The organism is Rubellimicrobium sp. CFH 75288, from assembly GCF_009904055.1.
Classification (GTDB): Bacteria; Pseudomonadota; Alphaproteobacteria; order Rhodobacterales; family Rhodobacteraceae; genus Rubellimicrobium.
Window position 1 is genome coordinate 1 of record NZ_WYDP01000003.1, and the last position, 54,060, is coordinate 54,060.

General features: G+C 70.8%; 64 protein-coding genes and 1 pseudogene (1 of these 65 only partly in view). 50 read left to right on the forward strand and 15 right to left on the reverse strand.

From position 1 onward, the window contains the following. The first annotated feature begins 155 nt into the window (after positions 1–155). From rpsJ to GT358_RS03420, 37 genes and pseudogenes are all read left to right on the forward strand, one after another. A complete protein-coding gene (gene rpsJ, locus GT358_RS03240; RefSeq protein WP_166581159.1) occupies positions 156–470 on the forward strand; it encodes a 30S ribosomal protein S10 in 315 nt (104 codons plus the stop codon). Positions 471–483: 13 nt separating this feature from the next. Next, positions 484–1,347: a 50S ribosomal protein L3 gene (gene rplC / locus GT358_RS03245; RefSeq protein ID WP_166581160.1), complete on the forward strand. Its 864-nt coding sequence runs from the start codon at positions 484–486 to the stop codon at positions 1,345–1,347. After that, a pseudogene (gene rplD / locus GT358_RS03250) lies at positions 1,337–1,952 on the forward strand (50S ribosomal protein L4). The gene rplC and the pseudogene rplD overlap by 11 nt, the downstream one beginning before the upstream one ends. Continuing rightward, on the forward strand, positions 1,949–2,248 hold the full coding sequence (locus GT358_RS03255) for a 50S ribosomal protein L23 (protein WP_166581161.1): 300 nt from the start codon (positions 1,949–1,951) through the stop codon (positions 2,246–2,248). Before rplD ends, GT358_RS03255 begins: the two are co-directional and overlap by 4 nt. Before the next feature lie 123 nt (positions 2,249–2,371). Beyond that, on the forward strand, positions 2,372–3,211 hold the full coding sequence (rplB, locus tag GT358_RS03260; protein WP_166581162.1) for a 50S ribosomal protein L2: 840 nt from the start codon (positions 2,372–2,374) through the stop codon (positions 3,209–3,211). A gap of 3 nt (positions 3,212–3,214) precedes the next feature. Continuing rightward, positions 3,215–3,493: a 30S ribosomal protein S19 gene (gene rpsS, locus GT358_RS03265; RefSeq protein ID WP_166581163.1), complete on the forward strand. Its 279-nt coding sequence runs from the start codon at positions 3,215–3,217 to the stop codon at positions 3,491–3,493. A gap of 4 nt (positions 3,494–3,497) precedes the next feature. Beyond that, on the forward strand, positions 3,498–3,890 hold the full coding sequence (rplV, locus tag GT358_RS03270) for a 50S ribosomal protein L22 (protein WP_166581164.1): 393 nt from the start codon (positions 3,498–3,500) through the stop codon (positions 3,888–3,890). Then, positions 3,890–4,612: a 30S ribosomal protein S3 gene (gene rpsC, locus GT358_RS03275; RefSeq protein WP_166581165.1), complete on the forward strand. Its 723-nt coding sequence runs from the start codon at positions 3,890–3,892 to the stop codon at positions 4,610–4,612. Before rplV ends, rpsC begins: the two co-directional genes overlap by 1 nt. 12 nt (positions 4,613–4,624) lie before the next feature. Continuing rightward, positions 4,625–5,038: a 50S ribosomal protein L16 gene (gene rplP / locus GT358_RS03280; protein WP_166581166.1), complete on the forward strand. Its 414-nt coding sequence runs from the start codon at positions 4,625–4,627 to the stop codon at positions 5,036–5,038. Between the two features lie 85 nt (positions 5,039–5,123). Beyond that, entirely contained in the window at positions 5,124–5,342 is a 219-nt protein-coding gene (rpmC, locus tag GT358_RS03285) for a 50S ribosomal protein L29 (RefSeq protein ID WP_166581167.1), read from the forward strand. A 3-nt stretch (positions 5,343–5,345) separates the two neighbouring features. Further along, positions 5,346–5,585, forward strand: coding sequence for a 30S ribosomal protein S17 (gene rpsQ, locus GT358_RS03290; protein WP_166581168.1), 240 nt, complete (start codon positions 5,346–5,348; stop codon positions 5,583–5,585). A 68-nt stretch (positions 5,586–5,653) separates the two neighbouring features. After that, a complete protein-coding gene (gene rplN, locus GT358_RS03295) occupies positions 5,654–6,022 on the forward strand; it encodes a 50S ribosomal protein L14 (RefSeq protein ID WP_166581169.1) in 369 nt (122 codons plus the stop codon). Continuing rightward, the gene (gene rplX, locus GT358_RS03300) at positions 6,022–6,330 is read left to right on the forward strand and encodes a 50S ribosomal protein L24 (RefSeq protein ID WP_166581170.1); all 309 of its coding nucleotides are present in this window, start codon (positions 6,022–6,024) and stop codon (positions 6,328–6,330) included. Before rplN ends, rplX begins: the two co-directional genes overlap by 1 nt. Next, on the forward strand, positions 6,330–6,893 hold the full coding sequence (gene rplE / locus GT358_RS03305; protein WP_166581171.1) for a 50S ribosomal protein L5: 564 nt from the start codon (positions 6,330–6,332) through the stop codon (positions 6,891–6,893). Before rplX ends, rplE begins: the two co-directional genes overlap by 1 nt. Positions 6,894–6,912: 19 nt before the next feature. Further along, the gene (gene rpsN / locus GT358_RS03310) at positions 6,913–7,218 is read left to right on the forward strand and encodes a 30S ribosomal protein S14 (protein WP_166581172.1); all 306 of its coding nucleotides are present in this window, start codon (positions 6,913–6,915) and stop codon (positions 7,216–7,218) included. Positions 7,219–7,228: 10 nt separating this feature from the next. Further along, the gene (gene rpsH / locus GT358_RS03315; RefSeq protein ID WP_166581173.1) at positions 7,229–7,621 is read left to right on the forward strand and encodes a 30S ribosomal protein S8; all 393 of its coding nucleotides are present in this window, start codon (positions 7,229–7,231) and stop codon (positions 7,619–7,621) included. Positions 7,622–7,631: 10 nt separating this feature from the next. Next, positions 7,632–8,171, forward strand: coding sequence for a 50S ribosomal protein L6 (gene rplF / locus GT358_RS03320; protein WP_166581174.1), 540 nt, complete (start codon positions 7,632–7,634; stop codon positions 8,169–8,171). 12 nt (positions 8,172–8,183) lie between these two features. Then, complete coding sequence (rplR, locus tag GT358_RS03325; RefSeq protein ID WP_166581175.1) at positions 8,184–8,543, forward strand: 50S ribosomal protein L18; 360 nt, start codon at positions 8,184–8,186, stop codon at positions 8,541–8,543. Between the two features lie 117 nt (positions 8,544–8,660). Continuing rightward, the gene (gene rpsE / locus GT358_RS03330) at positions 8,661–9,224 is read left to right on the forward strand and encodes a 30S ribosomal protein S5 (RefSeq protein WP_166581176.1); all 564 of its coding nucleotides are present in this window, start codon (positions 8,661–8,663) and stop codon (positions 9,222–9,224) included. Positions 9,225–9,226: 2 nt separating this feature from the next. After that, positions 9,227–9,418, forward strand: coding sequence for a 50S ribosomal protein L30 (gene rpmD / locus GT358_RS03335; protein ID WP_166581177.1), 192 nt, complete (start codon positions 9,227–9,229; stop codon positions 9,416–9,418). Between the two features lie 94 nt (positions 9,419–9,512). After that, a complete protein-coding gene (rplO, locus tag GT358_RS03340; RefSeq protein WP_166581178.1) occupies positions 9,513–9,995 on the forward strand; it encodes a 50S ribosomal protein L15 in 483 nt (160 codons plus the stop codon). A gap of 114 nt (positions 9,996–10,109) precedes the next feature. Further along, entirely contained in the window at positions 10,110–11,480 is a 1,371-nt protein-coding gene (secY, locus tag GT358_RS03345; RefSeq protein WP_243730698.1) for a preprotein translocase subunit SecY, read from the forward strand. A gap of 34 nt (positions 11,481–11,514) precedes the next feature. Further along, the gene (locus GT358_RS03350) at positions 11,515–12,228 is read left to right on the forward strand and encodes an adenylate kinase (RefSeq protein ID WP_166581179.1); all 714 of its coding nucleotides are present in this window, start codon (positions 11,515–11,517) and stop codon (positions 12,226–12,228) included. 177 nt (positions 12,229–12,405) lie between these two features. Further along, positions 12,406–12,774 (forward strand): 30S ribosomal protein S13, encoded by a 369-nt coding sequence (gene rpsM, locus GT358_RS03355; protein WP_166581180.1) that lies wholly within the window; start codon positions 12,406–12,408, stop codon positions 12,772–12,774. An 11-nt stretch (positions 12,775–12,785) separates the two neighbouring features. Next, positions 12,786–13,181 carry a 30S ribosomal protein S11 gene (rpsK, locus tag GT358_RS03360; RefSeq protein WP_166581181.1) on the forward strand — a complete coding sequence of 132 codons (396 nt, stop codon included), beginning with the start codon at positions 12,786–12,788 and terminating at the stop codon, positions 13,179–13,181. Positions 13,182–13,302: 121 nt separating this feature from the next. Further along, on the forward strand, positions 13,303–14,319 hold the full coding sequence (locus GT358_RS03365; protein ID WP_166581182.1) for a DNA-directed RNA polymerase subunit alpha: 1,017 nt from the start codon (positions 13,303–13,305) through the stop codon (positions 14,317–14,319). 102 nt (positions 14,320–14,421) lie between these two features. Continuing rightward, positions 14,422–14,841 (forward strand): 50S ribosomal protein L17, encoded by a 420-nt coding sequence (gene rplQ, locus GT358_RS03370; protein ID WP_166581183.1) that lies wholly within the window; start codon positions 14,422–14,424, stop codon positions 14,839–14,841. A 178-nt stretch (positions 14,842–15,019) separates the two neighbouring features. Then, complete coding sequence (locus GT358_RS03375; RefSeq protein WP_166581184.1) at positions 15,020–15,631, forward strand: autoinducer binding domain-containing protein; 612 nt, start codon at positions 15,020–15,022, stop codon at positions 15,629–15,631. Between the two features lie 44 nt (positions 15,632–15,675). Further along, positions 15,676–16,266, forward strand: a complete 591-nt coding sequence (locus tag GT358_RS03380) for an acyl-homoserine-lactone synthase (protein ID WP_166581185.1) — start codon at positions 15,676–15,678, stop codon at positions 16,264–16,266. Positions 16,267–16,310: 44 nt separating this feature from the next. After that, positions 16,311–17,627 carry a replication-associated recombination protein A gene (locus GT358_RS03385; RefSeq protein ID WP_166581186.1) on the forward strand — a complete coding sequence of 439 codons (1,317 nt, stop codon included), beginning with the start codon at positions 16,311–16,313 and terminating at the stop codon, positions 17,625–17,627. A 45-nt stretch (positions 17,628–17,672) separates the two neighbouring features. Continuing rightward, a complete protein-coding gene (locus GT358_RS03390) occupies positions 17,673–18,026 on the forward strand; it encodes a CrcB family protein (RefSeq protein WP_208103314.1) in 354 nt (117 codons plus the stop codon). Continuing rightward, positions 18,023–19,063 (forward strand): RluA family pseudouridine synthase, encoded by a 1,041-nt coding sequence (locus GT358_RS03395; RefSeq protein ID WP_166581187.1) that lies wholly within the window; start codon positions 18,023–18,025, stop codon positions 19,061–19,063. Before GT358_RS03390 ends, GT358_RS03395 begins: the two co-directional genes overlap by 4 nt. After that, on the forward strand, positions 19,060–19,776 hold the full coding sequence (locus tag GT358_RS03400; protein ID WP_166581188.1) for an ATP12 family chaperone protein: 717 nt from the start codon (positions 19,060–19,062) through the stop codon (positions 19,774–19,776). The genes GT358_RS03395 and GT358_RS03400 overlap by 4 nt, the downstream gene beginning before the upstream one ends. A 169-nt stretch (positions 19,777–19,945) precedes the next feature. Further along, a complete protein-coding gene (locus GT358_RS03405; RefSeq protein WP_166581189.1) occupies positions 19,946–20,959 on the forward strand; it encodes an amino acid ABC transporter substrate-binding protein in 1,014 nt (337 codons plus the stop codon). A gap of 69 nt (positions 20,960–21,028) precedes the next feature. Continuing rightward, positions 21,029–22,252, forward strand: a complete 1,224-nt coding sequence (locus GT358_RS03410; RefSeq protein WP_166581190.1) for an amino acid ABC transporter permease — start codon at positions 21,029–21,031, stop codon at positions 22,250–22,252. 1 nt (position 22,253) lies between these two features. Next, on the forward strand, positions 22,254–23,582 hold the full coding sequence (locus tag GT358_RS03415) for an amino acid ABC transporter permease (RefSeq protein ID WP_166581191.1): 1,329 nt from the start codon (positions 22,254–22,256) through the stop codon (positions 23,580–23,582). 22 nt (positions 23,583–23,604) lie between these two features. Then, positions 23,605–24,387 (forward strand): amino acid ABC transporter ATP-binding protein, encoded by a 783-nt coding sequence (locus GT358_RS03420; protein ID WP_166581192.1) that lies wholly within the window; start codon positions 23,605–23,607, stop codon positions 24,385–24,387. Positions 24,388–24,525: 138 nt separating this feature from the next. Here the strand turns inward: GT358_RS03420 and GT358_RS03425 are convergent, their stop codons facing one another. The 13 genes from GT358_RS03425 to GT358_RS03485 all read right to left on the reverse strand — a co-directional run bounded on the left by GT358_RS03425 (position 24,526) and on the right by GT358_RS03485 (position 35,349). Beyond that, positions 24,526–25,050 carry a histidine phosphatase family protein gene (locus GT358_RS03425; RefSeq protein ID WP_166581193.1) on the reverse strand — a complete coding sequence of 175 codons (525 nt, stop codon included), beginning with the start codon at positions 25,048–25,050 and terminating at the stop codon, positions 24,526–24,528. Then, on the reverse strand, positions 25,047–25,742 hold the full coding sequence (locus GT358_RS03430) for a ferredoxin (protein ID WP_166581194.1): 696 nt from the start codon (positions 25,740–25,742) through the stop codon (positions 25,047–25,049). Before GT358_RS03430 ends, GT358_RS03425 begins: the two co-directional genes overlap by 4 nt. Further along, a complete protein-coding gene (argB, locus tag GT358_RS03435) occupies positions 25,742–26,620 on the reverse strand; it encodes an acetylglutamate kinase (RefSeq protein WP_166581195.1) in 879 nt (292 codons plus the stop codon). The genes GT358_RS03430 and argB overlap by 1 nt, the downstream gene beginning before the upstream one ends. Before the next feature lie 10 nt (positions 26,621–26,630). Continuing rightward, positions 26,631–27,281 (reverse strand): ribosome biogenesis GTP-binding protein YihA/YsxC, encoded by a 651-nt coding sequence (gene yihA, locus GT358_RS03440; RefSeq protein ID WP_166581196.1) that lies wholly within the window; start codon positions 27,279–27,281, stop codon positions 26,631–26,633. Beyond that, positions 27,278–29,158: a membrane protein insertase YidC gene (gene yidC, locus GT358_RS03445; RefSeq protein ID WP_166581197.1), complete on the reverse strand. Its 1,881-nt coding sequence runs from the start codon at positions 29,156–29,158 to the stop codon at positions 27,278–27,280. The genes yihA and yidC overlap by 4 nt, the downstream gene beginning before the upstream one ends. Positions 29,159–29,327: 169 nt before the next feature. Next, entirely contained in the window at positions 29,328–30,854 is a 1,527-nt protein-coding gene (locus GT358_RS03450; RefSeq protein WP_166581198.1) for a bifunctional diguanylate cyclase/phosphodiesterase, read from the reverse strand. A 77-nt stretch (positions 30,855–30,931) separates the two neighbouring features. Next, positions 30,932–31,813 (reverse strand): tRNA 2-thiocytidine(32) synthetase TtcA, encoded by an 882-nt coding sequence (gene ttcA / locus GT358_RS03455; protein ID WP_166581199.1) that lies wholly within the window; start codon positions 31,811–31,813, stop codon positions 30,932–30,934. An 11-nt stretch (positions 31,814–31,824) separates the two neighbouring features. Further along, a complete protein-coding gene (yidD, locus tag GT358_RS03460) occupies positions 31,825–32,061 on the reverse strand; it encodes a membrane protein insertion efficiency factor YidD (protein ID WP_166581200.1) in 237 nt (78 codons plus the stop codon). Continuing rightward, positions 32,058–32,456, reverse strand: a complete 399-nt coding sequence (gene rnpA / locus GT358_RS03465) for a ribonuclease P protein component (protein ID WP_166581201.1) — start codon at positions 32,454–32,456, stop codon at positions 32,058–32,060. Before rnpA ends, yidD begins: the two co-directional genes overlap by 4 nt. 27 nt (positions 32,457–32,483) lie before the next feature. Then, positions 32,484–32,618, reverse strand: coding sequence for a 50S ribosomal protein L34 (rpmH, locus tag GT358_RS03470; RefSeq protein WP_166581202.1), 135 nt, complete (start codon positions 32,616–32,618; stop codon positions 32,484–32,486). Positions 32,619–32,725: 107 nt separating this feature from the next. Further along, positions 32,726–33,961 carry a lytic murein transglycosylase gene (locus GT358_RS03475; RefSeq protein WP_371416208.1) on the reverse strand — a complete coding sequence of 412 codons (1,236 nt, stop codon included), beginning with the start codon at positions 33,959–33,961 and terminating at the stop codon, positions 32,726–32,728. A gap of 455 nt (positions 33,962–34,416) precedes the next feature. Further along, positions 34,417–34,728 (reverse strand): hypothetical protein, encoded by a 312-nt coding sequence (locus tag GT358_RS03480; protein WP_166581203.1) that lies wholly within the window; start codon positions 34,726–34,728, stop codon positions 34,417–34,419. 171 nt (positions 34,729–34,899) lie between these two features. Beyond that, complete coding sequence (locus tag GT358_RS03485) at positions 34,900–35,349, reverse strand: Rrf2 family transcriptional regulator (RefSeq protein WP_166581204.1); 450 nt, start codon at positions 35,347–35,349, stop codon at positions 34,900–34,902. 531 nt (positions 35,350–35,880) lie between these two features. Between GT358_RS03485 and GT358_RS03490 the strand changes: the two genes are divergently transcribed. Continuing rightward, positions 35,881–36,225 carry a hypothetical protein gene (locus GT358_RS03490; protein WP_166581205.1) on the forward strand — a complete coding sequence of 115 codons (345 nt, stop codon included), beginning with the start codon at positions 35,881–35,883 and terminating at the stop codon, positions 36,223–36,225. Positions 36,226–36,418: 193 nt separating this feature from the next. Here GT358_RS03490 and carB read toward each other — a convergent pair whose 3' ends face one another. Continuing rightward, positions 36,419–39,745 (reverse strand): carbamoyl-phosphate synthase large subunit, encoded by a 3,327-nt coding sequence (carB, locus tag GT358_RS03495; RefSeq protein WP_166581206.1) that lies wholly within the window; start codon positions 39,743–39,745, stop codon positions 36,419–36,421. A gap of 170 nt (positions 39,746–39,915) precedes the next feature. Here carB and GT358_RS03500 point away from each other — a divergent pair, with 170 nt between their 5' ends. The 12 genes from GT358_RS03500 (at position 39,916) to GT358_RS03555 (ending at position 53,332) form a co-directional block, all read left to right on the forward strand. Then, on the forward strand, positions 39,916–41,025 hold the full coding sequence (locus GT358_RS03500; protein ID WP_371416226.1) for an aminodeoxychorismate synthase component I: 1,110 nt from the start codon (positions 39,916–39,918) through the stop codon (positions 41,023–41,025). After that, positions 40,989–41,654: an aminotransferase class IV family protein gene (locus GT358_RS03505; protein ID WP_371416209.1), complete on the forward strand. Its 666-nt coding sequence runs from the start codon at positions 40,989–40,991 to the stop codon at positions 41,652–41,654. Before GT358_RS03500 ends, GT358_RS03505 begins: the two co-directional genes overlap by 37 nt. Before the next feature lie 52 nt (positions 41,655–41,706). Continuing rightward, positions 41,707–43,518 carry an aspartate--tRNA ligase gene (gene aspS / locus GT358_RS03510; protein ID WP_166581208.1) on the forward strand — a complete coding sequence of 604 codons (1,812 nt, stop codon included), beginning with the start codon at positions 41,707–41,709 and terminating at the stop codon, positions 43,516–43,518. A gap of 54 nt (positions 43,519–43,572) precedes the next feature. Beyond that, positions 43,573–45,072 carry an FGGY-family carbohydrate kinase gene (locus tag GT358_RS03515; RefSeq protein ID WP_166581209.1) on the forward strand — a complete coding sequence of 500 codons (1,500 nt, stop codon included), beginning with the start codon at positions 43,573–43,575 and terminating at the stop codon, positions 45,070–45,072. A gap of 70 nt (positions 45,073–45,142) precedes the next feature. Next, on the forward strand, positions 45,143–45,877 hold the full coding sequence (locus GT358_RS03520; protein ID WP_166581210.1) for a GntR family transcriptional regulator: 735 nt from the start codon (positions 45,143–45,145) through the stop codon (positions 45,875–45,877). Beyond that, positions 45,874–46,596, forward strand: a complete 723-nt coding sequence (locus GT358_RS03525) for an SIS domain-containing protein (RefSeq protein WP_166581211.1) — start codon at positions 45,874–45,876, stop codon at positions 46,594–46,596. Before GT358_RS03520 ends, GT358_RS03525 begins: the two co-directional genes overlap by 4 nt. Before the next feature lie 21 nt (positions 46,597–46,617). After that, positions 46,618–47,904: an ABC transporter substrate-binding protein gene (locus GT358_RS03530; RefSeq protein WP_166581212.1), complete on the forward strand. Its 1,287-nt coding sequence runs from the start codon at positions 46,618–46,620 to the stop codon at positions 47,902–47,904. Continuing rightward, positions 47,901–48,791 (forward strand): carbohydrate ABC transporter permease, encoded by an 891-nt coding sequence (locus tag GT358_RS03535; protein ID WP_166581213.1) that lies wholly within the window; start codon positions 47,901–47,903, stop codon positions 48,789–48,791. The genes GT358_RS03530 and GT358_RS03535 overlap by 4 nt, the downstream gene beginning before the upstream one ends. Beyond that, positions 48,788–49,609, forward strand: coding sequence for a carbohydrate ABC transporter permease (locus tag GT358_RS03540; RefSeq protein WP_166581214.1), 822 nt, complete (start codon positions 48,788–48,790; stop codon positions 49,607–49,609). The genes GT358_RS03535 and GT358_RS03540 overlap by 4 nt, the downstream gene beginning before the upstream one ends. Beyond that, complete coding sequence (locus GT358_RS03545) at positions 49,606–50,682, forward strand: ABC transporter ATP-binding protein (RefSeq protein ID WP_166581215.1); 1,077 nt, start codon at positions 49,606–49,608, stop codon at positions 50,680–50,682. The genes GT358_RS03540 and GT358_RS03545 overlap by 4 nt, the downstream gene beginning before the upstream one ends. A gap of 102 nt (positions 50,683–50,784) precedes the next feature. Then, a complete protein-coding gene (locus tag GT358_RS03550) occupies positions 50,785–52,161 on the forward strand; it encodes a DUF1800 family protein (protein WP_371416210.1) in 1,377 nt (458 codons plus the stop codon). Positions 52,162–52,165: 4 nt separating this feature from the next. Continuing rightward, positions 52,166–53,332 (forward strand): DUF1501 domain-containing protein, encoded by a 1,167-nt coding sequence (locus tag GT358_RS03555; RefSeq protein WP_166581216.1) that lies wholly within the window; start codon positions 52,166–52,168, stop codon positions 53,330–53,332. On the opposite strand, the gene GT358_RS03560 is transcribed toward GT358_RS03555, so the two are convergent. Continuing rightward, a protein-coding gene (locus tag GT358_RS03560; protein WP_166581217.1) for an MFS transporter crosses the window boundary here: on the reverse strand, positions 53,329–54,060 show its 3' portion. Its footprint extends 462 nt past the window's final position; only the last 732 of its 1,194 coding nucleotides appear in the window; its start codon lies beyond the right edge, outside the window; the stop codon is at positions 53,329–53,331. The two genes, GT358_RS03555 and GT358_RS03560, sit on opposite strands and share 4 nt — an antisense overlap.

Genomic DNA, 54,060 nt, shown 5'->3' on the forward strand with positions numbered 1-54,060 from the left:
CGTCGTCTCCAAGATCCTGGCGTGAGGCGTTGACTTCGCGGGGGGCGCGCGCTAGACGCGCGCCCTCAGCATGAGAGACCTCCGGTCCGATGTGGCCCGGCAATCCGGCCGGTCCACCTCTCGACCGTTTCACGAGCCTCGGAAGGGCAGAGATCATGGCCGCCCAGAGCCAGACCATCCGAATCCGCCTCAAGGCGTTCGACCACCGTGTGCTGGATGCCAGCACGCACGAGATCGTGCAGACCGCCAAGCGCACGGGCGCGGCCGTTCGCGGCCCCATCCCGATGCCCAACAAGATCGAGAAGTTCACGGTCCTGCGCGGCCCGCACATCGACAAGAAGTCGCGCGACCAGTTCGAGATCCGCACCCACAAGCGGCTTCTCGACATCGTGGACCCCACGCCGCAGACGGTGGACGCGCTGATGAAGCTCGACCTCGCCGCCGGCGTGGATGTCGAGATCAAGGTCTGAGGAGGGTCCCGCCATGCTCCGTTCGGGCGTGATCGCCAAGAAGGTGGGGATGACCCGCCTGTTCATGGAGGACGGCCGGCAGGTGCCGGTCACGGTCCTTCTGCTCGACAACGTGCAGGTGGTGGCCCAGCGCACCCAGGAGCGCGACGGCTACACGGCCGTCCAGCTCGGCGCCGGCTCGGCCAAGCCCAAGAACGTCACCCGTCCCCTGCGCGGCCATTTCGCCAAGGCGCAGGTGGAGCCCAAGCGCAAGATCGTGGAGTTCCGGGTGTCGCCCGAGAACCTGATCGGCGTGGGCGAGGAGATCATCGCGGCCCATTACCTGCCCGGCCAGTTCGTGGACGTGTCCGGCACCTCCATCGGCAAGGGCTTTGCCGGCGCGATGAAGCGGCACAATTTCGGCGGGCTGCGCGCCTCGCACGGGGTGTCGATCTCGCACCGCAGCCACGGCTCGACGGGGCAGTGCCAGGACCCCGGCAAGGTCTTCAAGGGCAAGAAGATGGCCGGCCACATGGGCACGACCCGCGTGACCACCCAGAACCTGCAGGTGGTGAAGGTGGATTCCGGGCGCGGCCTGATCATGGTCAAGGGCGCCGTGCCGGGCAACAAGGGCGGCTGGGTCACGGTCAAGGACGCGGTCAAGAAGCCCGCGCCCGAGAACGTGATGCTGCCGGCCGCGCTGCGCTCGGCCGAGCGCGAGGCGCAGCGTCTGGCCGAGGAGGCCGAGGCGCAGGCCCGGGCCGAGGCCGAGGCTGCCGCGCGCGCCCAGGCCGAGGCCGAGCAGGCCGCGCTGGATGCCGCCGCGGCCGAGGCCGCTGAGGCGCAGGGCAGCGAGGACGAGACCCCCGAGTCCGATGGAGGCAAGAATGAAGGCTGAGGCCATCACGCTCGACGGGCAGGCCGCGGGCTCGGTCGAGCTCGACGACGCGATCTTCGGGCTCGAGCCGCGGGCGGACATCCTGCACCGGGTGGTGCGCTGGCAGCGCGCGCGCCCAGCAGGGCACGCATGCCACGCTGGGCAAGTCCGATGTCAGCTACTCGACGCGCAAGATCTATCGCCAGAAGGGCACGGGCGGGGCGCGCCACGGCTCGCGCAAGGCGCCGATCTTCCGCAAGGGCGGCGTCTACAAGGGCCCCGTGCCGCGCAGCCACGAGCATGACCTGACCAAGAAGTTCCGCAAGCTGGGCCTGAAGCACGCGCTGTCGGCCAAGGCCCGGGCGGGCGAGCTGGTGGTGCTCGAGGCCGCGCAGGTGGCCGAGGCGAAGACCCGTGCGCTGGCCAAGCAGCTCGAGAGCCTGGGCTGGAAGCGGGCTCTGGTGATCGACGCGACCGTGGACGAGGGATTCGCCCGCGCCGCGCGCAACATCGAGACGCTGGACGTGCTGCCCGCGATCGGCGCCAACGTGTACGACATCCTCCGCCGCGACACGCTGGTGCTGACCAAGGCGGGGATCGAAGCCCTGGAGGCGCGACTGAAATGAGCCCGACCCCCGCGCAATACGACATCATCCGCCGGCCCGTCATCACGGAGAAGGCGACGCTCGCCTCCGAGAACGGGGCGGTGGTGTTCGAGGTGGCGCCCGACGCGACCAAGCCGCTGATCAAGGAGGCGGTCGAGGCGCTGTTCGGCGTCAAGGTCAAGAAGGTCAACACGCTCGTCCTCAAGGGCAAGACCAAGCGGTTCCGCGGCCGCCCCGGCGAGCGGCGGGACATCAAGAAGGCCTATGTGACCCTCGAGGAGGGGCACAGCATTGACGTCTCCACGGGTCTCGCGTAAGAGGCCCGCCTCCGCCGGCCCCGGGCGCTCCCCGGGGCCGTCGCGTTCCACCGGGGACCTTCGGGGCCCTTGACCGAACAGACGGGCCCCCAGGGCCCGCGAAGCAGACGGAAGACAGGAACCATGGCACTCAAGTCGTACAAGCCGACGACGCCTGGCCAGCGCGGGCTGGTGCTGATCGACCGTTCGGAGCTTTGGAAGGGGCGCCCCGTCAAGACCCTCACGGAAGGGCTGACGCGCAAGGGCGGCCGGAACAACACCGGACGGATCACGATGCGCCACCAGGGCGGCGGGGCCAAGCGCCTCTATCGCATCGTGGATTTCAGGCGGCGCAAGTTCGACGTCCCCGCGACGGTCGAGCGGATCGAGTACGATCCGAACCGCACGGCCTTCATTGCGCTGATCCGCTACGAGGATGGCGAGCAGGCCTATATCCTCGCGCCCCAGCGGCTGGCGGTGGGCGACACGGTGGTGGCCGGCCAGAAGGTGGACGTGAAGCCGGGCAACGCGATGCCCTTCAGCGGCATGCCGATCGGGACGATCGTGCACAATGTCGAGATGAAGGCCGGCAAGGGCGGCCAGATCGCGCGCGCAGCCGGAACCTACGCCCAGTTCGTCGGCCGCGACGGCGGCTATGCGCAGCTGCGCCTGAGCTCGGGCGAGCTGCGGATGGTGCGGCAGGAATGCATGGCCACCGTGGGGGCCGTGTCGAACCCGGACAACAGCAACCAGAATCTCGGCAAGGCGGGCCGCAAGCGGCACATGGGCGTGCGGCCGACCGTGCGCGGCGTGGCCATGAACCCGATCGATCACCCGCATGGCGGCGGCGAGGGCCGCACCTCGGGCGGCCGGCATCCGGTCACGCCCTGGGGCAAGGGCACCAAGGGCACGCGCACGCGCAACACCAACAAGGCGTCGCAGAAGCTGATCCTGCGCACTCGCCACGCGAAGAAGGGACGCTAAGTCATGGCACGCTCCGTCTGGAAGGGCCCCTTCGTGGATGCCTATGTCCTCAAGAAGGCCGAGGCCGCGCGGGCCTCGGGCCGCAACGAGGTCATCAAGATCTGGTCGCGCCGCTCGACCATCCTGCCGCAATTCGTGGGTCTCACCTTCGGGGTCTACAACGGCAAGAAGCATGTCCCCGTGAACGTCACGGAGGAGATGATCGGCCAGAAGTTCGGGGAATACTCGCCCACGCGGACCTATTACGGGCACGCGGCGGACAAGAAAGCCAAGAGGAAGTAACGCCATGGGCCAGGACAAGAACCCCCGCCGCGTGGCGGAGAACGAAGCGCAGGCGGTCGCGCGGATGCTGCGGACGAGCCCGCAGAAGCTCAACCTCGTGGCCGCGATGATCCGGGGCAAGAAGGTCGAGAACGCGCTGGCGGACCTGACCTTCTCCAAGCGGCGGATCGCGGGCGACGTGCGCAAGTGCCTCCAGTCCGCGATCGCCAATGCCGAGAACAACCACAACCTCGACGTGGACAGCCTCGTCGTGGCGGAAGCCTATGTCGGCAAGAACATCGTCATGAAGCGCGGCCGTCCGCGGGCGCGCGGCCGCTACGGGCGGATCATGAAGCCGTTCTCGCAACTTACCATCACCGTGCGTCAGGTGGACGCGGCACAAGGGGGGCAGGCCTGATGGGCAACAAGGTCAATCCCGTCGGCATGCGCCTGCAGGTCAACCGGACCTGGGACAGCCGGTGGTTCGCCAACAGCAAGGATTTCGGCGACCTCCTGCTCGAGGACGTGCGGATCAAGGACTTCATCCGCGAGGAGGCCAAGGCCGCCGGCATCAGCCGCGTGGTCATCGAGCGTCCCCACAAGAAGTGCCGGGTGACGATCCATGCCGCGCGGCCGGGCGTCATCATCGGCAAGAAGGGCGCCGACATCGAGACGCTGCGCAACAAGCTCAAGCGGTTCACGAAGTCGGACGTGACGCTCAACATCGTCGAGGTGCGCAAGCCCGAACTCGACGCCAAGCTGGTGGGCGAATCGATCGCCCAGCAGCTCGAGCGGCGCGTCAGCTTCCGCCGCGCCATGAAACGCGCGGTGCAGAACGCGATGCGCATGGGCGCGCTGGGCATCCGGGTCAACGTCTCGGGCCGCCTCGGCGGGGCCGAGATCGCGCGCACCGAATGGTACCGCGAGGGGCGCGTGCCGCTGCACACGCTGCGCGCGGACATCGATTATGCGCTGTCGGAGGCGCAGACGCCCTACGGGATCATCGGGATCAAGGTCTGGATCTTCAAGGGCGAGATCATGGAGCACGACCCGCAGGCGCGCGACCGCCGGCAGGCCGAGCTTCAGGAGGGGCAGGGGGGCCGCGGCCCGCGTCCCGAGCGCCGCGAGCGCGACCGGTAAGGAGGCCGAGCCATGTTGCAACCCAAGCGCACCAAGTTCCGCAAGCAGCACAAGGGCCGCATCCACGGCGAGGCCAAGGGCGGCTCGGACCTCAACTTCGGCTCGTTCGGGCTGAAGGCGACCGAGCCCGAGCGGGTGACGGCCCGCCAGATCGAGGCCGCGCGCCGCGCGCTGACGCGCCACATGAAGCGCCAGGGGCGGGTGTGGATCCGCATCTTCCCCGACGTGCCCGTGACCTCCAAGCCGATCGAGGTGCGGATGGGCAAGGGCAAGGGCTCGGTCGATTTCTGGGCCTGCCGCGTCAAGCCCGGCCGTATCATGTTCGAGGTTGACGGGGTGGCCGAGGATGTGGCAAGGGAAGCGCTCCGACTCGCCGCGATGAAGTTGCCTGTCAAGACGCGCACCGTCGCCCGCGAGGATTGGTGAGATTTCGCGGGGCCCCCGTCGATCCGGGGGCCCTGTCCGTTGGAAAAGCGGGGGGCATGCCTCCCGACTTCTGAGGAGAATGGCGATGGACGCCAAGGACCTTCGGGGCGAGACGCCCGACCAGCTGCGCGACCGGCTGGCCGCTCTCAAGAAGGAGAGCTTCAACCTGCGGTTCCGGCAGGCGACCGGCCAGCTCGAGAACACCGCGCGCGTGCGTCAGGTCCGCCGGGACACCGCGCGCGTCCTGACCATCCTGAACGAGAAGGCGGCCGCCGCCTCCGACCAGACCGCGAAAGGGGCCTGAGCCATGCCCAAGCGCATCCTGCAGGGCGTCGTGACCTCCGACAAGAACGACCAGACGATCACCGTGCTGGTCGAGCGGCGCTTCACGCACCCGGTGCTGAAGAAGACGATCCGCAAGACCAAGAAGTACCGCGCCCATGACGAGGGCAACGCCTTCAAGGTCGGCGACGCGGTGCGCATCCAGGAATGCGCCCCCAAGAGCAAGACCAAGCGCTGGGAGGTCCTCTCGCCCCAGGCGGAGTGACGGCCCGGTTCGATCGAAACCCTGGGGACTGAAGGGCACGGACCCTCCCCAAAGGTCGGGAGACACCCATGATCCAGATGCAGACCAATCTGGACGTCGCCGACAACAGCGGCGCGCGTCGCGTCCAGTGCATCAAGGTGCTCGGCGGCTCGCACCGCCGCTACGCCTCGGTGGGGGACATCATCGTGGTCGCCGTCAAGGAGGCGATCCCGCGCGGGCGCGTCAAGAAGGGCGACGTCCGCAAGGCCGTGGTCGTCCGCACCGCCAAGGAGGTGCGGCGCGAGGACGGCACGGCGATCCGGTTCGACCGCAACGCCGCCGTGATCCTCAACAACCAGGGCGAGCCGGTGGGCACGCGCATCTTCGGGCCGGTGGTCCGCGAGCTGCGCGCCAAGAACTTCATGAAGATCATCTCGCTCGCGCCGGAGGTGCTGTGATGGCCGCCAAGATCCGCAAGGGCGACAAGGTCGTGGTCCTGACGGGGCGCGACAAGGGCAAGACCGGCGAGGTCGAGCAGGTGTTCCCCAAGGAGGGGCGCGCCGTGGTGGGCGGCATCAACATGGCCGTGCGCCATGTCAAGCAGTCCCCGACCAACCAAGGCGGTCGGCAGGCCAAGGCCCTGCCCATCCACCTCTCCAACCTCGCCCTGATCGACAAGAACGGCAAGGCGACGCGCGTGGGCTTCCGCTTCGACGAGGCGGGCAACAAGATCCGCTACGCCAAGACCACGGGGGATGCCATCTGATGCTGGACGCTTCGACCTACACCCCCCGGCTCAAGGCGCTCTACCGCGACCGCATCCGCGACGCGCTGCGCGAGGAGTTCGGCTACAAGAACGCGATGCAGGTGCCGCGCCTGGAGAAGATCGTGCTCAACATCGGCGCGGGTGCCGAGGCGGTGCGCGACAGCAAGAAGGCGCGCTCGGCGCAGGAGGACCTCTCCACCATCGCCGGCCAGAAGGCGGTCATCACCAAGGCCAAGAAGTCGATCGCGGGCTTCCGCGTGCGCGAGGACATGCCGCTGGGCGCCAAGGTGACGCTGCGCGGCGACCGGATGTACGAGTTCCTCGATCGCCTCATCACGGTGGCGCTGCCTCGCATCCGCGACTTCCGCGGGGTCAAGGGCACGGCCTTCGATGGACGCGGGAACTATGCGCTGGGCATCAAGGAACACATCGTCTTTCCCGAGATCAACTTCGACAAGGTCGACGAGGTCTGGGGAATGGACGTGGTGATCTGCACCACGGCCAAGACGGACGCCGAGGCCAAGGCGCTTCTCAAGCACTTCAACATGCCGTTCAACAGCTGACGCCGCAAGGAACCCGGACATGGCAAAGAAATCCATGATCGAGCGCGAGCGCAAGCGGCAGAAGCTGGTGGACCAGTACGCCGCGCGCCGTGCCGAACTCAAGGCCCGCGCCAGGGATCGCGACCTTCCCGTGGAGGAGCGGTTCAAGGCCACGCTCAAGCTCGCCGAGCTGCCCCGCAACTCGTCGGCGACGCGGCTGCACAACCGCTGCCAGCTCACGGGGCGGCCGCGCGCCTATTACCGCAAGCTCAAGATCAGCCGGATCATGCTGCGCGAACTGGGCAGCAACGGCGAGATCCCCGGCCTGACCAAGTCGAGCTGGTGAGGAGGACTCGATGAACGATCCCATCGGCGACATGCTGACCCGCATCCGCAACGCGCAATCGCGCGGCATGGGCGCGGTCACCTGCCCGTCCTCCAAGCTGCGGGCCTGGGTGCTCGATGTGCTGCGCGAGGAGGGCTATATCCGCGGTTACGAGCGCGTGACCGGCAAGACTGGCCACGAGGAGCTGCGCATCGAGCTCAAGTACCATGACGGGCTGCCTGTCATCCGCGAGATCAAGCGCGTCTCCAAGCCGGGGCGGCGGGTGTACATGGGCGTCAAGGACCTGCCGCAGGTGCGCCAGGGCCTGGGCGTGTCCATCGTCTCCACCCCGCGCGGGGTGATGTCGGATGCGCATGCGCGCGCCGCCAATGTCGGCGGCGAAGTCCTCTGCACCGTGTTCTGAGGAGGGGGTCATGTCTCGTATCGGCAAGAAACCCGTCCCCCTGCCTGCCGGCGTGTCGGCCAGCATCACCGGCCAGACCGTCGAGGTGAAGGGCCCCAAGGGCACGCTGTCCTTCCGGGCCACCGACGACGTGACCATCGCGCAGGAGGACGGCGCCCTCGTCGTCCGCCCGCGCGGCGACAGCAAGCGTGCGCGCCAGCAATGGGGCATGTCGCGCTCCATGGTGGAGAACCTGGTCACCGGCGTGACGCAGGGCTTCAAGCGCGAGCTCGACATCACGGGCGTGGGCTACCGCGCCCAGATGCAGGGCAAGACGCTGAAGATGGCGCTGGGCTACAGCCACGACGTCACCTACGAGCCGCCCGCCGGCATCACGATCACCACGCCGTCGGCCAAGAACGACGTCATCGTGGTCGAGGGGATCGATGCCCAGCAGGTGGGGCAGGTCGCCTCGGAGATCCGCGGCTTCCGGGGCCCCGAGCCCTACAAGGGCAAGGGCATCCGCTATCGCGGCGAGTTCATCTTCCGCAAGGAAGGCAAGAAGAAGTAGGGGACGCGATCCATGGCCAGCACGAAGCTCGAGCTGTTCCGGAAGCGCCGGATGCGCGTCCGCAACAAGCTCAAGGCGGTCAATACCGGCAAGCCCCGGCTGTCGGTGCACCGCTCGAACAAGAACATCTCGGTCCAGCTCATCGACGATGTGCAGGGCCGGACGCTTGCCTCGGCCTCCACGCTCGAGAAGGAGTTCGGGCTCGTGGGCAAGAACAACGTGGAGGCCGCCGCGACGATCGGGCGGGCCATCGCCGAACGGGCCAAGGCCGTCGGCGTGGAGGAGGCCTATTTCGACCGCGGGGGCTTTCTGTTCCACGGCAAGGTCAAGGCGCTGGCGGATGCCGCGCGCGAAGCCGGGCTGAAGATCTGAGGACCGGGACGGATGGTGCAGGGGGCCGCTCGGCCCCCTCGATGATCGGAGGGCCTGCGCGCCCATCGCGATCGGAGCAGCAGGGCCCGAGAGCCCAGGACGACAAGGAGGCCCAGCGTGGCAGAACGTGAAGGGCGGCGCGAGCGGCGCGACCGCGACGAGGCCCCGGAATTCGCCGACCGCCTGGTGGCGATCAACCGGGTGAGCAAGACGGTAAAGGGCGGCAAGCGCTTCGGCTTTGCCGCGCTGGTCGTCGTGGGCGACCAGAAGGGGCGCGTAGGTTTCGGCAAGGGCAAGGCCAAGGAAGTGCCCGAGGCGATCCGCAAGGCAACCGAGCAGGCCAAGCGCAACCTGGTGCGCGTGCCCCTGCGCGAGGGGCGGACGCTGCATCACGACATGGAGGGTCGCCACGGTGCCGGCCGCGTCGTGCTCCGCACCGCCGTCGCCGGGACCGGGATCATCGCCGGCGGTCCGATGCGCGCCGTGTTCGAGATGCTGGGCGTGCAGGACGTGGTGTCCAAGTCGCTCGGCTCGAACAATCCCTACAACATGATCCGCGCGACCATGGATGCGCTCTCCAAGGAGCAGTCCCCCCGCGCGGTCGCGCAGCGGCGCGGCAAGAAGGTGGCGGAGATCCTGCGCCAGCCCGAGGCCGAGGCTGCCCAGCCCGTGGAGGCCTGACCATGGCAAAGACCATCGTCGTCGAGCAGATCGCCTCGCCCGCCCGCCGGCCGGACGTCCAGCGCCAGACCCTCGTGGGTCTGGGGCTTGGCAGGATCCGTCGGCGGCGCGAGCTGGAGGACACGCCGGCCGTGCGCGGCATGGTGAACGCGATCCCCCACCTCGTCCGCATCGTCGAGGAAAAGGGCGAGTGAGCCCGCGCGCGGGCCCGTCCGGGCTCTGCACCGCAAATCCGTGTGCGCGCCCGCCCGTCCTGGCCGGCGCGTTTCCGGCCAGAGGAGACAGGACATGAAGCTCAACGAGTTGCGCGACAATCCCGGCGCCGCCAAGAAGAAGGTGCGCGTGGGCCGCGGCCCCGGATCGGGCGTGGGCAAGACCGCGGGCCGCGGGATCAAGGGGCAGAAGTCGCGCTCGGGCGTGGCGATCAACGGTTACGAGGGCGGGCAGATGCCGCTCTACATGCGGCTGCCCAAGCGGGGCTTCAACAAGCCCAACCGCAAGGAATACGTGGTAGTGAACCTGGACCTGATCCAGAAGTTCATCGATGCGGGCAAGCTCGACGCCGCCCAGCCCATCACGGAGGATGCCCTGGTGGCGGCCGGTGTGGTGCGCCGCAAGCGCGATGGCATCCGCGTCCTCGCCAAGGGCGAGATCACGTCCAGGGTCGTGATCCAGGTGACGGGTGCCTCCTCCGGCGCGATCGCGGCCGTCGAGGCGGCCGGCGGCACGCTGACGGTCGCGCAGGCGGCCGCTGCGTCCGCCGAAGGCTGACGCCTCCGTGACGGCCGGGGTCCTCCCCCTTTCGCCGGCTCCCGCCCTCGGATAGGGTTCCCCCGCGCCGCCGCCGGAGCACCGGTCGGCGGCGCGGCCTTGACGGAGAACATCATGGCGTCCGCCGCAGAACAGATGGCGTCCAAACTGAGCTGGGCCGCCTTCGGCAAGGCGACCGAACTCAAGAGCCGAATCCTCTACACGCTCGGCCTGCTGATCATCTACCGCGTGGGCACCTATGTGCCGGTGCCCGGGATCGACGGCGTCGCCCTGCGCGAGTTCATGGAACAGGCCGCGGCCGGGATCGGCGGCATCCTGTCCATGTTCACCGGCGGCGCGCTGAGCCGGATGGGCGTCTTCGCCCTGGGCATCATGCCCTACATCTCGGCGTCGATCATTGTGCAGCTGGTCGGCGCCACCTACGAGCCGTGGAAGGCGCTCAAGAAGGAGGGCGAGCAGGGGCGGCGCAAGCTCAACCAGTACACGCGCTACCTGACGGTGGTGCTGGCCACGTTCCAGGCCTATGCGATGGCGGTCAGCCTGGAGGCGGGGGGGCTCGCGGCCGATCCGGGGATGTTCTTCCGCGTGGCCTGCGTTATCACGCTGGTGGGCGGGACGATGTTCCTGATGTGGATCGGCGAGCAGATCACCGCGCGCGGAATCGGCAACGGCATCTCGCTCATCATCTTCGTGGGCATCATCGCCGAGGTGCCGATGGCGCTGGCGCAGTTCCTGAGCCAGGGCCGGACGGGCGCGATCAGCCCGCTGGTGATCCTGGCCGTGGTGGTGATGGTCATCGTGACCTTTGCCTTCGTGGTCTTCATGGAGCGCAGCCTGCGCAAGATCCACATCCAGTATCCCCGCCGGCAGGTGGGGATGAAGATCTACGACGGCGGCTCGTCGCACCTGCCGATCAAGGTCAACCCGGCCGGCGTCATTCCGGCGATCTTCGCCTCGGCGCTCCTGCTGCTGCCCACCACCATCGCCACGTTCAGCGAGACCACGACCGGCCCCGTCATGGGGGTGCTGCTGGCCTATTTCGGCCCGGGACAGCCGCTCTATCTGCTGTTCTTCACGGCCATGATCATCTTCTTCACCTACTTCTACACGCGCGAGGTCGCCTTCAAGACCGAGGACGTGGCGGAGAACCTGAAGAACCAGAACGGCTTCATTCCGGGCATCCGCCCCGGCAAGCGGACGCAGGACTACCTCGACTACGTCGTCAACCGCATCCTCGTGCTCGGCTCGGGCTATCTCGCGCTTGTCTGCATGCTGCCCGAGGTGCTGCGCGCCCAGATGGCCGTGCCCTTCTATTTCGGCGGCACCTCGGTGCTCATCATCGTGTCGGTGGGCATGGACACGATCCAGCAGGTCCAGTCGCATCTGCTCGCCCACCAGTACGAGGGCCTGATCGAACGCTCGCAACTGCGCGGGCGCGGCAAGCCGCGCTCGACCGTCCGGCCCGGCGGTCCCGCACGTCGCTGATCCCACGCCCCGTCACAAAGAGCCTGCACTGCCCATGACCCCAGCCCGCGCGACCTCCGCCCTCAACATCATCCTTCTCGGGCCGCCGGGTGCCGGAAAGGGAACGCAGGCGCGGCGGCTCGTGGAGGACCGCGGCATGGTGCAGCTCTCCACCGGGGACATGCTGCGGGCGGCGCGCGCATCCGGCTCGCCCGTGGGCCGGAGGGTGGCCGAGGTGATGGACCGGGGCGATCTGGTGACGGACGAGATCGTGATCGACCTGATCCGCGAGCGGCTGAGCGGCGATCGTCCCGGCGGCGGCGTGATCTTCGACGGGTTTCCCCGGACGCTGCCGCAGGCCGACGCGCTGGAGGCGCTTCTGCGGGAACTGGGGCTGAGGCTCGATGTCGCGGTGGAGTTGCGCGTGGACGACGAGGCGCTGGTGGATCGCGTCTCGGGGCGGGTCACCTGCGCGGCCTGCGGCGAGGTCTATCACGATCGGACCCGTCCGGTGCCGGACGGAGGCCGCTGCGTCGTCTGCGGCGGGACGAACTTCGTGCGCCGGGCGGACGACAATGCCGACAGCCTCCGCACCCGCCTGTTCGCGTACTACAAGCAGACGTCGCCCCTGATCGGCTATTATCATGCCAAGGGTCTTCTGAGGCCGGTGGATGGCATGGCGGCAGTGGACGATGTGGCGCAGGCGGTGGCGACCGTCCTGGACGAGAGCCGGACCGCCCTCGCGGCCGAGCGACGCGAAACCGCTTGACGCGAACCGCCGGCCTCCTTAAGACGCCCCATCCCAGCCGGGAATCGCCGGCCGTGGGATGCGCGTCGTTTGCGTCTCCCGCTGGCCAGACCACCTCCGCGGCGCCGCCCGAGAGGGGGCGCAAGTTGTGAAAAAAGGCTCCGGCATCACGGAGCCGCAACGAAAGGATCAGCCCAAGTGGCACGTATCGCCGGGGTCAACATCCCGACCAAGAAGAGGGTTCCGATCGCCCTCACCTATATCCACGGCATTGGCCCGGCTTCGGCGGCCACGATCTGCGAGGCCGTGGGCATCGACCAGAGCCGTCGCGTGGACAGCCTGTCGGATGCCGAGATCCTCGCCATCCGCGAGCATATCGACGCCAACTTCCTGGTCGAGGGCGACCTGCGGCGCGAGACGACGATGAACATCAAGCGGCTGATGGATCTCGGCTGCTATCGCGGGCTGCGTCACCGCCGCAACCTGCCCGTCCGCGGCCAGCGCACCCACACCAATGCGCGCACCCGCAAGGGCCCCGCCAAGCCCATCGCCGGCAAGAAGAAGTGAGGGCCTGATCCATGGCACGCGACACGGTCCGCCGCGGCGGCAAGAAGAAGGTCTCGAAGAACATCGCCGCCGGGGTGGCGCATGTGAACTCGAGCTTCAACAACACCAAGATCCTGATCTCGGACGTGCAGGGCAACGCCATCGCTTGGTCGAGCGCCGGGACGATGGGCTTCAAGGGCTCTCGCAAGTCCACGCCCTATGCGGCACAGATGGCCGCCGAGGATGCGGGCCGCAAGGCGCAGGAGCACGGCGTCCGCACCCTCGAGGTCGAGGTGCAGGGTCCCGGCTCGGGCCGCGAATCGGCCCTGCGGGCGCTGGCGGCGGTGGGCTTCCAGATCACCTCGATCCGCGACGTGACCCCCATCGCCCATAACGGCTGCCGGCCGCCCAAGCGCCGCCGGGTCTGATCCGCCGACCGTTCCATCGGCGGGGCCGCGCCAGGCTGCGGCCCCGCCTCGCCGTCATCTGAGCAACCTCGGGAGTGGAGCCTTGTTGGACATGAAGGGCACCGCGCGAATGGAGGGACGCATGATCCACAAGAACTGGTCCGAGCTGATCAAGCCCCAGCAGCTCGAGGTCAGGCCCGGCAACGATCCCCAGCGGCAGGCGACCCTGATCGCCGAGCCCCTGGAGCGCGGCTTCGGCCTGACGCTCGGCAACGCGCTGCGGCGCGTGCTGCTGTCCTCGCTGCAGGGGGCGGCGATCGTCTCGGTCCAGATCGACGGCGTGCTGCACGAGTTCTCCTCGGTCGCCGGGGTGCGCGAGGACGTGACCGACATCGTCCTCAACCTCAAGGGCGTGGCCATCCGGATGGAGGTGGACGGGCCCAAGCGGCTGACGGTGCAGGCCAAGGGACCCGGTGTCGTCACGGCCGGCGACATCAGCGAATCGGCCGGGATCGAGATCCTGAACAAGGATCACGTGATCTGCCATCTGGACGATGGCGCGCAGCTCTACATGGAACTGACGGTGCGCACCGGCAAGGGCTATGTGGCCGCGGACAAGAACAAGCCCGAGGACGCGCCGATCGGCCTCATCCCCATCGACGCGATCTATTCGCCGGTCAAGAAGGTGAGCTACGACGTCCAGCCCACCCGCGAGGGGCAGGTCCTGGACTACGACAAGCTGACCATGAAGATCGAGACGGACGGTTCGGTCACGCCGGACGACGCGGTGGCCTATGCCGCGCGCATCCTGCAGGACCAGCTCTCGATCTTCCTCAACTTCGAGGAGCCCGAATCGGCCACCGCCGGCTCGCTCGAGGACGGGCTGGAGTTCAACCCGCTCCTGCTCAAGAAGGTGGACGAGCTGGAACTGTCCGTGCGCTCGGCCAACTGCCTCAAGAACGACAACATCGTTTATATCGGCGACCTGATCCAGAAGACGGAAGCCGAGATGCTGCGGACCCCGAACTTCGGGCGCAAGTCGCTCAACGAGATCAAGGAAGTGCTGTCGGGCATGGGCCTGCACCTCGGGATGGAGGTGGAGGACTGGCCGCCCGACAACATCGAGGAGCTGGCCAAGAAGTTCGAGGACCAGTTCTGAGCCGACCGGGCGGCGGACAGGCCTCCGCCGCCCCCGGGCGACCGCCCCAACAAGGAAAGCGGCTCCACGCCGCCCGACAAAGCACAGAAAACGGAGACGACCATGTACCACGGCAACGGCCGCCGGAAGCTGAACCGGACCCACGAGCACCGTCAGGCGATGTTCGCCAACATGGCGGGAAGCCTGATCGAGCACGAGCAGATCAAGACCACGCTGCCCAAGGCCAAGGAGCTCAAGCGCGTGATCGACAAGCTCATCACGCTGGGCAAGCGCGGCGATCTCCATGCCCGCCGCCTGGCGGCCGCGCGCCTCAAGGAAGAGCGGCACGTGGCCAAGCTGTTCGCCGTTCTGGGCCCGCGCTATGCCGAGCGGGCCGGCGGCTACTGCCGCGTGCTCAAGGCAGGCTTCCGCTATGGCGACATGGCGCCGATGGCGATCATCGAGCTGGTGGACCGCGACCCCGAAGCCCGGGGCGCCGGCGACCGCGCCCGACGCGAGGCCGAGGAGGCTGCCGAGGCCTGATCGTCCGCCACAATCCGGACCAGAGGGAGGGCTCCGCCGGTCAGGCGGGGCCCTCGGCCTGTCCGGGGTCCGTTCACCGCCGCGATCCGGGCGGTTTCTTCGAATTGTCGGATTTGCGCCATAAGGGGAACACAATCCCCAGTTGACGCCGCAACGTGGCGATTGCCACATCAGGGCCATGTCCCTTCAGACCGAAATAGACCTGCACACGCGCAAGCTCGCGAAGCTGGCTCCCCGGGGCTTCTTCTTCGCTCTTCACATCCGTTTCGCCCTGCCTCTCATCAACATCGTGACCTATCCCGAGGCCTGGGCGGACCGCTATACCGAGCAGGCCTATGCCCTGCGCGACCCGATCATCGCCTGGGGCTTCTCGACCACCGGAACCGCCCGGTGGAGCGAGATCGCCATTCCCGATCCCTTCGACATCATCGGCCAGGCGCGCGAGTTCGGCATGGTCTATGGCCTGGCCGTCTCCTGCGGGCCGATGAAATCCCGCACCATCGCCTCGGCCGCCCGGGACGACCGCGAATTCACCGATCCCGAGATCGCGAGCTTTGCCCGCGTGATCGAGGAGCTCCACCACGTGACCGAGCCACCGGCCGCCCTGACGCCCGCCCAGGCGGAGGCGCTGCGCCTGATCGCCGCGGGCGACCGCTACGCCGCAGCGGCCGGCAAGCTCGGCATCTCGGAAAGCGCGCTCAAGGCGCGTCTCGCCTCGGCCAGGGCGACCCTTCTGGCCAGAACCACCACGGAGGCGATCCAGCGCGCCCGCGACTATCGCCTTATATGAGAACGGGGTCGTGGGGGCCCCGGACGTCCAGTACGGAGTGAGCCATGCAGAGCACGACGCTGTCCTTCGCCAACATGCACAACCACGGCGAGCTTTTTGCCAACATCCTTCGCGCGAGGCGCGAAAGCTTCATCCTGCGGAACCGCTGGGACCTGCCCGAAACGATGGGCATGGAGTTCGACCAGTACGACACCCCCGTGTCGCGCTGGCTGGCGGTGCATGACGGCACGGGTCAGGTTCTGGCAGGCGTCCGGCTCACCCCGACCACCGCGCGCTGCGGGATCTATTCCTACATGATCCGCGATGCCCAGCGCGGCCTGCTCGAGTCGATCCCGTCCGACCTGCTCTACGGCGAGGCGCCGGTGGCCGAGGGCGTGTGGGAGGTGACGCGCGGCTTCGTCAAGGCGGACGTCCCGGCCGCCATCCGGCACAAGGTGCGCCTGCAGCTCGTGATGCAGATGCTGCGCACCTCGCGCGAGGAGGGCATCCGCACGATGCTCGCCCTGCTGCCGGTCGGCTGGCATCGCTGGGCCTCGCGCTGCCGTCTGGACATGCGGGCCGCCGGGCGCGAGATGGACATGGGCGGCATCCTGTATCAGGCCGTCTGGATCGACTTCTCCACGCAACTCCACTGAGAGGGCGGCTGGCAGCGGCCACGGCAGCGCGCTAGGGTCCGGGCATGGCCGACCTGTTCGATCGCGCTGCCGATCCTCCTGCGCCTGCGGCGGCGGGTCCGCTCGCCGACCGGCTGAGGCCCCGCACGCTGACGGAAGTGGTCGGGCAGGATCACCTCCTTGGCCCGGAAGGGCCGCTGGGCGCGATGCTGGCGGCCGGCCGGCTGTCCTCCGTCATCCTCTGGGGGCCTCCGGGGGTCGGCAAGACGACGATCGCGCGGCTTCTGGCGGCGCGCACTGATCTTCATTTCGAGCAGATCAGCGCCATCTTCACCGGCGTGCCGGACCTGCGCCGGGTGTTTGAGGCCGCCCGGCTGCGCCGCGCCCAAGGGCGGGGAACCCTCCTTTTCGTGGACGAGATCCACCGCTTCAACAAGGCCCAGCAGGACGGCTTCCTGCCCGTGATGGAGGACGGCACCATCGTCCTGGTGGGGGCGACCACGGAGAACCCGTCCTTCGAACTCAACGCCGCCCTGCTGAGCCGGGCGCAGGTTCTGGTGCTGCGCCGGCTGGAGCCGGCCGATCTGGAGCGCCTTCTGGCCCGCTCGGAGGCCGCGCTGGGCGCGCCTCTGCCCCTTCGGCCCGAGGCGCGCGAGGCGCTGATCGCCATGGCGGACGGCGACGGCCGGGCGCTTCTGAACCTTGTCGAGCAGGTGCACGGATGGCGGCTTCCCGAACCTCTCGACGCTGCCGCGCTGGCCGAGCGGTTGCGGCGCCGGGCCGCTCTCTACGACAAGACCGGCGATGGCCATTACGGGCTGATCTCGGCCCTGCACAAGTCGGTCCGAGGATCGGACCCGGACGCGGCGCTCTACTGGTTCGCGCGCATGCTGGAGGGGGGGGAGGACCCGCGCTTTCTGGGCCGCAGGCTCCTGCGCATGGCAGTGGAGGATGTGGGTCTGGCCGATCCGCAGGCCCAGCGCGTGGCGCTGGATGCCTGGGAGGGCTACGAACGGCTCGGCAGCCCGGAGGGCGAACTCGCCCTGGCGGGAGCGGTGATCTATCTGGCGCTCGCGCCCAAGTCGAACGCGGCCTATGTCGCCTACAAGGCCGCTCGCGAGGCCGCGCGCCAGACGGGATCGCGGCCGCCGCCCCCGCATATCCTCAACGCGCCGACCCGGCTGATGAAGGCGCAAGGGTTCGGCGCGGGCTATCAGTACGATCACGACGCACCGGACGGCTTCTCGGGGCAGGACTATTTCCCGGACGGCATGAAGCGCGGGGTCTATTACGTGCCGGTGGACAGGGGATTCGAGCGCGAGTTGCGCAAGCGGGTGGACTTCTTCGCCGGTCTGCGCGCGAGGCGCCGCGCGGAGGGATGAGGGAGCGGCGTTGACAACACGGCGCGGCGGAGCCAAGCCGCGGGCATGATCCGCAACCTGCTTCTCGTGGCCGCCGGCGGGGCTCTGGGCTCCATCCTGCGGGCTCTGGTCATCACGGCAGCGCCATTTCCCTGGGGCACGCTGGCGGTCAACGTGTCGGGCAGCTTCGTCATCGGGGTGCTGTTCGCCCTGCTGGCCGGAACGGGGGAGATCTGGACCATCCTGTTCATCAGCGGGCTGCTCGGGGGCTTCACGACCTTCTCCACCTTCTCCCTCGACGTGCTGCGGCTCGTGGAGTCGGGGCGGGCGCCGCTGGCCGGCGGATACGTGATGCTGTCGGTCGCGCTGTCGCTGGGGGCCTGCTGGGCCGGGCTCCTGGTCGGCCGGAGCCTGCCATGAGCGGCGTGCGGCATCTGGCCGTGGGGACGGGAGAGGGCGGGCAGCGCCTCGACCGCTGGCTGCGGCGGCGGTTTCCGCATCTGACGCAGGGCGCCATCGAGCGGATGTGCCGCAAGGGAGAGCTGCGGCTCGACAGCGCCCGCGTCACTCCGGCGACGCGGGTGGAGGACGGCCAGACCGTGCGCGTGCCGCCCCTGCCCGAAGCCGAGGTACCGGCACCAAGGCTGGCGCCGGCGCCCACCGCCCATGACGAGGCAATGATCCGGGCCGCCGTGCTGTGGAAGGACGACCACATCATCGCCCTCAACAAGCCGCCGGGCCTGCCCTCGCAGGGAGGGTCTGGGCAGGGTGAGCGGCATGTGGACGGTCTCGCCGGGGCGCTCGCCTTCGGCTATCGGGACCGGCCTAAGCTCGTCCACCGGCTGGACAAGGACACGTCAGGCCTGCTGCTGCTCGCGCGCACCGACCGGGTGGCGCGAAGCCTCTCGGAGGCGTTGCGACGGCGGGACGTGCGCAAGATCTACTGGGCCGCCGTCGCCGGGGCGCCGCAGCCCCGGGCCGGGACGATCCGCTACGGCCTTGTCAAGGTGGGGGGCGGGCCGCGCGGCGAGGAGCGCATGCGCTGCATCCATCCGCGCGACATCGACACGACGCCCGAGGCGAAGCGGGCCGTGACGGAGTTCGCCACGATCGAGAATGCCGGAGGGCGCCTCGCCTGGGTGGCGCTTCAGCCGGTGACCGGGCGGACCCACCAGCTCCGCGCCCACATGGCCGAGATCGGCCACCCGATCCTGGGCGACGCCAAGTATGGCGGCACCCGTCAGGACAATCCGGGCGACGGCTGGGGGGCGGGGATCGGCGGGGCCCTGAGCCGGAAGCTGCATCTGCACGCGCGCTCGCTCAGCCTCGTGCATCCGGTGACGGGCGCTCCGCTGACGCTGGTGGCGCCGTTGCCGCCCCACATGCGGGAAACATGGGACGTCCTGGGATGGGACGAACGCACCGCCCCCGCCGATCCGTTCGAAGGCCGCCGATGAGCGCGCGGCCCTGGGCACCGCGCCGATTCTGGACGCGCGTCGATGTTCTCGACTCCGAGGGCCTCTGGACCGTCGCTCTGGACGGCCGGCAGGTCCGCACGCCCGAAGGGGCGGTCCTGCGGCTGCCCACCCGTTCCTTTGCCGAGGCGGTCGCCGCCGAATGGCGGGCACAGGGCGAGAGGGTCGAGCCGCTGTCCATGCCCGCCACCCGCCTGGCCAATGCCGCGATCGACCGCGTCACCCCGAACCGCGGTCCGGTGGCGGCCGCCCTGGCGGCCTATGCCGAGACCGACCTTCTCTGCCACCGCGCCGACCGGCCCGAACGCCTCGTGCGGCGCCAGCGCGAGGGTTGGGACCCGATCCTCGCCTGGGCGGCCGAGACGCTGGGGGCGGATCTCTGCGCCGTCGAGGGGCTGATGCCTGCCCGGCAGCCGCCGGCCGATCTCGGCCGGTTGCGCGGCCTCGTGGAGGAGATGCCACCCTTTTCGCTGGCAGCGTTCCACGATCTGGTGACGCTCACCAGCTCGCTCCTGCTGGGGCTCGCGGTCGCAAAGGGGCGGCTGGACGCCGAGGAAGCCTGGTCCCTGTCGCGCCTGGACGAGGAGTTCCAGATGGAGGAATGGGGGCGCGACGAGGAGGCGGATGCTGCCGCGGCGGTCCGTCGGGCCGCCTTTCTGGATGCTGCCCGCCTGTGGGATCTGCTGCAGGTCTGACGCTGCGGCGGAAAGGCGACGAATGCCTTGACCGGAGCGGAAGGATTCGCCCACTCTCGCCCAATCATGAGGAAAAAACCTCATCGAAGCCGTGGCCGTGTGAATGATGGCGCGGCAGGCCAGATCGAGGCGTCGCATCCGGGCGGCGTCCAGAACAGGAGGGAGACGGATGAGAGCAACCATGTGGGGGGCGGCCGCGCTGATCGTTGCAGCCGGCGCGGCGAGCGCGCAGACCCTGAACGACGTCCGCTCGCGCGGGGTGCTGAATTGTGGCGTCAACACGGGCCTGACCGGCTTTGCCGAGCCTGATGCCCAAGGTGTCTGGCAGGGCTTCGACGTGGACATCTGCCGGGCGGTCGCGGCGGCCGTCCTGAACGACCCGATGGCGGTCAACTTCGTCCCGACCACGGGGCAGACCCGCTTCACCGCCCTGTCCTCGGGCGAGATCGACCTGCTCGCGCGGAACTCCACCTGGACCTTCTCGCGCGATACGGAATTGCGGCTCGATTTCGTGGCGGTCAACTACTACGACGGGCAGGGCTTTCTCGTGCCGCGCGCGCTCGGCGTCGCCTCGGCGCAGGAACTCGACGGGGCCACGATCTGCATCCAGACCGGGACCACGACCGAGCTGAACCTCGCGGACTTCTTCCGTGTCAACAACATCAGCTATGAACCCGTCCCGATCGCCAACGACGACGAGGGCCAGCAGCAGTACCTGGCCGGGGCCTGCGACGTGTACACGACCGATGCCTCGGGCCTTGCATCCGTCCGGGCGACCTTCGAGAATCCCGACGACCACGTGATCCTGCCCGAGATCATCTCCAAGGAGCCGCTGGGCCCCGTCGTGCGCCACGGCGACAACGAGTGGGCGGACCTGGTCAGGTGGGTGTTCTACGCCATGGTCGCGGCCGAGGAGCTGGGCATCACGCAGGACAACGTGGCCGAGATGGCCTCTGCGCCGGGCGACAACCCGGAGATCAACCGTCTGCTGGGCACCGAGGATGAATACGGCACGATGATCGGCCTGGATGCCCAGTGGGCCGTCCGCGTGATCGAGGCCGTGGGCAATTACGGCGAGTCCTTCGAGCGGCATATCGGCGAGGGCTCTCCGATCGGTCTCGCGCGCGGGCTCAATGCGCAATGGACCGATGGCGGCCTGATCTACGCGCCGCCCTTCCGCTGAGAGACCGGCACGGGCGGCCCCGTGCCGCCCGTGCCCCTCGGCCCCCCTCCCGCCGCGACGGAGGATGCCATGACCGCCATTCCCGACAGGGCGCCCCCCCGCTTCCGTGCGGGCGATCTCCTCGGCGATGAACGCTGGCGCGGGCTGACCATCCAGGCGCTCGCTCTGGCGGCTCTCGGGCTTCTGGGCTGGTTCCTGATCTCCAACCTCGTCGCCAACCTCGCCGCGCTCGGCAAGCCCATCGACTTCTCGTTCCTGTGGCGGCGGGCAGGATACGACATCAACCAGCGGCTGATCCCCTATACCAGCGACGATCCGCACTGGCGCGCGGCGGTGGTGGGGATGCTCAACACGCTGCTGGTGGCGGTGCTGGGCTGCATCGCGGCCACGATCTTCGGCGTGATCGCGGGGGTGCTGCGGCTGTCGCGGAACTGGCTCGTCTCGCTGCTGATGGCCGCCTATGTCGAGGGGTTCCGCAACGTGCCCCTGGTGCTGTGGATCATCGTCACCTTTTCCGTGCTGGTCCACGCGACGCCCGCGCCGGCCGCGTTCCGGGGCGAGGAGGCCGAGGCGTCGATGCTGTTCGGCCTCGTGGCTATCACCAACCGCGGCACCTATCTTCCCCGGCCGGTCTGGGGCGACGGCTCGGCCCTGCTCCTGCTGGTCGTGGCGCTGTCGGTCGTCGCCGTCTGGGTCTGGCGGCGTCTGGCGCGTCGGCGGCAGGAGGAGACGGGTCAGCCCCTGCCGGTGCTCTGGGTTTCGCTGGCGATCCTTCTGGTCCCGCCCGCTCTCGCCTTTCTGGCCCTGGGGCGGCCGCTGAGCTTCGACGTGCCCGCCGTCCGCGAGACGGGCATTGCCAACTTCCAGGGCGGCATCGCCGTGCTCAACAGCTTCATGGCCCTGTGGCTGGCGCTGTCGCTCTATACCGGGGCGTTCATCGCCGAGATCGTCCGCGCCGGCATCCTGTCGGTGTCGCGCGGGCAGACGGAGGCGGCCTATGCGCTGGGTCTGAGGCCGGGCCGGACCATGCGCCTCGTGATCCTGCCGCAGGCGCTGCGGGTGATCGTGCCGCCGCTGATCTCTCAGTTCCTGAACCTCACCAAGAACTCGTCGCTGGCCATCGCGGTGGGCTACATGGACATCCGCGCCACGCTGGGGGGCATCACCATCAACCAGACGGGGCGCGAGTTCGAGGGGATGCTGCTGCTGGCGGGCTTCTACCTCACGGTGAGCCTCGTCATCTCGGGGCTGATGAACGTCTACAACCGCCGCGTGGCCATCAAGGAGCGCTGACGTGTCGGACACCCATGCCCGCACCGTCGCCTTTTCCCGCGACACGATGCTGCCTCCGGTCCCGCCGCCCGTCCGCGAGACGGGGGCCGTGCGCTGGCTGCGCGAGAACCTTCTGGGGGGGCCGCTCAACGTCGCGCTCACCGTGCTGTCGCTTGTGGCGATCTGGTGGGCGCTGAGCGGGTTCCTGCCCTGGGCCTGGCGGGGGATCTGGGACGCCTCGAGCCTGACGGAATGCCGCGCGCGGCGCGACGAACTCTATGGGCCGGGTGTGCCGGCCGCCTGCTGGGCCATCATCGCCGAGCGCTGGCCGCAGCTCGTGTTCGGGTTCTATCCGCAATCGGGCTACTGGCGGCCGCCCGTCGCGCTGGCGGTGTTCCTGGTGGCGGTGATGCCGGTGCTGTTTCCGTCCCTGCCGCGGCGGATGCTGTGGCTGCTGCCGCCCGCGCCCTTCGTGATCTACTGGCTGCTCTGGGGCGGATCGCTCTGGGGGCCGGCCACGGTGGCGGCCGGGTTCGCGCTGGGCTGGGGCGTCTGGCTGCTGGCGCGGCGGGGCGGGGCGGGGGCGGGCCTCGCGCTGGCGGCGGGGGTCGCGGCGGCGGCACTCTGGTGGTGGTGGATCGCCGGGCCCCTGGCCGGAACGCTGGCGCGGGGGGTGCCGCTCGCGCTCCAGCCGGTTCTGTCCAAGGACATGGGCGGCTTTACCCTGAGCTTCGTGATCGGGCTGTCGGCGATCGTGCTGTCGCTGCCGCTCGGCGTGCTGCTCGCGCTCGCGCGGCGGTCGGAGATGCCGATCATCTCCACCGTGGCGGTGGTCTATATCGAGATCATCCGGGGCGTGCCGCTGATCGTGTGGCTGTTCACGGCGCAGCTTCTGCTCAACTACTTCCTGCCGCGGGGCACGAATTTCGACCTGATGCTGCGCGTCATCATCATGGTGACGCTCTTCGCCGCCGCCTATCTGGCCGAGGTGATCCGCGGCGGGCTGGCCGCGCTGCCCAAGGGCCAGTTCGAGGCGGCCGATGCCTTGGGCCTGGGCTACTGGCAGTCCATGCGCCTTGTGGTCCTGCCGCAGGCGCTCAAGATCTCGATCCCCGGCATCGTCAACACGTTCATCGGGCTCTTCAAGGACACCACGCTGGTCGCGTTCATCGGGATGTTCGACCCGATCGGGCTGACGGGTTCCATCCGCGCGACGACGGCGTGGAACGGCATCTACTGGGAGCCCTATGTCTTCATCGCCATCGTGTTCTTTGTCGTCTGCTACGCCATGTCGCGCTATTCCATCTGGCTCGAGCGCCGGCTGGAGCGCGAGCACCGTCCCGCCACCTAAACCCCTTCCGCCGGAGAGACCCATGACCGACGCCGCCCTTGCCGATCCCGCCCCGCGCCCCGCCCTGGGCGAGGTGGCGGTCCAGATCACCGGCATGAACAAGTGGTACGGCCAGTTCCACGTCCTGCGCGACATCAACCTGACGGTGATGCGGGGCGAGCGGATCGTCATCTGCGGGCCCTCGGGCTCGGGCAAGTCCACGCTGATCCGCTGCATCAACCGGCTGGAGGAGCACCAGTCGGGCCGCATCGTGGTGGACGGCACCGAGCTGACCTCGAACCTCAAGAACATCGACAAGGTGCGCTCGGAGGTGGGGATGGTGTTCCAGCACTTCAACCTGTTCCCGCACCTGACCGTCCTCGAGAACTGCACGCTGGCGCCGATCTGGGTGCGCAAGGTCCCCAAGCGCGAGGCCGAGGAGACGGCCATGCACTTCCTGCGCAAGGTCCGCATCCCCGAGCAGGCCAACAAGTATCCCGGCCAGCTCTCGGGCGGGCAGCAGCAGCGCGTGGCGATCGCGCGCAGCCTGTGCATGCGGCCCAAGATCATGCTCTTCGACGAGCCCACGAGCGCGCTGGACCCGGAGATGATCAAGGAGGTCCTCGACACCATGATCGAGCTGGCGCAGGAGGGGATGACGATGCTCTGCGTCACCCACGAGATGGGCTTTGCGCGGCAGGTGGCGGACCGCGTCATCTTCATGGACCAGGGCCAGATCGTCGAGCAGAACGAGCCCGAGGCCTTCTTCAACAATCCCCAGTCGGAGCGGACCAAGCTGTTCCTCAGCCAGATCCTGGGGCACTGAGCGCCGCAGCGCATGGGGCGGGCGCGCGGGGCGTCCGTGGCGGTGAGGCCGGGGGCGCATGGCGCCCTTCCCCGCCAGGGGGAGGGGGGCGATTCGCCCCCGGCCTCCTCCGTATAGCACCGGGGGGTTAAGATCCGGTTAACGCGGCCGGCCCTCCCGCGGCAGGTCGGCGGGGACGGCAAAGGCGTGGACCCGGCCTTGGCCGTCGCGCAGGGCGGACCAGTCGGCCATGGCGAAGTCGAGCACGGCGACGGCGCAGGTCGGGTAGTCGTGCCAGCGCGCGTGGTCCGGCGCGCGGCGGGCAAGACGCGCGGCGAGCTGTCCGAGGCCGGGATTGTGCCCGACCAGCGCGAGCGGCGAGGCGGTCGCTTCGGCCTCGAGAAGGGACACCATCGCCTCGGGGGTCGCGTGGTAGAGGGCGGCGCGATGCTCGACCTCGGGCGCGGGGCTCCAGGCGGGCAGCATGAGGGCCAGCGTCTCGCGCGTGCGGACGGCGTCCGAGCACAGGACGCGGGCGGGCACGGCGCCCTGCGCGGCGATCCAGACGCCCATGCGCGGCGCGTCGCGCCGGCCGCGCCGGTTGAGGGGGCGGGCATGGTCGGGCAGCGTCGGGTCGCCCCAGTCGGACTTGGCGTGCCGGATGAGGACAAGGCGCAGGGTCATGGGTGGAAGGCCCTCATGTGAAAGGCCGCCTGGGCGGCGGGGCGACGGCCCTGTCCGACGGGGCAGGCGCGGCGGACCCGGCAGCCATCCGTCCGGCATGGCACCCCCGCAGGGCCGTCGAGAAAGGCATGGCAGGCAGGCACGTCGTAGCCCGCCGCCGTGAGCGCGCGGGGCGGGCAGGCGGAAAGGCAGGGAGCGGGGCAGCCCTGGCAGGGTGGGCTCTCGGCCGGCGGAGGCGGGGCCGGGTCTGGGAGCAGGACCGCACCGCGCAGCGACACCCAGAGGCCCGCCGTGTTGTCCACCAGAAGGCCCACGGGAGAGGACCAGATCCGCCCCGTCCGCAGCGCCCAAGCAATGAAGGGCCGCCAGGGGGGACCGCCGAAGGGAAAGGCCGCCTTCCCCCCCAGCGCGCAGGCGAGCCGCCCGATGACCCGGTGCGACCAGCGGTCGAGCGGGTCTGGGCGGCCGTCCCCCGCCTCGGGCGAGGCGGAGAAGCGGGTCCAGAAGCCGGGCTCGTCCGGGGCGAGAAGGGCGGCCGAGCGCAGGCGCGGGGGCAGGCCGTCCCCGGCCTCGAGCGGGGCGATTCCGGCCAGCCGCAGGCCGTGGGGGGCAGCCAGAGCGGCGAGGCGGGCGAAGGGGTCGGCGCCCGGCGGCGGGGCGGCGGGAAGGCCTTGGTCCGCCGCGCGCTCCATTACCGCCGCCGGCGCCGGGCGTCCGATTCGGGGCCGCGCACGATGGTGCCCGCGCCCGCATCGGTGAAGAGTTCGATCAGCGCGGCATTGGGCAGGCGGCCGTCGAGAATGACGGCGGCGCGCACGCCGGCCTCGAGCGCGTAGAGGGCGGTCTCGGCCTTGGGGATCATGCCGCCCGTCACAGTTCCGTCCGCGATCAGGGCACGCAGCCCCTCGGCCGTCAGTTCGCGCAGGACCTCTCCCGTGCGGTCCTTGACGCCGGGCACGTCCGTGAGCAGCAGCAGCCGGTCGGCGCGCAGGGCCCCCGCGATGGCGCCTGCGGCCGTGTCGCCATTGACGTTGAACGTCTCGTTGTCGGCGGTGCCCGTGGCGACGGGGGCGACGACGGGGATGATCCCGGCGGCCGTGAGGTCGCGCAGGACCTGGACGTTCATCTCGACCGGGCGGCCGACGAAGCCCAGTTCGGGGTCGTCGGCCTCGCACACCATGAGGTCGTCGTCCTTGCCGGAGATGCCGACCGCGCGGCCGCCCGCATCGTTGATGGCCTGGACGATGCGCTTGTTGACGAGGCCGGACAGGATCATCTCGACCACCTCCACGGTGGCCCGGTCGGTCACGCGCTTGCCGCGCACGAAGGCCGATTCGATGCCCAGCTTGTCGAGCATGGCATTGATCATGGGGCCGCCCCCATGGACCACGACGGGGTTGATGCCGACCTGGCGCATCAGCACCATGTCGCGCGCGAAGAGCGCCATGGCGGCGTCGTCGCCCATGGCGTTGCCGCCGAACTTCACCACCACGGTCGCGCCCGAATAGCGCTGAAGGTAGGGCAGCGCCTCGGACAGGGTGCGGGCGGTGGCGATCCAGTCGCGGTTCATGGGCGGGCCTTCAGGCGATGGCGGCAATGGCGGCGCGGAGCGTGGGGATGCCCTCGCCCGTCTCGGAGGAGGTGACGACGAGCTCGGGATAGGCGGCCGGATGGGCGCGCAGGGCGGCGCGTACACCCTCCAGCGTGGCGGCCCGCACGCGGGGTCCGATCTTGTCGGCCTTGGTCAGCACGGCCTGGAAGGGGACGGCGGCGCGGTCGAGAAGCGACAGGATCTCCGCGTCGGCGGCCTTGATCCCGTGGCGCGAGTCGATCAGCACGAAGGCCCGCCGCAAGGAGGGGCGGCCCGAGAGGTAGTCGCGCAGCAGCGCCTGCCAGCGGCGGACCACGGCGAGCGGCGCCTCGGCATAGCCGTAGCCGGGCAGGTCCACGAGGTAGTGGCTGGAGCCCAGCGCGAAGAAGTTCACCTCCTGCGTGCGGCCGGGTGTGTTGGAGGCGCGGGCGAGCCCCTTGCGGCCGGCGAGCGCGTTGATGAGGCTCGACTTGCCGACATTGGAGCGGCCGGCGAAGCAGATCTCGGCCCGGTCGGGCGGCGGCAGGCCGTCCATGGCGACGGCGCCCTTGAGGAAGTCGATGGGCCCCGCGAACAGGAGCCGCCCGCGCTCGGCCGCCTCCGGGTCGGGGGCGGGCGCCTCGGGGAAGGGGAGCATCACTTGCCCTTGGGCGGCTCGGGCCCGTTGGCGGGCCGGGGGGCCTTGCGGAAGCCGTCGCGGATGTTGCCGAAGATGTCGGGTCGCGTCCCGTGGCTCCACATGATGAGGTATTGCTGGATGAAGGTGATGATGTTGTTGGCGATCCAGTAGAGCACGAGGCCCGAGGCGAAGCTGCCCAGCATGAACATGAAGATCCAGGGCATCCAGGCAAAGATCATCCGCTGGGTCGGGTCGGGGGGCAGGGGGTTCAGCTTCTGCTGGAGCCACATGGAGATGCCGAGAAAGATCGGCAGCACGCCCAGAGAGAAGATGAAGAAGAACGAATCCTGTCCCGGCGTGCCCCAGGGCAGGAGGCCGAACAGGTTGAGGATCGAGGTCGGATCGGGCGCGGACAGGTCACGGATCCACAGGATCCACGGGGCGTGGCGCAGCTCGATCGTGACGAAGATCACCTTGTAGAGGGCGAAGAAGATCGGGATCTGGATCAGGATGGGCAGGCAGCCCGCGGCCGGGTTCACCTTGTTGTCCCGGTAGAGCTTCATGATCCCCTGCTGGAGCGCCTGGCGGTCGTCGCCCACCTTCTCGCGCAGCGCCTCCATCTGGGGCTGGAGTTCCTTCATGCGCGCCATGGCGGCATAGGACTTCCAGGCGAGCGGCAGGACCAGCGCCTTGATGACCACGGTCAGGCCGATGATGGCCCAGCCCATGTTGCCGATCAGCAGCTTGAGGTGGTGGAGCAGCCAGAACATGGGCTTGGTCAGGAACCAGAACCAGCCCCAGTCGATCGAGTCCACGAAGCGGTAGACGCCCGCGCGCTGATAGTCGCGGATGGTCGCCCATTCCTTGGCGCCGGCGAAGATCATGGTGCTGTATTCGAGTGCCGCACCCGGGGCGAGCGTCTCGGGCGTCTTGCGCGCGAGCGTCTGGAACACGTCCTGACCGGGGATGAAGCGCGCGACCGAGCGGAAGGGGGTGCCCGGCTCGGGGATGAGGGTGGTCATCCAGTACTTGTCGGTAAAGCCGATCCAGCCGTTCTGCGTCACCTCCACGGCCTCCTGGCGGGAGCCGTCGGGGGCGGGGTCGAGGTCGGGCAGGTTGCCGTAGCTGATCTCCTGCAGGCGGCCGTCGGACATGCGCACGACGCCCTCGTGCAGGATGAAGAAGCCGCTGGTCGGCTCGCGCCCGTCGCGGGCGATGAAGCCGTAGGGCGAGAGGGTGACGGCCGTGTCGCCCGTGTTCTCCACCCGGTCGGCGACCGTGAACATGAAGTTCTCGTCCACGCTGATCGTGCGCACGAAGGTGAGCCCCGCGCCGTTGTCCCATTCGAGGGTCACGGGATCGGCGGGCGTGAGCGTGGCGAGAACGGGCGCGTCGGCGCGCGGGCTGCCCTCCTCGGGCGGGATGTCGGTCGGGGGTGCGCCGTCGCGCAGCCGCCAGAGCGTGTCGGGGCCAGGCGTGGCGTCGGGCCCGAGCCCCTCTCCCCCGGCCCAGCCCTGGACCACGTAATAGGGGAAGGCCGAGCCCGGCGGCGTGAGAAGCCGCACGAGCGCCGGATCGTCGAGCGTGACGCGGTAGCCGCGCAGGGCGAGGTCGTCGAGCCTGGCGCCGCGCAGCGACAGCGAGCCGGTCAGCGAGGGCGTCTCGATGGCGATGCGCGGCGCCTCGATCGCGGGACCGCCCTCCAGCGCGGCCCCGAGCGCGGCGCCCGGCTCGCCGGCATCGGGCGCTGCGACTTCGGCGGGCACGGTGCCGGCGGTCACGGTCGAGGGGTCGGGGCTCGGGGCCTGCTCCGGCGGCGGAAAGATCAGGAACCACGTCAGGATGACGAGAAAGCTGAGCGCCGTCGCCAGGATGAGGTTCTTGTTCTGGTCGTCCATCGGAGTCACGCAGGCCGCTCGGGGATCGAGTGCTTCAAGACCCGACAGGCCGAAAGGTCAAGCGCTTTCGCCCCCCGGGCGGCACCGCGCCGCGCGCCACCCCGTGCCGGACGCGATCAACCTTTCGTGCCGCAGGCACCCTGTGACGTCCGGCCGCGCGGCGACCCCGTCAGACGACCCGCAGGTGGGACGGTCCCCCCTCTCGCTCGGCGTCCCAGCCGCGGATCCAGGCCTCCGTCTCCTCGAGCGGCATGGGTCGCGCGATGCCGAAACCCTGGACGTGGCCGCAGCCCAGCCGCGCGAGCATGGTCCGCTCGCCGGCCGTCTCCACCCCCTCGGCCAGCGTGTCGAGGCCAAGGCGTTCGGCCATGGTGAGGATCGCGCCCACCATCCGCGCCTGCTCGGCATCCTCGTCGATGCGGGCGACAAAGGAGCGGTCGATCTTGATGCGCTCGATGGAGAAGCGGCGGATGGAGCTGATCGAGGCATGTCCGGTGCCGAAATCGTCGAGATCGAGACAGCAGCCCAGCCGCGCCAGCCCGGCGAGGTTGCGGATCACCATGTCATCGGGCCGTGCGGCGACCACGGTTTCGAGCACTTCGACCACGAGGCGGTCCGGGGTGAGGTCGAAGCGCTCGATCTCCCAGCCGATGCGGTCCAGGAGACGCGGATCGCAGAGTTCGGCCGAGGAGAAGTTGACGCCGATCCGCGGGACGGCAAGGCCGAGCCCGTCCCACCGCCGCAGGGCGGAGAGCGCCTCCGACAGCATCACCTCGCCCAGGCGGGGCATGAGGCCTGCCTCCTCCACGGCCGGGAGGAATTCGCCCGGCGGCAGGAGTCCGCGGGCAGGATGCACCCAGCGCGCCAGCGCCTCGAACCCCGTGATCGCGCCCGTGCGGGTGGAGATCTGGGGCTGGAAGAAGGCCCGCACCTCGCCCCGGTCGAGGGCGGCGGCCACTTCCTCGCCGAGGCTGCCCTGGGTGATGGCGCGGCGGCGCATCGCCTCCGAATAGGAGCGGATCGCGGAGGGGCCGTGGCGCCCCGCCTCGATCGCTGCGAGCGCGGCGGCTTGGAGCAGCGTCTCGCCCGTGGGGGCCTGAAGCCGGGCGGGAAGCGCGAAGCCGATGGACACGGTCGGGTGGACGGCGAAGCCGCCGACGGCGACGGGTTCGCTGAGCGTGCGCTGAAGCCGCCCGGCCAGCTGGATGGCCGATTCGAGATCCATGCGGCGCGCCGGCGACAGGGCGGCGGCGAAGCAGGGCCCGTCCAGCCGCGCGACGACGTCGCTGCCGCGCAGCACCCCGCCCAGCCGGGCCGCGGTGACCGACAGGAGGCGATCCAGCACGGGGTGGTCGTGCCGCTCCTCCAGAAGCTTGAAGCGGTCGATTTCCACGACCAGCGCGGCGGTGGCTCCGCCCCCGCGCGCGGCGTCCGGCAGCCAGCGGTCGAGCGCGGCGACAACGGCCCCCCGCCGCGGCAGGCCGGTTGCGGCATCCCGGTCCGGGCAGGGCGTGCGCGCCGCAGCGGCGGCCATCCCCAGCAGGGCCGCCGCGATCGTCAGGCTGCCCACGGCGGCCGGCACCGCACCCCCGGTGGCAAAGAGGACGGGAGCCGCAAGGACCGGCAGCGACAGCAGTGCCGGCTGCGCACGCAGGCGAAGCCAGAGTCGGCGGGCGCAGTCGCGGGGATTCGGCATGGGCTGGGACCCTCCCGTTCGGAGCCGGGGCCCGGCCCCGGTTTCCACAATCTACGGGAGAGAATCCTACCAAACCGTTAAGATGCCGCCCCCTCGGGCAAACTTTCCCCCCGGGGCACGAGGGCGGCGAAGTCCCACAGGTCCGGGTCGGGCAATTGCGAGGGGCGGACCGAGCAGAGCGCCCGGAAGAGCGCCGCGCGCCGGCCGGGATGGGCGCGCTCCCACTCGTCGAGAAGGGCCTTGATGCGGGCGCGCTGCAGCCCCTCCTGCGAGCCGCAGAGGTCGCAGGGGATGATCGGATAGCCCATCGCGCGGGCGAACCGGTCGCAATCGGCCTCGGCCACATGGGCCAGCGGGCGCAGCACCAGAAGGTCGCCCTCGTCGTTCAGCAGCTTGGGCGGCATGGCGGCGAGGCGGGCGCCGTGAAAGAGGTTGAGAAAGAACGTCTCGAGGATGTCGTCGCGGTGATGGCCGAGCACGACCGCCTGGCAGCCCTCCTCGCGCGCGATGCGGTAGAGGTTGCCGCGCCGGAGCCGCGAGCAGAGCGAGCAGTAGGTCTTGCCCGCGGGGATCCTGGCGGTGACGACGGAGTAGGTGTCCTGGTACTCGATCCGGTGGGGCACGCCCATGCGCGTCAGGAAGTCGGGCAGGACGGTCGCGGGAAAGCCCGGCTGGCCCTGGTCGAGGTTGCAGGCGAGCAGGTCCACGGGCAGCAGGCCGCGCCATTTCAGCTCGTGCAGGATGGCGAGAAGGGTGTAGCTGTCCTTGCCCCCCGACAGGCAGACGAGCCAGCGGTGCCCCGGCGTGACCATGGCGTAGCGCCCGAGCGCCTCGCGCACGTCCTGCACGAGCCGCTTGCGCAGCTTGCGGAACTCGGTCGTGCGGGGGGCGCCGGCGAACAGGGGATGGATGTCGTCGGGGGCGTCCTCGAGCGGTGGGGGAAGGTCGGCGTCGAGCATGGCGGCTCCGGTCAGGAGGGGCGGCGCGGCGGGGGCACGTCGTCCACGCCGAAGCCCCCCCAGGGATGGCAGCGGGCGAGGCGGCGGAGCGTGAGCCAGCCACCCCGGAGCGCGCCGTGGCGGGCGAGCGCCTCGAGCGCGTAGGCCGAGCAGGTGGGGGTGTAGCGGCAATGGTGGCCGAGCCAGGGCGACAGGACCAGGCGGTAGGCGCGCACGGGCAGGGCGAGAAGCCAGGCGGCGGGGGTCATGCGGCGTCCTCCCGCGGGGGCGGCGGGGCGGGGCGGGCGGCGGCGTCGGCCCTGGCGTGGAGGCGGGCGAGCAGGGCGGAGAGGTCGGAGAGGAGGTCGGCGAAGGGGCGGGCGGCCGTCTCCTCGGGGCGGCCGATCAGGACATAGTCCCAGCCCGCGCGCCCCTCGCGCGGCAGGACCGCGCGGGCGGCGGCGCGCAGGCGGCGCTTGGCGCGGTTGCGGGCGACGGCGCCGCCCACCTTGCGCGAGCAGGTGAAGCCCACGCGCAGGGGTCCGTCGTCGCCGCGCGGGCGCGCCTGGAGGCCGAGCGCTGGCGTGCCGGCGCGCAGGGCGGCGGAGGCGGCCACGAAGTCGGCGCGCCGCTTGAGGACCGCGAGCGGTCCGGCGGTGCCCATGACGCGCGCCCCGTCAGGCCCCCGGCCTCAGGCGCAGAGCACCTTGCGGCCGCGGGCGCGGCGGGCGTTCAGGATCTTGCGGCCCGACTTGGTGGCCATGCGGGCGCGAAAGCCGTGGCGCGCCTTGCGGACGCGGTTGGAGGGCTGGAAGGTGCGTTTCATGGCGCGGACTCCTTGGGCGGCGGGCGCGCGAGGTCCGGCCCCGGCGCGCAGGCATTCGAGCGTCGTCCCTTAGCGGCGCTGCCCCGGCCTGTCAACGCGCGGAGGGCTCAGCGGGCGAGGGCGGCGACGGCCTCGCGGTCGGGGAAGCAGGTGGGGGCGCGGCCCGTCGCCTCCTGCCAGCGGCCGATGGCGCGGCGGGTGCGGAAGCCCGCGAGCCCGTCCGCCCCGCCCGTGTCGTGGCCCAGCGCCTGGAGCCCGCGCTGCATCGCCGCGACGCCCGCCCGGTCGAGCCGGTCCACCGGCCCCCAGCCCGTCCGGAACGGCCCCGCGCCGAAGGCGATGCGGTCGCCCACATGACCCACGAACAGCGCATAGAGGTCGGAGGTGTTGTATTCCTTGAGCGCGTAGAAGTTGGGCGTGACGAGGAAGGCCGGGCCGTGGCGGCCGGCGGGCAGGACGAGAAAGCCCTCGCCCGCGCGTTCGTGGGCCGGGAAGGGGCGGCCGTTGGCGCGGACCACCCCCATCGCCTCCCACTCGGCGATGGGGCGGCCCTGGTCGGGGCCCTCGAGCGCGCAGGAGAGGGTGGGGGGCAGGACGACCTCGAAGCCCCAGTCGCGGCCCCGCACCCAGCCGTGGCGGGCGAGATAGGTGGCGATGGAGGCGATCGTGTCGGCCTCGGAGGTCCAGATGTCGGCGCGGCCGTCGCCGTCCCCGTCGGTCGCGTGGGCGAGCACGCTGGAGGGCATGAACTGGGGCTGGCCCAGCGCGCCTGCCCAGGAGGAGCGCAGGCCCCCCGGAGGGGCGAGGCCCGCCTCGACCACGCGGAGCGCGGCGACGAGCTCGGCGGTGAAGAAGGGGGCGCGGGTGCTCATGAAGGCCTTGGTGCCCAGCACCTCGAAGGCGTCGTGGCGCAGGGGGGCCGTGCCATAGGCGCTCTCGCGGCCCCAGACGGCGAGGATGATGTGGCCCGGAACGCCGGTCGCGCGCTCGACGGCCGCGAGGGTGGCGGCGTGGCGCGCGGCCATGCGGCGTCCGCCCTGGGCGGCGGCCTCGAGTCCTGCCGGGTCGAAATAGGCGGCCGGGGCGCCGAACTCGGCCTGGCGCTGGGGGGGCGGGGCGGATGTGCCGGGGGGGACGAGGTCGGGCAGGTCCCAGTTGAGGCGCACGCCCCCGAGCGCGGCGTCGAAGGTGGCACGCGAGACGCCCTGCGCCTGGGCCACCGGCCAGACCGTTCCCTCGAGCCAGGCGCGGAACTGCCGCTCGACGGCGGCACGGTCCTGGGCGGCGGCGGGGGCTGCGAGTCCGACGAGAAGCGCGGCGAGGCGGAGAATGGGGCGGATCACGGGCAGGCTCCGGAGCAGGTGGCCCGTCCTTTGCGCCCGATCCGGCCGCAGGGGGCAAGACCGGGCGCGCGAAGACGCCGTTGCCGGCCGGATTCGGCCGAACCGCGCCCCGCTGGGGCCGCAGGGGCGCCGTGCACGAGGCGCGGGCCGTTCCCGCGCCGGGGGGTCACAGGACGGCAGGCCACAAGGCCGCAGGCGATGTCATCGAACACCATCGCGCTTCGGACAAGCCCGCAGGACTTGACCACCAAGCCCGCGCCGCAGTCCTGCCGGGGGGCCGGTCGGTTCCGTCCGTCGGGACGGGCGCGCCCCAATCTGCCGCCCGATCTCCGGTCCGCGCAGAGGCAGGCGTCCGGCCCGGAACTCGGGGGCAGCGGCGCCCTCGGCACGCCCGGCGGGATCGAGAGCGCAACGGGAGACAGCGGGGCAGCGGGCGGATGGTTCCGGGTCCGCCGTCAGGTGGAAAAGACGGCTTCGGCCTTGCGACGGATCTCGGACGCGGAGTCGTCCAGGCGACAGGGGGGCGTCTGCGCTTCGGCTGCCAATATTGCCGCGAGCGGCAGCGCGGCGGCGCTCCGGAGATCCCGGAGGGCGCCGGGGTCGGCATGGTGCAGAGGGTCGGAACGCTGCGACGGCGCCCCCTCCACCACCCGGCCTGCGGCGTGCCGGTGGCCCAGATCGACCACGACGCGACCATCGGGCAGGCGTCCTATGGCAGGTCCCTGGGCCAGGACGTAGGGCGAGACGAGCACGGTCAGATAGCCCATAGGAGATCTCCTGTCGGTCGGGCCACGGCCGCGTGACCCGTGGCAACAAATATCGACTCAATCAGTCGAGATTTGCAAGCAGAAAATCTCGCCTGCTGAGATCGTGATTTTGTCCCGGGGTCGGGAAGCCCGCCGAGATGCGGAGGCGCAGCGCGGCCGGCACGGCTGCGGTCAGGCGCCGAAAACGTGGGCGGCCGTTCCGGGCTCGGTCGACAGGTCGGCCAGCGTCAGGGATTCGATGAGCACCAAGTAGGCCCAGAACACCTCGCCGAAGACGCGCCGGATGGGGCAGGCTGTCTCGTCGCGGCAATCCTCGCAGCGTGCATAGAAGCGGCGGGACAGGCAGGGGAGCGGCGCCATCGGCCCTTCGATCAGGCGCAGAAGCTCGGCCAGCGGGACCGTGGACGGCTCCTGCACGAGCCGGTAGCCACCGGCGCGGCCCCGGATGGAGGTGAGAAGTCCGGCGGCGCGCAGTTCGAGCAGGATATGCTCGAGAAAGCGCTTGGGCGTGCCCGCGCGGCGGGCGATCTCCTCGATCCGCAGGGCACCGTCGCCGGTCGCACGCGCCTCGGCCAGCACGATGAGCGCCTTGAGGGCGTACTTCATCTTCTGCGTGATCATGTCTGCGGCCTAGAGGTTTCGCCGCCCTGCCGCAATGGCAGATCGACGGCGCCCGCGCCTGCAGGCCAGGGCTTCGCACTGCGCCCCGCGGGCGGCCCTCCTCTCGGCTGGGCCGGAATATGGGGGCCCTATGGCTCGCTTTCGTGCCATGACGCGCGTTGGGAGGAGTGGCCCCGCGGGCCGGCGCAGCCGGTTCGGCCCGAACCAAGGAGCAGGCGGAGAAAGCCCCCGCAGGCGCCCCGGTTCCGGGCTGTCCCTCCGCAAGGTGGCGGGACCGGATGGCGCCCGGGGTGAGTCGTAGCAGGAAAAGGTTGAGAAAGGGTTAAGCTTTCCGAGTGGCGGCGAGCGATTGCCGCCTTTCCGGAACCGGTCAGCCCGTCGCGGCGGGGCGTCGCGAAAAATCTCGACGCCGCCTGACGATCCGACTGCAGTTGAGGCATCGACGATTAATCCGTCAGTCGGCTGCCTGTTGTTGGGGGCAGCCGGCTGTGATTAGAAGGCGGGGAGGCATACAGGGGGAAACTCACCAAGATGTTGCGACATCCGTTATGGATCGGGGGCTGGCTGATCGTTGTGGCGGGTTTCGGGCTGTTGATCTTCTGGGCGCCTGTATCCGTCCGCGGGTATGGCATGGAAAGCCAGCCTGTCCTGAACCTCCACAGGCTCGAAATCAGTCGTGGCCTCATGTGGATTGGTTTTGTGCTCTCCGTCAGCGGTGCCATTATCGAAGGTTTCACAAGTCTTCGTGAAGCACGCGCAGCTTCACCGGCGACAGGGATTGCAGATGAAGACCTGGAACCGGAGATGGAGGAAGACCTGGAACCGGACATGAATGTGGTGACGATCAAGGATCGTCAGGGTCGAGATGATCGTTGATGATCGGACATGATGGGGTGATCCGCGCAGATACCCTGACGGGGCCGAAGGAGTTTGCTTCCGTTGAGGCGGCCCGGGAATATTTCCGATAGTCCGGGGCAGGCGCCTCGACAAACCGCCCCGCCATTCCGGTGTGAATGCCTTCGAGATCGGCCGACGATCGAGCCGGCGGCCGATCCGGGGCGCAGATGCCTCACGCCTGCAGCGACCTCACCCCGACCTCGCCTTCCTGCCGTGCCCGGATCGCCTGGGCGGCCGCGTGGGCGCCGGCGGCGGTGGTGAAGTAGGGGATGCGCTCGGACAGGGCGACGGCGCGGATGTCGCGGCTGTCGGCGATGGCCTGCGCCCCCTCGGTCGTGTTCATGACAAGGGCGATCTCGCCGTCCTTGAGGCGGTCCACGATGGTGCGGCCCCCCTCGTGGAGCTTGTTGACCGTCTCGCAGGGCAGGCCGAGCCCGGCGAGCCAGGCGGCGGTGCCGCGCGTGGCCACCAGCGTGAAGCCGAGCCCGAGCAGCGTCTCGCAGGCCTCCTGCATGGTCGGACCCTTGTCGGCGTCGCGGATGGAGACGAACACCCGGCCCCCCTCGGGCAGGTGGACGCCCGCGCCCATCTGGGCCTTGAGAAAGGCGCGGGGGAAGGAGCGGTCCCAGCCCATGACCTCGCCCGTCGAGCGCATCTCGGGCCCGAGGATCGTGTCCACGCCGGGAAAGCGCGCGAAGGGCAGAACCGCCTCCTTGACCGAGAACCACGGCATCGCCGGGTCCGCGAGCGTCATCGGGTCCGCATAGGGCAGCGGCGTGTCGTAGGAGACGTTCTGGTAGGGCAGGCGGACGGGAAAATCCGACAGCCGTTCGCCCGCCATCAGGCGCGCGGCGATGGAGGCGATGGCGCTGTCGGTGGCCTTGGCCACGAAGGGGACGGTGCGGGACGCCCGGGGGTTCACCTCGAGCAGATACACCTCGCCGTCCTTGACCGCGAACTGGACGTTCATCAGGCCGACGACCTTCAGCGCGAGGGCGAGCGCCTTCGTCTGGCGCTCGATCTCGGCGACGGTCTCGGGGGGCAGCGTGTGGGGGGGCAGGCAGCAGGCGGAATCGCCGCTGTGCACGCCCGCCTCCTCGATATGCTGCATGATGCCCGCGACATGGACGTCCTGTCCGTCCGAGAGCGCGTCCACGTCCACCTCGGTCGCGCCCGCGAGATAGGAATCGAGCAGCACGGGGCTGTCGCCCGAGACATGGACGGCCTCGCGGATGTAGCGGTCGAGCTGGGCCTCGTCGCGCACGATCTCCATGGCGCGGCCGCCCAGCACGTAGGAGGGGCGGATCACGAGGGGGAATCCGATCTCGCGGGCGATGGCCAGCGCCTCGTCGGCGGAGCGGGCGATGCCGTTGCGGGGCTGTTTCAGGCCGAGCCGCTCCACGAGGCCCTGGAAGCGCTCGCGGTCCTCGGCCAGGTCGATGGCGTCGGGCGTGGTGCCGAGGATGGGGATGCCCGCCGCGTGGAGCGCGCCCGCGATCTTGAGCGGCGTCTGGCCCCCGAACTGGACGATGACGCCGAGCAGCGTGCCGCGTTCCTGCTCGACGCGCAGGATCTCCATGACGTGCTCGAAGGTGACGGGCTCGAAGTAGAGGCGGTCGGAGGTGTCGTAGTCGGTCGAGACCGTCTCGGGGTTGCAGTTGACCATGATGGTCTCGAACCCGGCCTTCGACAGCGCGAAGCAGGCGTGGCAGCAGCAATAGTCGAATTCGATGCCCTGGCCGATCCGGTTGGGCCCGCCGCCGAGGATGACGACCTTGCGCGCCCCGGTGGGCCGCGCCTCGCACTCGGCCTCGCCCATCGCGGGGGTTTCGTAGGTCGAGTACATGTAGGGGGTCTGGGCCTCGAACTCGGCGGCGCAGGTGTCGATGCGCTTGAAGACGGCCCGCACGCCGAGCCGTTCGCGCGCGCGGCGGACCTGCCCCTCGTCGCGTCCCGTCAGACGCGCGAGACGGGCATCGGTGAAGCCCATCGCCTTGAGCGCGCGCAGCCCGTCCTCGGTGACGGGCAGGCCCTCGCGGCGGACGCGCTCCTCGGTGGCGACGATCTCGCGGATGCGGGCGAGGAACCACGGGTCGTAGGCGGTGGCCTGCTGGATCTCGTCGTCGGTCAGGCCGTGGCGCATGGCCTGGGCGATCGTGCGCAGCCGGTCGGGCGTGGCGCGCGACAGGGCGGCGACGATCGCGGCCTTGTCCGGGGCGCCGGGGATGGCGACCTCGTCGAAGCCCGAGAGGCCCGTCTCGAGCCCCGCAAGCGCCTTCTGGACCGATTCGTGGAAGGTGCGGCCGATCGCCATGACCTCGCCCACCGACTTCATGGCGGTGGTCAGTTCGGGCCTGGCGCCGGGGAACTTCTCGAAGGCGAAGCGGGGGATCTTGGTCACGACATAGTCGATCGCGGGCTCGTAGGAGGCCGGCGTGACGCGCGTGATGTCGTTGTCGAGCTCGTCGAGCGTGTAGCCCACGGCGAGCTTGGCCGCGACCTTGGCGATGGGAAAGCCCGTGGCCTTGGAGGCGAGCGCGGAGGAGCGCGAGACGCGGGGGTTCATCTCGATCACGACCATGCGGCCGTCCGCCGGGTTGATCGCCCACTGGACGTTGGAGCCCCCGGTCTCCACCCCGATCTCGCGCAGCACGGCGATGGAGCCGTTGCGCATCTCCTGGTATTCGCGGTCGGTCAGCGTCAGCGCGGGGGCGACGGTGATCGAGTCGCCCGTATGGACGCCCATCGGGTCCACGTTCTCGATGGAGCAGACGATGATGGCGTTGTCGGCGCGGTCGCGGACCACCTCCATCTCGAACTCCTTCCAGCCGAGAAGGGATTCATCCACGAGGATCTGGCCCACGGGGCTCGCGTCCATGCCGGAGCGGCAGAGCGCCTCGTATTCCGCGCGGTTGTAGGCGACGCCGCCCCCGGTGCCGCCCAGCGTGAAGGCGGGGCGGATGATGGCCGGCAGGCCCACGCGCTCGAGCGCCTCGAGCGCGAGGCGCACGCCTTCGCGCAGGTCGCGGCGCCCGTTCACGAGGGGCGCGGTGACGATCTCGGCGCGGGGGTTCTGCAGGCCGATGCGCTCCATCGCCTCGCGGAAGAGCTTGCGGTCCTCGGCCTTCTCGATGGCCTCGCGCCGCGCGCCGATCATCTCCACCCCGAAGCGGTCGAGCACGCCCATGTCCGCGAGCGCGAGCGCGGTGTTGAGCCCGGTCTGGCCGCCCATGGTGGGCAGGAGCGCGTCGGGCCGCTCCTTCTCGATGATCTTGGCCACGATCTCGGGGGTGATGGGCTCGATATAGGTGGCGTCGGCCATTTCCGGGTCGGTCATGATCGTGGCCGGATTCGAGTTCACGAGGATGACGCGGTAGCCCTCCTCGCGCAGGGCCTTGCAGGCCTGGGCGCCGGAATAGTCGAACTCGCAGGCCTGGCCGATGACGATGGGTCCGGCACCGATGATGAGGATCGAGTGGATGTCGGTCCGCTTCGGCATGGCCCTGTCCCCGCGTGAAGGTCGCGCGCGCTTATAGTGGAGGGGGGCCGCGCCGCAAGGCGGGGCGGCCTGGTCGCCGGGGCGATCCGAGGGGTCGCGTCCGCGCGTTGACGCGCGGCGCGCGCGGGCCTAGCGGGGCGGCGGCTTTGTCTCGGCGGCGGCGCATGACCCTGGTGCTTCTCGATCACGGACCCGGCGGACGCCCGGCGCGCTTTGCCGCCGCGCGCGAGGTGGTCGCCGCCCGGACGCCGGACGAGGTGGGCGCGGCGCTCGCGCGGGCCGACCGGGCGCGGGCGGAGGGCGCCTGGATCGCGGGCTGGATCGGCTACGAGGCGGGCGCGGCCTGGGAGCGGCGGCTGGCCGGAGTGTGGCGCGGGGGCGGGGGGCCGCTTCTGGCGCTGGGGCTGTTCGACGGGCCGGAGCCCGACCGGGACGCAGGTCCGGGCGGTCCGGCAAGCCTGACCCCGGCCGAGCCGATGGTGTCGCGGGCCGATTACGGGCGGGCGATCGCGCGCGTGCTCGACTATGTGGCCGCCGGGGACTGCTATCAGGTGAACCTGACCTTTCCGCTGGCCGCGCGGCTGCGGGGCGACCCGCTGGCGCTGTGGCGGCGGCTGCGGGCGGCGGGGCCGGTGGGGCACGGGGCGTTCTGCGATCTCGGGGTCGGACCGGTCGTGGCCTCGCTCTCGCCGGAGCTGTTCTTCCGGGTGGAGGGCGACCGGATCGCGGCGCGGCCCATGAAGGGGACGGCGCCGCGCGACCGGGACGCCACGCGGGACGCGGTGCTGCGCGAGGGGCTGCGCGGATCGGCCAAGGCGCGGGCGGAGAACCTGATGATCGTGGACCTCCTGCGCAACGACATCGGGCGGATCGCGCAGCCGGGCAGCGTGGCGGTGCCCGCGCTCTACGAGGTGGAGCCCTATGCGACGGTGCACCAGATGACCTCGACCGTCACGGGGCGACTGGCCGCCCGGCCCGCCCTGGCGGGGCTGATGCCCGCGCTCTTTCCCTGCGGGTCGGTCACGGGGGCGCCCAAGATCCGTGCGATGCAGATCATCCGCGAGGTGGAGCCCTTCGCGCGCGGCCCCTATTGCGGGGCGGTGGGGTGGATGGCGCCGGGGGGCGATTGCGACTGGTCCGTGGCGATCCGCACGGTGGTGATCGAGGGCGAGGCGGTGACGGTCGGCGTCGGCGGCGGGGTCGTGGCCGATTCCACGGCCGACGGCGAGTGGGAGGAGGCGTTGTGGAAGGCGCGGTTCCTGGAGGCGGCGACGGGCTGAGCGACGACGGCGATCCCGCCCTGCGGCTGATCGAGACGCTGGCCTGGGACGGGAGGGGCCCCCTGCGCGAGGCGCGTCATCTCGACCGCATGGCGGCGGGGGCGGCGCGGCTCGGCTGGCCCTTCGACCGGGGGGCGGCGGCGGCGGCCCTGCGGGCGGGGCGAAGGGGCCCTGCGCGGCTGCGCCTGACGCTGGGGCGCGACGGCGTGCCGGCCGTGGAGGAGGGGCCGCTGCCGGCGCCGATCGGCCTGTGGCGGGTGCGGGTGCATCCGGTGCGGCTGCGCTCGGGCGATCCGTGGCTGCGGGTCAAGTCCACCCGCCGCGCTCTCTACGACGCGGCGCGGGCGGCGCTGCCCCCGGACCTGGACGAGTGGCTGTTCCTGAACGAGCGGGGCGAGGTCTGCGAGGGCACGATCACCACGCTGTTCTTCGACCGGGGTGACGGTCTGCGGACGCCGCCGCTGTCCTGCGGCTGCCTGCCGGGGGTGCTGCGTGCGGAGATGCTGGAGCGGGGCGCCGCGCGCGAGGAGGTGCTGCGGGCCGGGGATCTGGGCCGGGTGCGGCTGGCGCTGGGCAACGCGCTGCGGGGGCTCGCCCCGGCGCGGCTGGAGCCCGGCGGCGCGGGTTGACTTCCCGGTTCCTTTGCGATGGATCGGCGCGACCGTCCCGGAGGGCCCCCCGATGCACCGCTATCGCAGCCATACCTGCGCCGACCTGCGCCCCGAACATGTGGGACAGGAGGTGCGCCTGGCGGGCTGGGTCCACCGCGTCCGCGACCATGGCGGCATCCTGTTCGTGGACCTGCGCGACCATTACGGGATCACCCAGTGCCTGGCCGACCCGGACTCGCCCGCCTTTGCCGAGGTGGAGCGGCTGCGCGCGGAATGGTGCGTGCGCCTCGACGGGGTGGTGAAGGCGCGCGATCCGTCGCTGGTCAACCCCAAGATTCCGACGGGCGAGGTGGAGGTGTTCGTCCGCGCGGTGGAGGTGCTGGGGCCTGCGGGCGAGCTGCCGCTGCAGGTGTTCGGGGATCAGGACTATCCGGAGGAGACGCGGCTGCGCTTCCGCTTTCTCGACCTGCGGCGCGAATCCATGCAGCGCAAGATGGTGCTGCGGTCGGACGTGGTGCGTCACCTGCGCGAGGCGATGTGGGGCGAGGGCTTCCGCGAATACCAGACGCCGATCATCACCGCCTCCTCGCCCGAGGGCGCGCGCGACTTCCTGGTGCCGTCGCGGCTGCATCCGGGCAAGTTCTATGCGCTGCCGCAGGCGCCGCAGCAGTTCAAGCAGCTGCTGATGGTGTCGGGCTTCGACCGCTATTTCCAGATCGCGCCGTGCTTTCGCGACGAGGACCCGCGCGCGGACCGCTCGCCCACCGACTTCTACCAGCTCGACATGGAGATGAGCTTTGTCGAGCAGGAGGACGTGTTCGCCACGATGGAGCCGGTGATCCGGGGCCTGTTCGAGCGGTTCGGGGGCGGGCGCAAGGTCGATGCCGACTGGCCCCGGATCAGCTATCGCGACGCGGCCCTGTGGTATGGGACGGACAAGCCCGACCTGCGCAACCCGATCAGGATGCAGGTCGTGTCCGAGCATTTCCGCGGGTCGGGCTTCAAGGTCTTTGCCTCGCTCCTCGAGCAGGAGGGAACGGAGGTGCGCGCGATCCCCGCGCCGGGCGGGGGGTCGCGCGCGTTCTGCGACCGGATGAACGCCTGGGCGCAGAAGGAGGGTCTGCCGGGGATGGGCTACATCTTCTGGCGCGAGGCGGAGGGGGGCATGGAAGCCGCGGGCCCCGTGGCCAAGAACATCGGCCCCGAGCGGACGGAGGCCATCCGGGCGCAGCTCGGCCTGGGCGCGGGGGATGCGGCCTTCTTCCTGGGCGGCCATCCCGAGCGCTTCGAGCGGATCGCGGGCCGTGCGCGCGTGGTGATCGGCGACGAGCTGGGCCTGACCGAGACGGACCGCTTCGCCTTTGCCTGGATCGTGGACTTTCCGATGTACGAGAAGGACCCCGAGACGGGGAAGGTGGACTTCTCGCACAATCCCTTCTCCATGCCGCAGGGGGGGATGGAGGCGCTTGCGGGCGATCCCCTCGCGGTCCTGGGGTTCCAGTACGATCTGGCCTGCAACGGCTACGAGCTGGTCTCCGGCGCGATCCGCAACCACAAGCCCGAGATCATGTTCCGGGCCTTCGAGGTGGCCGGATACGGCCGCGAGGAGGTGGAGCGGCGCTTCGGCGGAATGGTCAACGCCTTCCGCTTCGGGGCGCCGCCGCACGGGGGCTGCGCGATGGGCATCGACCGGGCGGTGATGCTGCTTGCGGGCGAGGAGAACATCCGCGAGGTGATCCTGTTCCCGATGAACCAGCGGGCCGAGGACCTGCTCATGGGGGCGCCCTCGGAGCCGACGCCGCAGCAGCTGCGCGAACTCGGGCTGCGCGTTGCGGTCGAGCGGCCGAGGGAACGCGAGGCGGCGGATCGCGCGGAGGCTTGACCTCGGGCGCCCGACCCCCTCCCCCTGCGGCCGGAGCGGCGCGAGGGGGGGCACATGGACCTGTTTCTGGGGGTGGATGCGGGCTCGTCGGTCTGCAAGGCGGCCGTGTTCGACGGCGCCGGTCGCGCGGTCTCCGTCGCGGCCGAGCCCACGCCGCTGCGCCGGCCCGCCCCGGGCCGTGTGGAGGCCGACCCGGAGACCGCCTGGGCTGCCGCCGTCCGCGTCATTGCGCGCGCCCTTGACGGGGCGCGGGGCAGGGGGGAGGTCGCCGCGCTCGGCCTGTCGGGCGCCATGGTCGGGGCGTGGGTGGTGGACGAGGCGGGCCGGACGCTGCGGCCCGGCATCAACTGGGAGGACAGCCGCGCCGGCCCCCTGATCGACGCGCTGGAGGCGGCCCGGCCCGGCACGCTGGCCGAGATCTTCCGCATGTCGGGCTCGGTGCTCCAGCAGGGCTGCACGCTGCCCGTGCTGGCCTGGCTGCTCCGCCACGAACCGGCGCTGATGGCGCGGGCGCGCTGGGTCCTGGGATACAAGGACTGGCTCCGGCTGCACCTGACCGGAGAGGCGGCCACGGACCCGAGCGAGGCGGCGGTCGCTCCGGGCGACGCGCGCGCGCAGGATCGGAGCGGGGCCATGCTGCGGCTGTTCGGGCTGGAGGAGGCCGCCCGGCTGCTGCCGCCGGTGCGCCCCTCCGCGTCCGTGGCAGGCGGGCTGACGGCCGCGGCCGCGCGGGCGACGGGCCTGCCTGCGGGCCTGCCCGTGGCGGTGGGGACGGGCGACGTGCCGGCCAACGTGATCGGCGCCGGCGGTCTGCGGGACGGGGCGCTCACGGCCCTTCTGGGGACCACCTGCATGGTCGGGCTGTGCCTGTCCGAACCGGTCTTCGAGCCGGCCGATCTGGGCCTTCTGTTCTCGCTGCCCGACCGGCACTGGTTCCGGTCGATGGTCAACGTGGCGGGGACGCTGAATCTCGACTGGGCGATGCGGCTGCTCTGCCCCGACCTGCCCCGCGGCCCGGAGCGGTTCGAGCGGCTGGATGCGATGGTGGCGGCCGAGCCGGTGGGGGCGCGGGGCGTCGTGTATCTTCCCTACCTGAGCGAGAGCGGCATCATCGCCCCCGTCGTGGACGCCGCGGCACGGGCGCAGTTCAGCGGCCTGCAGCCGTCGCACGACCGCGCGGCGCTCCTGCGCGCCGTTCAGGAGGGTGTGGCCTTCGCCATCGCCGACCTGTGCGAGGTTCTGGGAGCGTCGGCCGGGCCGCTGACGCTGACCGGCGGCGGCGGGCGCAGCCGGCCCTGGTGCGACATGATCGCCGCCGCGACCGGGCGCGAGGTCGTGGTGCCGGACGGAGAGGAGTTCGGCGCCCGGGGGGCGGCCCTGCTCGCCGCGGTGGCGGTGGGACGGTTCGCCTCGGTCGCCGAAGCCTCGGATGCCGTCCGGGGCGGCGGCGGGCGGCGCCACGCCCCGGACCGGTCCCGCACGGCCGAATGGGACACCGCCCGCGAGCGGTATCGTCAGGCGCGGAACCGGCTGCTGAGCCGGGCGGACGGCTGAAAAAAGTCCCTTGCGTCGCGTGTCGTGGTCTATACCATGGGGATGGTGGTCCGGTCCAACACGGGGTGTCATGCCGCGTCCCCTGCCCAAATACCGCCAGGTCGCGGACGCCCTGGCCGCCGAGATCAGCGCCGGCCGCCTGCGCTCGGGCGACCAGGTTCCCTCGGAGCGGGCGATCGCCGATGCCATGCGGGTCAGCCGCATGACCGCGCGCCAGGCCCTGCGCCATCTGGCCGAACGGGGCATCGTGCGTCCGCAGGCGGGACAGGGCACCTTTGTCGGGCGGCTGCCGATCCGGCAGGACCTGTCGGTGCTGACGAGCTTCACCGAGGAGATGGCGCGCCGCGGCCGGCAGGCCCGCAGCCTCGTCGTGGAGGCGGGGCGCTGGCGCGCCGAACCGGACGTGGCGCGCGCGCTGGGGCTTCGGGCAGGCGGCGAGGTGTGGCGCATCAAGCGCGTCCGGCTGATGGACGACGAACCCGTGGCGATCGAGACCACGGCGGTCGTGGCGACCCTGACGCCGGGGCTGCTCGAGAAGGGCAACTGGGAACGGGCCTCCCTCTACGAGAGGCTGCGCGAGGATTACGGCATCCGGCCGGCCAGCGCCGACCAGACGCTGGCTGCGGCGCTGGCCGATCCGTCGGTGGCCGCCCCTCTGGGCATCGCGCCGGGCGCGGCGGTCCTGCGTCTCGTGCGCGTGACGCGCGACGAGGAGGGGCGTGCCTTCGAGCATGTGCGCTCGGTCTATCGCGGCGACCTGTTCCTGATGCGGGTTCGCCTCAGCCTGGGAGAAGCCGACACATGACCGGGACGGCACAAGCCTATCTGCGCGAGATGTCCCGGCGGCTGGGCGAGCTGGCCGAGGCGGCGGATCTCGGGCCTGCGGTCGAGGCGATCGCCGCATCCGTGCGGGCCGGAGGACTCACCTATGTGTTCGGGACCGGGCATTCCCATCTCCTGGCCCTCGAGCTGCATTATCGCGCCGGGGGGCCTGCCTTTGTCGTGCCGGTCCTGGACGAGCCGCTGATGCTGCACGAGGGGGCGGTGGCCTCGACGCTGCGCGAGCGGGAGAGCGGCGTCGCGGCCGAGGTCCTGGGTCGCTATGCGATCGGTCCGGGCGACGTCCTGATCGTGGTGTCCAATTCGGGCGTCAATGCCGTCCCGGTCGAGGCGGCGCGGGCAGGCCGGTCGCGCGGCGCCACGGTGATCGCGCTCACCTCGCTCGACTATTCGACAACCGCCGCCGCCGGGCGTCCCACCCTGGCCGGCGAGGCCGACATCGTGCTCGACAACCGGCTGCCGCCCGGCGACGCGCTGGTCGCCCTGCCGGGCACCTCGCTGCGCGCCGGGCCGGGCTCCACCGCCATCGGAGCGGCGCTGCTCCATGCCGTCTTTGCCGAAGTGGCCGCCAGGCTGGCGACCGAAGGGGCGCCGCCCCTCTACCTCAGCGCCAACATGCCGGGCGCCGGGGACAACAACAGGGAGCTGGTCGAGCGGTTCCGCCCGCGCAACCCGCATCTCTGATCCACCAACGGAGGAGAGATCATGACACCGCGCCTGTCCCGCCTGATCGCCGCTGCGGCGATGGTTCTTCCGGCCCCCGTCCTCGCCCAGGAGGCGGTGGAGGTCACGCTCTGGCACATGGAGCAGCCGCCCCACCGCGTGGCCCGCATCCAGGAGCTGATCGACGAGTTCAACGCCGCCAATCCCGACGTCGTCGTGCGGCAGGAGCCGCAGAACTGGGGCGAGATCTACGCCAAGGCCCCCGCGGCCATCGCCGCCGGAGCGGGGCCGGACATGCTGTTCGCGATCCCCGACTTCACGCCCATCCTGAAGGATCTGGGCGCGCTGACCTCGGTCGAGGACTTCGTGTCCGAACTGGATGCCCGGCACGACTTCGTGGACTCGGCGGTGGAAGCCTACAGCTATGACGGCGGCGTGTGGGCGGTGCCGCTCTACAACATGACGATGCATCTGTGGTATCGGCCCTCGGTCCTGGAGGAGGCCGGCGTCGCCGTTCCGACCACCTGGGAGGAATGGCGCGCCGCGGCCGAGGCGCTGACCGCCGACGGCCAGTTCGGCATGGGTCTTCCGGCGAACCGCCACCTCTACACGGATCAGACGGTCTATTCGGTGATGCTCAACGGGGGCGCCGCCGAGATCTACGAGGAGGACGGCAGCCTCCGGTTCGACAATCCCGAGACGGTGGCCGCCTACGAGTTCTACCAGTCGATGATGCCCTTCTCGCCGCCCGATGCACCCTCCTGGACCTGGGGCGAGGCGGAGGCCTGCTTTGCCTCGCGCTCCTGCGCGATGATCCTCCAGTTCACCGTCATCTCCACCTACGAGACCCAGGCCGAGGGCGACCCGGCCGATCTGGGGGTCGCCCCCATTCCCGTGCGCGAGGCGGGACAGGAGCCCGGCACCATCGCCTATGCCAACGCGGTGATGCTGCTGAGCCCCGAGGACAGCCCCGAGCGCGAGGCCTCCGAACGGTTCATCGCCTTCCTGCTCGAGCCGGAGAATTACGGCCGGTTCCTGAACATGGAGCCCGGGCTCTTCATGCCGGTCACGGCGGACGGCGCCGAGGCCGAGAGCTTCTGGAGCGATCCGGTGGTGCAGGAATACCGCAGCCAGATCGAGCAGGTCATCGCCAACAGCGAGAACGGCAAGCTGTTCGGCTTCACCTCCGGCCGTGTCTTCCCTGCTATCGCGGCCATCTCGGCGCAGAACGTCCTGGCCGAGACGCTGCAGGACGTCGTGGTGAACGGCCGGCCGCCGGCCGAAGCCGTCGCCCGCGGGCAGGCCCGCATGGAGGAGCTGTCGCAGTGACCGGCGCAGCGTCGGGCCGGCAGGGACGGCTTGCAGCCCTCCTGGCGGCGCCGGCGCTGCTGCTGCTGGGCGCGGTGCTGGCCTGGCCGCTGCTGTCGGCGGTGCTGCTCAGCCTTCAGGACGTGCGGATCGTCGGGTCGCAGGGCGCCTTTGTCGGATCGGCCAATTACGAGAAGGTGCTGGCCGATCCGGCCTTCTGGCGGGCGGCGCGTCTCAGCCTCGGCTGGGTCCTGGCCAACGCCGTCCTGCAGACGGCGCTGGCGCTCGCGGCCGCCCTGATCCTGCATCAGGGCTTTCCGGGCGTGCGGGTGGCCCGCACCTGGATCGTGCTGACCTGGATCGTGCCGACCGTCGTGGTGGTGATGATCTGGCGCTGGCTGCTGTCCACGTCGGGCGGCATGATCAACCCGCTGCTCGTCTCGACGGGACTGGCCGAGCGGCCCGTCGGGTTCTTCGCGACCCCGGAAGCGGCCTTCATGTCCCTCGTCTTCATCAATTCATGGCGCTGGTTTCCCTTCATCGCCCTGATGATCCTGGCGGGGCTGACCCGCATCCCGGCCGACCTGCACGAGGCGGCGCGGGTGGACGGGGCAGGGCCGTGGCAGCGCTTCGCACGCATCACCTGGCCGCTTCTGGCGCCGACGCTGGCGGTGCTTCTGGTGATCGGCACCCTTCTCAGCTTCAACGTGTTCGACATCATCTGGCTGCTGACGGGGGGCGGGCCGGCGGGGTCCACGCGGACCCTTCCCGTCCTGATCTACGAGACCGCCTTCCGCGGCTACCGCGTCAGCGAGGCGGCCACCATCGCGGTGCTCTCCACGCTCGTCCTGATGGCCTTTGCCGTGCTGGCCACCCGGTCGCTCGCGCTGTCGGGAGCGGACCGATGACGGCGGCGTGGCGGCTGCTCCTCGGGGCAGGGATCGTCTTTTTCGTCCTGCTGATCGGGCTGCCCTTCTGGTGGGTGGTCACGGGCTCGTTCAAGGTCCCGCAGGAGATCATCGCCCGGACCCCCACCTTCATCCCCCGGAGCTTCACGCTCCAGCATTACGATCTGCTGCTGTCGGCCTCGGCCTACGGGACCTACCTGCTCAACAGCCTGCTCGTGGCGGCCGCCTCCACGCTGCTGACGCTGCTGCTGGCGGTCCCGGCGGCCTATGCCTTCTTCCGGATCGAGTTCCGCGGGCGCGCCACGCTCTACCGGCTCATCCTGCTGGCCTATGCGTTCCCGTCGATCGTGGTCCTGGTGCCGCTCTTTGCCACCTTCGCGCGTCTAGGCCTCGTGGATACGCGGCTGGCGCTGGTGCTGGTCAACACCGCCTTCGCGCTGCCCTTCGCGATCTGGATGCTGCGGGCGTTCTTTGCCCAGATCCCGCCCGAGATCGAGGAGGCCGCCCGGCTGGATGGCGGGCCGCCCCTGGTCGTCCTGTGGCGCATCCTGCTGCCGCTGATCGCGCCGGGCCTGGGCGCGGTGGCCATCTTCGCCTTCGTCTCGGCCTGGACGGAATACGTGTTCGCCTCGGTCCTGATCCTGACGGATGCGCTGCGGACGCTGCCGGTGGGATTTGCGGGCATCATCGGGCAGTACCAGGTCAACTGGGGATTGCTGCTGGCTGGGGCGACGCTGGCCATCCTGCCGGTGGTCGCGCTGTTTGCGCTGATCGGCCGGTGGTTTGTGACCGGTCTGACCGAGGGAGCGGTGAAATGAGCGAGGTGCGCCTCGAGGGGGTCGCGAAGTCGTTCGGGAGCGTCGAGGTCATCCCGCCCCTCGATCTGCGGGTGGAGCCGGGGGAGTTCTGCGTTCTCGTCGGGCCTTCGGGCTGTGGCAAGTCCACCTTGCTGCGCCTGATCGCGGGGCTCGAGACGCCGAGCGCCGGGCGCATCGTGATCGGGGGCCGCGATGTCACCCATGCCGATCCCGCCCGGCGGGATCTGGCGATGGTGTTCCAGAGCTATGCGCTCTATCCCCACATGACGGTCGCGCAGAACATGGAATTCGGCCTCGAGATGGCGGGCCTTCCCAAGGCGCAGCGGCGCGACAAGGTTGCGGCGGCTGCGCGGGCCCTGCGGCTCGACGGGCTGCTCGACCGCAAGCCGCGCGCGCTGTCCGGCGGGCAGCGTCAGCGCGTGGCCATCGGCCGGGCCATCGTGCGGGAGCCGCGGGTCTTCCTGTTCGACGAACCGTTGTCCAACCTCGATGCCGAGCTGCGCGTGGACATGCGCCTGGAACTGGCGCGGCTGCACCGCTCGCTCGAGGCGACGATGATCTTCGTCACCCACGATCAGGTGGAGGCGATGACGCTGGCCGACCGGATCGTGGTGCTGCGGGCCGGACGGATCGAGCAGAAGGGCTCTCCCGGCGCGCTCTACGCCGATCCCGACAACCTGTTCGTCGCCGGGTTCCTGGGCACTCCGCGCATGAACCTGCTGCCCGCGCGGGTGAGCGGGCGCGAGGAGAGGCGGGCCCTCGTGGACGTGCCGGCCCTCGGGCTGACGGCCCTGCCGGTCCGGCTGCGCGAGCCCCGGGCCGCCCTGCCGGCCGAGGTCGTGGTCGGTCTGCGTCCCGAGGCCTTCGGCGAGGGTCCGTTGCGGGTTCGTCTTCTGCCGGCGATGATCGAGAATCTCGGCGCCTCGCGCTACCTCTACACCGAAGGCGAGCGGCAATCGGCGGTGGTGGCGGAGCTTCCCCGCGGCGTGCCGGCCCTGCCGGGCGAGACGGTGGACATCCCGCTGCAGGCCGACGGCGCCATGCTGTTCGCACCGGAGGGGCCGCGGCTCTGAGGGTTGGCAAGGCGGCGCCCATCGGCGCGGTCGGCGCCTCGGCCCCCTCGCAACAGGGCGGTCGGACCCCTACCTTGGCGCATCGGGACAGGGAGGCGATCCGTGCCGTTCGACCCCTCCATCGCGGCCATCCGCTTCGGCACAGGCCTCGGGCCGCGGATCGTGCCGCCGTCATCGGCGGCGGCCATGATCGACCGGCTTGCGGGGCCGGACGCGACGGCACAGGCCCTGCCCATCCAGCCCTTTGCCGAGGCCTGGAGGCTCTTTCGCGACTACCGGCTGACGGCGCGCGACATGCGGCAGGCGGGATCGGAGGCCGAGCGGGACGCGCTGGAGGTCGAGCGTGACCGGTTGCGCGAGGCCCTCGAAGCGGCCCGGCTCGCCCAGGCGCGCACCCGCATCGCGCGCGTCGCCGTCGCCGAGGACGGCCTGCGCGAGCGGCTGGTGCTGTTCTGGGCCAACCATTTCGCCGTCGAGCGCAAGGTTCCCGTCGGGGGATTGCTGATCGCCCCCTATATCGAGGAGGCGATCCGCCCGCATGTCGCGGGGCGCTTTGCCGACATGCTGGAGGCGGTGACGCTGCACCCGAAGATGCTGATCTACCTCGATCAGGCGCGGTCGGTGGGCCCCGGAAGCCCGGTCGGCCGACGTTCGGAGCGGGGCCTCAACGAGAACCTGGCGCGCGAGTTGCTCGAACTCCATACGGTGGGCATCGGCCCCTACAGCCAGGAGGACGTGACGGAACTCGCCAAGCTCCTGACAGGGCTGACCGTGAACGAGGAGGAAGGCGCGACCGCCTTCCGGCCCGCCTGGGCCGAGCCGGGTGCGGAAACCGTGCTGGGCGAGTCCTACGGACCCCGGCCCGGTCTCGAGCCCATCCGCGCCGTCCTGCGCGACCTGGCTGCCCGGCCGGAAACCGCGGCCCACTTGGCCCGCAAGCTGGCGGTCCACTTCGTCTCGGACATGCCGGACGGGGACCTCGTCGCCGCGCTGGAGGCGACGTTCCGGTCCACCGGCGGCGACCTGCTCGCGGTCACGGAGGTGCTGGTTGCGCACCCGGCCGCTTGGGAAAGGCGCAAGCAGAAGGTCAAGACGCCCCTCGAATTCGTGGGATCGGCCCTGCGTGCGCTCGGTGTCGGGTCGGAACGTCTGCTGATGCTCGACGATCGCGACACGCGCCGGCTGCTGCTCAACCCGCTGCAGGTCATGGGGCAGCCCTGGGACCAGCCCGGCAGTCCGCAGGGCTGGCCGGAAGCGGCCGAGGCCTGGGTGACGCCCCAGTTCGTCGCGGCCCGGATCGACTGGGCCATGACCATGCCGGAGCGCCTGCTGCCCGATCTGCCCGATCCGCGCCGCCTGGTGGAGGATGCGCTGGGCCCTCAGGCGGCCGAGGAGGTGCGGTTTGCGGCCGGGGCCGCCGAGCGGCTGTCCGAGGGGGTGGGCGTCGTGCTCGCCTCGGCCGACTTCCAGAGGAGATAGGGCCATGGCACAGCTCACGCGGCGCGGGTTCCTGGGGGCGCTCGCCCTCGGCTGCTCGGCGGCCGCCTCGCCGCTGGTGACGCCGGTGGTCTTTGCCTCCGCGCCGTGGGAGAGCCGCCTCGTCGTGCTGATCCTGCGGGGCGCCATGGACGGGCTCGATGCCGTCCGGCCGGTGGGCGATCCCGATTATGCCGCGCTGCGGCCGGCCCTGGGGCAGGGCGGATTGCCGGTCGGCGACGGGTTCTGGGCCCTGCATCCCGCGCTCGAGCCGCTGCTGCCCCTCTGGCAGGCGGGCGAGATGGGGGCGGTCCACGCCGTCTCGACCCCCTACCGCGACCGGCGCAGCCATTTCGACGGGCAGGACATCCTCGAAGCGGGCTCCGGCGGGAGCGACATCGAAGGCGTGCGCGACGGCTGGCTCAACCGGATGCTGGGCGCCGTGCCGGGGGTGCGCGCCGAGACAGCCTTTGCGATCGGACGCGAGAACCTGCTGATCCTGTCGGGACCCGCGCCCGTCAGCCGGTGGTCTCCCGATGCCCGGCTCCGGCTGAGTCCGCAGGCGCGCCGGCTGCTGGAGATCGTCCACCACGAGGACCCGCTGTTCCGAGCCGCCTCCGATCAGGCCATCGCCATCGTGGACGGGCTGGAGGCGGAGGGAATGGAGCGCGGCGGGGGAGGGGGGCACGTCCGGCTGGCGGAGTTCGCGGCGTCGCGGCTGCGCGGCGACACCCGGATCGCGAGCTTCTCGCTCGGAGGCTGGGACACGCATTTCCGGCAGGCCGCTCCGATGGCACAGGCGCTGGGCCGTCTGTCCGAGACGATCCTGACGCTCCGGGAGGGGCTGGGACCCGTCTGGTCGCAGACCGCGATCCTGTGCCTGACCGAGTTCGGCCGCACCGCGCGCGAAAACGGCACGCAGGGCACCGACCACGGAACGGGCGGCGCGATGCTGTTCGCCGGCGGGGCCCTGCGGGGCGGGCGCGTCGTGACGGACTGGCCGGGTCTGGACGAGGCGAGCCTCTATGCCGGCCGCGACCTGTCCTCGACCCGGGATGTCCGCGCCCATGCGGCCTGGGTCATGCGCGGGCTGTTCGGCCTGGATCGGGGCGTCCTGGAGGGGGCCGTGTTTCCGCGCCTCGAGATGGGTGCCGATCCGGGGCTGGTCCTCTAGCGGCGGACGAGCAGCAGCGCGGCCCCCGCCAGCGCCGAGACCGCGGCCATCAGCGCCTGAAGCAGCCAGAGGCCGGCGCTGCCCGTCAGCAGCGTGCCGGCGAGTGCGGCAAGGATCGCTCCGCCCGCGGTCATGATCGCCCCCGACAGGCCGGATGCGGCGCCCGCGAGATCCGGGCGCACCGAGACGGCCCCGGCCAGCGCGTTGGGCAGAGTGAGGCCGTTGCCGAGGCCCAGGGCCGCGCAGAACCCGAAAAAGACCCAGGGACTGGGCCAGCCTGCCAGGGTGACCAGCAGCGATGCCGTCATGCCGAAGGTTGCGATGGCGCAGCCGGCCGCGGCCATGCGGTCGGTGCCGATCCGGGCCGACAGCCGCCCCGACAGGAAGTTGCCGAGAACATAGCCCACGGCAGGCGTCCCCAGTGCCAGGCCCGTCCAGACCGGCGAGAGGCCGAACACGGTGCCTGCGACAAAGGAGGCGCCGCCCAGAAGGGCGAAAAAGGCGCCCGAGGCGAAGGCGGCGCAGAGCGTGTAGCCCCAGAAGGCGCGCGATCCGAGCAGCGCCGGCCATTGCCGCAGCTGCAACCGCAGGCCCTGACCGCCGGCACGGGCCGTTTCCCCCTGGTCCAGCGCCACGAGCGCCAGCGTCGCCAGGCCGAGACCCGCCAAGAGGCCGAACGAGGCCCGCCAGCCGAAGCCCTCGTCCAGTGCGCCACCCGCCACCGGACC

Bases quoted from the DNA above. Each gene is read 5' to 3' on its own strand.
- GT358_RS03520 (WP_166581210.1), top strand. From the start codon at position 45,143: ATGCCGCGTCCCCTGCCCAAATACCGCCAGGTCGCGGACGCCCTGGCC.
- rplO (WP_166581178.1), top strand. From the start codon at position 9,513: ATGAAGCTCAACGAGTTGCGCGACAATCCCGGCGCCGCCAAGAAGAAG.
- GT358_RS03405 (WP_166581189.1), top strand. From the start codon at position 19,946: ATGAGAGCAACCATGTGGGGGGCGGCCGCGCTGATCGTTGCAGCCGGC.
- GT358_RS03410 (WP_166581190.1), top strand. From the start codon at position 21,029: ATGACCGCCATTCCCGACAGGGCGCCCCCCCGCTTCCGTGCGGGCGAT.
- GT358_RS03395 (WP_166581187.1), top strand. From the start codon at position 18,023: ATGAGCGGCGTGCGGCATCTGGCCGTGGGGACGGGAGAGGGCGGGCAG.
- GT358_RS03255 (WP_166581161.1), top strand. From the start codon at position 1,949: ATGAGCCCGACCCCCGCGCAATACGACATCATCCGCCGGCCCGTCATC.
- GT358_RS03380 (WP_166581185.1), top strand. From the start codon at position 15,676: ATGCAGAGCACGACGCTGTCCTTCGCCAACATGCACAACCACGGCGAG.
- rplV (WP_166581164.1), top strand. From the start codon at position 3,498: ATGGGCCAGGACAAGAACCCCCGCCGCGTGGCGGAGAACGAAGCGCAG.
- rplR (WP_166581175.1), top strand. From the start codon at position 8,184: ATGGCCAGCACGAAGCTCGAGCTGTTCCGGAAGCGCCGGATGCGCGTC.
- yidD (WP_166581200.1), bottom strand. From the start codon at position 32,061: ATGACCCCCGCCGCCTGGCTTCTCGCCCTGCCCGTGCGCGCCTACCGC.
- rpsK (WP_166581181.1), top strand. From the start codon at position 12,786: ATGGCACGCGACACGGTCCGCCGCGGCGGCAAGAAGAAGGTCTCGAAG.
- GT358_RS03420 (WP_166581192.1), top strand. From the start codon at position 23,605: ATGACCGACGCCGCCCTTGCCGATCCCGCCCCGCGCCCCGCCCTGGGC.
- carB (WP_166581206.1), bottom strand. From the start codon at position 39,745: ATGCCGAAGCGGACCGACATCCACTCGATCCTCATCATCGGTGCCGGA.
- GT358_RS03530 (WP_166581212.1), top strand. From the start codon at position 46,618: ATGACACCGCGCCTGTCCCGCCTGATCGCCGCTGCGGCGATGGTTCTT.
- rplQ (WP_166581183.1), top strand. From the start codon at position 14,422: ATGTACCACGGCAACGGCCGCCGGAAGCTGAACCGGACCCACGAGCAC.
- GT358_RS03485 (WP_166581204.1), bottom strand. From the start codon at position 35,349: ATGATCACGCAGAAGATGAAGTACGCCCTCAAGGCGCTCATCGTGCTG.
- rnpA (WP_166581201.1), bottom strand. From the start codon at position 32,456: ATGGGCACCGCCGGACCGCTCGCGGTCCTCAAGCGGCGCGCCGACTTC.
- yidC (WP_166581197.1), bottom strand. From the start codon at position 29,158: ATGGACGACCAGAACAAGAACCTCATCCTGGCGACGGCGCTCAGCTTT.
- rpsH (WP_166581173.1), top strand. From the start codon at position 7,229: ATGAACGATCCCATCGGCGACATGCTGACCCGCATCCGCAACGCGCAA.
- rplP (WP_166581166.1), top strand. From the start codon at position 4,625: ATGTTGCAACCCAAGCGCACCAAGTTCCGCAAGCAGCACAAGGGCCGC.
- GT358_RS03425 (WP_166581193.1), bottom strand. From the start codon at position 25,050: ATGACCCTGCGCCTTGTCCTCATCCGGCACGCCAAGTCCGACTGGGGC.
- rplF (WP_166581174.1), top strand. From the start codon at position 7,632: ATGTCTCGTATCGGCAAGAAACCCGTCCCCCTGCCTGCCGGCGTGTCG.
- rplE (WP_166581171.1), top strand. From the start codon at position 6,330: ATGCTGGACGCTTCGACCTACACCCCCCGGCTCAAGGCGCTCTACCGC.
- GT358_RS03365 (WP_166581182.1), top strand. From the start codon at position 13,303: ATGATCCACAAGAACTGGTCCGAGCTGATCAAGCCCCAGCAGCTCGAG.
- rpmD (WP_166581177.1), top strand. From the start codon at position 9,227: ATGGCAAAGACCATCGTCGTCGAGCAGATCGCCTCGCCCGCCCGCCGG.
- rplN (WP_166581169.1), top strand. From the start codon at position 5,654: ATGATCCAGATGCAGACCAATCTGGACGTCGCCGACAACAGCGGCGCG.
- rpmH (WP_166581202.1), bottom strand. From the start codon at position 32,618: ATGAAACGCACCTTCCAGCCCTCCAACCGCGTCCGCAAGGCGCGCCAC.
- GT358_RS03400 (WP_166581188.1), top strand. From the start codon at position 19,060: ATGAGCGCGCGGCCCTGGGCACCGCGCCGATTCTGGACGCGCGTCGAT.
- secY (WP_243730698.1), top strand. From the start codon at position 10,110: ATGGCGTCCGCCGCAGAACAGATGGCGTCCAAACTGAGCTGGGCCGCC.
- GT358_RS03350 (WP_166581179.1), top strand. From the start codon at position 11,515: ATGACCCCAGCCCGCGCGACCTCCGCCCTCAACATCATCCTTCTCGGG.
- rpsJ (WP_166581159.1), top strand. From the start codon at position 156: ATGGCCGCCCAGAGCCAGACCATCCGAATCCGCCTCAAGGCGTTCGAC.
- argB (WP_166581195.1), bottom strand. From the start codon at position 26,620: ATGAACCGCGACTGGATCGCCACCGCCCGCACCCTGTCCGAGGCGCTG.
- GT358_RS03545 (WP_166581215.1), top strand. From the start codon at position 49,606: ATGAGCGAGGTGCGCCTCGAGGGGGTCGCGAAGTCGTTCGGGAGCGTC.
- GT358_RS03480 (WP_166581203.1), bottom strand. From the start codon at position 34,728: ATGGGCTATCTGACCGTGCTCGTCTCGCCCTACGTCCTGGCCCAGGGA.
- GT358_RS03525 (WP_166581211.1), top strand. From the start codon at position 45,874: ATGACCGGGACGGCACAAGCCTATCTGCGCGAGATGTCCCGGCGGCTG.
- rplX (WP_166581170.1), top strand. From the start codon at position 6,022: ATGGCCGCCAAGATCCGCAAGGGCGACAAGGTCGTGGTCCTGACGGGG.
- rplC (WP_166581160.1), top strand. From the start codon at position 484: ATGCTCCGTTCGGGCGTGATCGCCAAGAAGGTGGGGATGACCCGCCTG.
- rpsQ (WP_166581168.1), top strand. From the start codon at position 5,346: ATGCCCAAGCGCATCCTGCAGGGCGTCGTGACCTCCGACAAGAACGAC.
- rpmC (WP_166581167.1), top strand. From the start codon at position 5,124: ATGGACGCCAAGGACCTTCGGGGCGAGACGCCCGACCAGCTGCGCGAC.
- GT358_RS03430 (WP_166581194.1), bottom strand. From the start codon at position 25,742: ATGGAGCGCGCGGCGGACCAAGGCCTTCCCGCCGCCCCGCCGCCGGGC.
- rplB (WP_166581162.1), top strand. From the start codon at position 2,372: ATGGCACTCAAGTCGTACAAGCCGACGACGCCTGGCCAGCGCGGGCTG.
- GT358_RS03540 (WP_166581214.1), top strand. From the start codon at position 48,788: ATGACGGCGGCGTGGCGGCTGCTCCTCGGGGCAGGGATCGTCTTTTTC.
- GT358_RS03385 (WP_166581186.1), top strand. From the start codon at position 16,311: ATGGCCGACCTGTTCGATCGCGCTGCCGATCCTCCTGCGCCTGCGGCG.
- GT358_RS03375 (WP_166581184.1), top strand. From the start codon at position 15,020: ATGTCCCTTCAGACCGAAATAGACCTGCACACGCGCAAGCTCGCGAAG.
- GT358_RS03390 (WP_208103314.1), top strand. From the start codon at position 17,673: ATGATCCGCAACCTGCTTCTCGTGGCCGCCGGCGGGGCTCTGGGCTCC.
- GT358_RS03450 (WP_166581198.1), bottom strand. From the start codon at position 30,854: ATGCCGAATCCCCGCGACTGCGCCCGCCGACTCTGGCTTCGCCTGCGT.
- rpsC (WP_166581165.1), top strand. From the start codon at position 3,890: ATGGGCAACAAGGTCAATCCCGTCGGCATGCGCCTGCAGGTCAACCGG.
- aspS (WP_166581208.1), top strand. From the start codon at position 41,707: ATGCACCGCTATCGCAGCCATACCTGCGCCGACCTGCGCCCCGAACAT.
- GT358_RS03490 (WP_166581205.1), top strand. From the start codon at position 35,881: ATGTTGCGACATCCGTTATGGATCGGGGGCTGGCTGATCGTTGTGGCG.
- rpsS (WP_166581163.1), top strand. From the start codon at position 3,215: ATGGCACGCTCCGTCTGGAAGGGCCCCTTCGTGGATGCCTATGTCCTC.
- GT358_RS03555 (WP_166581216.1), top strand. From the start codon at position 52,166: ATGGCACAGCTCACGCGGCGCGGGTTCCTGGGGGCGCTCGCCCTCGGC.
- rpsN (WP_166581172.1), top strand. From the start codon at position 6,913: ATGGCAAAGAAATCCATGATCGAGCGCGAGCGCAAGCGGCAGAAGCTG.
- ttcA (WP_166581199.1), bottom strand. From the start codon at position 31,813: ATGCTCGACGCCGACCTTCCCCCACCGCTCGAGGACGCCCCCGACGAC.
- GT358_RS03515 (WP_166581209.1), top strand. From the start codon at position 43,573: ATGGACCTGTTTCTGGGGGTGGATGCGGGCTCGTCGGTCTGCAAGGCG.